Source organism: Pseudomonas sp. RIT-PI-AD, assembly GCF_025642785.1.
Taxonomy (GTDB): Bacteria; Pseudomonadota; Gammaproteobacteria; order Pseudomonadales; family Pseudomonadaceae; genus Pseudomonas_T.
Genome location: NZ_JANZKU010000031.1, coordinates 1 through 47597 on the forward strand (window position 1 = coordinate 1; position 47597 = coordinate 47597).

General features: G+C 67.2%; 50 protein-coding genes and 1 tRNA gene. 29 read left to right on the forward strand and 22 right to left on the reverse strand.

Going from position 1 to position 47597, the window contains the following annotated elements; all coding sequences use genetic code 11:
* Nucleotides 1–101 precede the first annotated feature (101 nt).
* The 5 genes from OGL92_RS19760 to OGL92_RS19780 all read right to left on the reverse strand — a co-directional run bounded on the left by OGL92_RS19760 (nt 102) and on the right by OGL92_RS19780 (nt 4758).
* Nucleotides 102–587, reverse strand: coding sequence for a YbjP/YqhG family protein (locus OGL92_RS19760; protein ID WP_263146975.1), 486 nt, complete (start codon nt 585–587; stop codon nt 102–104).
* Nucleotides 588–984: 397 nt separating this feature from the next.
* Nucleotides 985–1060 (reverse strand) — tRNA-Phe (locus OGL92_RS19765).
* A gap of 75 nt (nt 1061–1135) precedes the next feature.
* Nucleotides 1136–1408 carry an oxidative damage protection protein gene (locus tag OGL92_RS19770; RefSeq protein WP_263146977.1) on the reverse strand — a complete coding sequence of 91 codons (273 nt, stop codon included), beginning with the start codon at nt 1406–1408 and terminating at the stop codon, nt 1136–1138.
* A gap of 60 nt (nt 1409–1468) precedes the next feature.
* On the reverse strand, nt 1469–2533 hold the full coding sequence (gene mutY, locus OGL92_RS19775; RefSeq protein WP_263146980.1) for an A/G-specific adenine glycosylase: 1065 nt from the start codon (nt 2531–2533) through the stop codon (nt 1469–1471).
* A complete protein-coding gene (locus OGL92_RS19780; RefSeq protein WP_263146982.1) occupies nt 2530–4758 on the reverse strand; it encodes an AsmA family protein in 2229 nt (742 codons plus the stop codon). The genes mutY and OGL92_RS19780 overlap by 4 nt, the downstream gene beginning before the upstream one ends.
* Nucleotides 4759–5071: 313 nt before the next feature.
* Here OGL92_RS19780 and hisB point away from each other — a divergent pair, with 313 nt between their 5' ends.
* From hisB to OGL92_RS19825, 9 genes are all read left to right on the forward strand, one after another.
* Complete coding sequence (gene hisB / locus OGL92_RS19785) at nt 5072–5665, forward strand: imidazoleglycerol-phosphate dehydratase HisB (RefSeq protein WP_263146984.1); 594 nt, start codon at nt 5072–5074, stop codon at nt 5663–5665.
* A complete protein-coding gene (gene hisH / locus OGL92_RS19790; protein WP_263146985.1) occupies nt 5665–6303 on the forward strand; it encodes an imidazole glycerol phosphate synthase subunit HisH in 639 nt (212 codons plus the stop codon). Before hisB ends, hisH begins: the two co-directional genes overlap by 1 nt.
* Nucleotides 6304–6314: 11 nt before the next feature.
* Nucleotides 6315–6575: a DUF2164 domain-containing protein gene (locus tag OGL92_RS19795; RefSeq protein ID WP_263146988.1), complete on the forward strand. Its 261-nt coding sequence runs from the start codon at nt 6315–6317 to the stop codon at nt 6573–6575.
* Between the two features lie 61 nt (nt 6576–6636).
* On the forward strand, nt 6637–7380 hold the full coding sequence (hisA, locus tag OGL92_RS19800) for a 1-(5-phosphoribosyl)-5-[(5-phosphoribosylamino)methylideneamino]imidazole-4-carboxamide isomerase (protein ID WP_263146990.1): 744 nt from the start codon (nt 6637–6639) through the stop codon (nt 7378–7380).
* 96 nt (nt 7381–7476) lie between these two features.
* Nucleotides 7477–8247 (forward strand): imidazole glycerol phosphate synthase subunit HisF, encoded by a 771-nt coding sequence (hisF, locus tag OGL92_RS19805; protein WP_263146992.1) that lies wholly within the window; start codon nt 7477–7479, stop codon nt 8245–8247.
* 192 nt (nt 8248–8439) lie between these two features.
* Nucleotides 8440–9198 (forward strand): ABC transporter substrate-binding protein, encoded by a 759-nt coding sequence (locus OGL92_RS19810; RefSeq protein WP_263146995.1) that lies wholly within the window; start codon nt 8440–8442, stop codon nt 9196–9198.
* Nucleotides 9199–9397: 199 nt separating this feature from the next.
* Nucleotides 9398–10132, forward strand: coding sequence for a transporter substrate-binding domain-containing protein (locus OGL92_RS19815; RefSeq protein WP_263146997.1), 735 nt, complete (start codon nt 9398–9400; stop codon nt 10130–10132).
* 86 nt (nt 10133–10218) lie between these two features.
* Complete coding sequence (locus tag OGL92_RS19820; protein WP_263146998.1) at nt 10219–10977, forward strand: ABC transporter substrate-binding protein; 759 nt, start codon at nt 10219–10221, stop codon at nt 10975–10977.
* Between the two features lie 93 nt (nt 10978–11070).
* Nucleotides 11071–11823, forward strand: a complete 753-nt coding sequence (locus OGL92_RS19825) for an ABC transporter substrate-binding protein (RefSeq protein ID WP_263147000.1) — start codon at nt 11071–11073, stop codon at nt 11821–11823.
* 63 nt (nt 11824–11886) lie between these two features.
* Here OGL92_RS19825 and OGL92_RS19830 read toward each other — a convergent pair whose 3' ends face one another.
* The 4 genes from OGL92_RS19830 to gpmI form a co-directional block, all read right to left on the reverse strand.
* Nucleotides 11887–13209 carry a S41 family peptidase gene (locus OGL92_RS19830; protein WP_263147003.1) on the reverse strand — a complete coding sequence of 441 codons (1323 nt, stop codon included), beginning with the start codon at nt 13207–13209 and terminating at the stop codon, nt 11887–11889.
* Nucleotides 13210–13241: 32 nt separating this feature from the next.
* Entirely contained in the window at nt 13242–14525 is a 1284-nt protein-coding gene (locus OGL92_RS19835; RefSeq protein WP_263147005.1) for a murein hydrolase activator EnvC, read from the reverse strand.
* 117 nt (nt 14526–14642) lie between these two features.
* Nucleotides 14643–15536 carry an NAD-dependent epimerase/dehydratase family protein gene (locus tag OGL92_RS19840; protein WP_263147007.1) on the reverse strand — a complete coding sequence of 298 codons (894 nt, stop codon included), beginning with the start codon at nt 15534–15536 and terminating at the stop codon, nt 14643–14645.
* 162 nt (nt 15537–15698) lie between these two features.
* On the reverse strand, nt 15699–17231 hold the full coding sequence (gpmI, locus tag OGL92_RS19845; protein WP_263147012.1) for a 2,3-bisphosphoglycerate-independent phosphoglycerate mutase: 1533 nt from the start codon (nt 17229–17231) through the stop codon (nt 15699–15701).
* A gap of 258 nt (nt 17232–17489) precedes the next feature.
* Between gpmI and OGL92_RS19850 the strand changes: the two genes are divergently transcribed.
* Genes OGL92_RS19850 through secB form a run of 3 tightly spaced genes read left to right on the forward strand, consistent with a single transcriptional unit; the run spans nt 17490 to nt 18665 of the window.
* Nucleotides 17490–17903 carry a rhodanese-like domain-containing protein gene (locus OGL92_RS19850; RefSeq protein WP_263147015.1) on the forward strand — a complete coding sequence of 138 codons (414 nt, stop codon included), beginning with the start codon at nt 17490–17492 and terminating at the stop codon, nt 17901–17903.
* A gap of 1 nt (nt 17904) precedes the next feature.
* Nucleotides 17905–18171, forward strand: a complete 267-nt coding sequence (grxC, locus tag OGL92_RS19855) for a glutaredoxin 3 (RefSeq protein ID WP_263147018.1) — start codon at nt 17905–17907, stop codon at nt 18169–18171.
* Between the two features lie 17 nt (nt 18172–18188).
* Nucleotides 18189–18665: a protein-export chaperone SecB gene (gene secB, locus OGL92_RS19860; RefSeq protein WP_263147020.1), complete on the forward strand. Its 477-nt coding sequence runs from the start codon at nt 18189–18191 to the stop codon at nt 18663–18665.
* A gap of 52 nt (nt 18666–18717) precedes the next feature.
* Here the strand turns inward: secB and OGL92_RS19865 are convergent, their stop codons facing one another.
* From OGL92_RS19865 to trmL, 3 genes are all read right to left on the reverse strand, one after another.
* Nucleotides 18718–19047 carry a protealysin inhibitor emfourin gene (locus tag OGL92_RS19865; protein WP_263147022.1) on the reverse strand — a complete coding sequence of 110 codons (330 nt, stop codon included), beginning with the start codon at nt 19045–19047 and terminating at the stop codon, nt 18718–18720.
* A complete protein-coding gene (locus OGL92_RS19870; protein WP_263147091.1) occupies nt 19044–20087 on the reverse strand; it encodes a M4 family metallopeptidase in 1044 nt (347 codons plus the stop codon). The genes OGL92_RS19865 and OGL92_RS19870 overlap by 4 nt, the downstream gene beginning before the upstream one ends.
* 128 nt (nt 20088–20215) lie before the next feature.
* Nucleotides 20216–20677, reverse strand: a complete 462-nt coding sequence (gene trmL, locus OGL92_RS19875; protein WP_263147024.1) for a tRNA (uridine(34)/cytosine(34)/5-carboxymethylaminomethyluridine(34)-2'-O)-methyltransferase TrmL — start codon at nt 20675–20677, stop codon at nt 20216–20218.
* Between trmL and OGL92_RS19880 the strand changes: the two genes are divergently transcribed.
* Nucleotides 20676–21116 carry a hypothetical protein gene (locus OGL92_RS19880; protein WP_263147025.1) on the forward strand — a complete coding sequence of 147 codons (441 nt, stop codon included), beginning with the start codon at nt 20676–20678 and terminating at the stop codon, nt 21114–21116. The two genes, trmL and OGL92_RS19880, sit on opposite strands and share 2 nt — an antisense overlap.
* 286 nt (nt 21117–21402) lie before the next feature.
* Here OGL92_RS19880 and ntrC read toward each other — a convergent pair whose 3' ends face one another.
* From ntrC to glnA, 5 genes are all read right to left on the reverse strand, one after another.
* Nucleotides 21403–22839, reverse strand: coding sequence for a nitrogen regulation protein NR(I) (ntrC, locus tag OGL92_RS19885; protein WP_263147027.1), 1437 nt, complete (start codon nt 22837–22839; stop codon nt 21403–21405).
* Nucleotides 22836–23921: a nitrogen regulation protein NR(II) gene (gene glnL, locus OGL92_RS19890; RefSeq protein WP_263147031.1), complete on the reverse strand. Its 1086-nt coding sequence runs from the start codon at nt 23919–23921 to the stop codon at nt 22836–22838. The genes ntrC and glnL overlap by 4 nt, the downstream gene beginning before the upstream one ends.
* Nucleotides 23922–24275: 354 nt before the next feature.
* On the reverse strand, nt 24276–24881 hold the full coding sequence (locus OGL92_RS19895) for a DUF4124 domain-containing protein (protein WP_263147033.1): 606 nt from the start codon (nt 24879–24881) through the stop codon (nt 24276–24278).
* A 3-nt stretch (nt 24882–24884) separates the two neighbouring features.
* Nucleotides 24885–25415 (reverse strand): DUF4124 domain-containing protein, encoded by a 531-nt coding sequence (locus OGL92_RS19900; protein WP_263147035.1) that lies wholly within the window; start codon nt 25413–25415, stop codon nt 24885–24887.
* Nucleotides 25416–25634: 219 nt separating this feature from the next.
* Nucleotides 25635–27038, reverse strand: coding sequence for a glutamate--ammonia ligase (glnA, locus tag OGL92_RS19905; RefSeq protein ID WP_263147037.1), 1404 nt, complete (start codon nt 27036–27038; stop codon nt 25635–25637).
* Nucleotides 27039–27363: 325 nt separating this feature from the next.
* On the opposite strand from glnA, the gene thiI reads away from it, so the two are divergent.
* The 4 genes from thiI to OGL92_RS19925 all read left to right on the forward strand — a co-directional run bounded on the left by thiI (nt 27364) and on the right by OGL92_RS19925 (nt 32597).
* Nucleotides 27364–28818, forward strand: a complete 1455-nt coding sequence (gene thiI, locus OGL92_RS19910) for a tRNA uracil 4-sulfurtransferase ThiI (RefSeq protein ID WP_263147040.1) — start codon at nt 27364–27366, stop codon at nt 28816–28818.
* Nucleotides 28819–28997: 179 nt separating this feature from the next.
* On the forward strand, nt 28998–30809 hold the full coding sequence (gene typA / locus OGL92_RS19915) for a translational GTPase TypA (RefSeq protein WP_263147042.1): 1812 nt from the start codon (nt 28998–29000) through the stop codon (nt 30807–30809).
* A gap of 171 nt (nt 30810–30980) precedes the next feature.
* Nucleotides 30981–31292 carry a hypothetical protein gene (locus OGL92_RS19920; protein ID WP_263147044.1) on the forward strand — a complete coding sequence of 104 codons (312 nt, stop codon included), beginning with the start codon at nt 30981–30983 and terminating at the stop codon, nt 31290–31292.
* Nucleotides 31293–31658: 366 nt separating this feature from the next.
* A complete protein-coding gene (locus tag OGL92_RS19925; RefSeq protein WP_263147046.1) occupies nt 31659–32597 on the forward strand; it encodes a DUF808 domain-containing protein in 939 nt (312 codons plus the stop codon).
* 12 nt (nt 32598–32609) lie between these two features.
* Here OGL92_RS19925 and OGL92_RS19930 read toward each other — a convergent pair whose 3' ends face one another.
* Entirely contained in the window at nt 32610–33005 is a 396-nt protein-coding gene (locus OGL92_RS19930; RefSeq protein WP_263147093.1) for a YkgJ family cysteine cluster protein, read from the reverse strand.
* An 81-nt stretch (nt 33006–33086) separates the two neighbouring features.
* Nucleotides 33087–33779 (reverse strand): NUDIX hydrolase, encoded by a 693-nt coding sequence (locus OGL92_RS19935; protein ID WP_263147048.1) that lies wholly within the window; start codon nt 33777–33779, stop codon nt 33087–33089.
* Between the two features lie 177 nt (nt 33780–33956).
* On the opposite strand from OGL92_RS19935, the gene OGL92_RS19940 reads away from it, so the two are divergent.
* The 12 genes from OGL92_RS19940 to OGL92_RS19995 all read left to right on the forward strand — a co-directional run bounded on the left by OGL92_RS19940 (nt 33957) and on the right by OGL92_RS19995 (nt 45472).
* Entirely contained in the window at nt 33957–34601 is a 645-nt protein-coding gene (locus OGL92_RS19940; RefSeq protein WP_263147051.1) for a nicotinamidase, read from the forward strand.
* Nucleotides 34602–34603: 2 nt separating this feature from the next.
* Nucleotides 34604–35809, forward strand: coding sequence for a nicotinate phosphoribosyltransferase (pncB, locus tag OGL92_RS19945; protein ID WP_263147054.1), 1206 nt, complete (start codon nt 34604–34606; stop codon nt 35807–35809).
* A gap of 10 nt (nt 35810–35819) precedes the next feature.
* Nucleotides 35820–36647 carry an ammonia-dependent NAD(+) synthetase gene (gene nadE, locus OGL92_RS19950; protein ID WP_263147057.1) on the forward strand — a complete coding sequence of 276 codons (828 nt, stop codon included), beginning with the start codon at nt 35820–35822 and terminating at the stop codon, nt 36645–36647.
* Nucleotides 36648–37249: 602 nt separating this feature from the next.
* Nucleotides 37250–39154, forward strand: a complete 1905-nt coding sequence (gene estP, locus OGL92_RS19955) for an esterase EstP (RefSeq protein ID WP_263147060.1) — start codon at nt 37250–37252, stop codon at nt 39152–39154.
* Nucleotides 39155–39283: 129 nt separating this feature from the next.
* Nucleotides 39284–40294 (forward strand): class 1 fructose-bisphosphatase, encoded by a 1011-nt coding sequence (locus OGL92_RS19960; RefSeq protein WP_263147062.1) that lies wholly within the window; start codon nt 39284–39286, stop codon nt 40292–40294.
* Nucleotides 40295–40389: 95 nt separating this feature from the next.
* Complete coding sequence (locus OGL92_RS19965; protein ID WP_263147064.1) at nt 40390–40644, forward strand: outer membrane protein assembly factor BamE; 255 nt, start codon at nt 40390–40392, stop codon at nt 40642–40644.
* Nucleotides 40641–41201, forward strand: coding sequence for a lipocalin family protein (locus tag OGL92_RS19970; protein ID WP_263147066.1), 561 nt, complete (start codon nt 40641–40643; stop codon nt 41199–41201). The genes OGL92_RS19965 and OGL92_RS19970 overlap by 4 nt, the downstream gene beginning before the upstream one ends.
* 125 nt (nt 41202–41326) lie before the next feature.
* Nucleotides 41327–42292: a prolyl aminopeptidase gene (gene pip, locus OGL92_RS19975; protein ID WP_263147069.1), complete on the forward strand. Its 966-nt coding sequence runs from the start codon at nt 41327–41329 to the stop codon at nt 42290–42292.
* The gene (gene dtd / locus OGL92_RS19980; protein WP_263147071.1) at nt 42289–42726 is read left to right on the forward strand and encodes a D-aminoacyl-tRNA deacylase; all 438 of its coding nucleotides are present in this window, start codon (nt 42289–42291) and stop codon (nt 42724–42726) included. Before pip ends, dtd begins: the two co-directional genes overlap by 4 nt.
* A gap of 181 nt (nt 42727–42907) precedes the next feature.
* Nucleotides 42908–43702, forward strand: coding sequence for a transporter substrate-binding domain-containing protein (locus tag OGL92_RS19985; protein ID WP_263147074.1), 795 nt, complete (start codon nt 42908–42910; stop codon nt 43700–43702).
* 80 nt (nt 43703–43782) lie between these two features.
* Complete coding sequence (locus tag OGL92_RS19990) at nt 43783–44745, forward strand: amino acid ABC transporter permease (RefSeq protein WP_263147077.1); 963 nt, start codon at nt 43783–43785, stop codon at nt 44743–44745.
* Nucleotides 44738–45472, forward strand: a complete 735-nt coding sequence (locus OGL92_RS19995; protein WP_263147079.1) for an amino acid ABC transporter ATP-binding protein — start codon at nt 44738–44740, stop codon at nt 45470–45472. The genes OGL92_RS19990 and OGL92_RS19995 overlap by 8 nt, the downstream gene beginning before the upstream one ends.
* 40 nt (nt 45473–45512) lie before the next feature.
* On the opposite strand, the gene OGL92_RS20000 is transcribed toward OGL92_RS19995, so the two are convergent.
* The 3 genes from OGL92_RS20000 to tatC form a co-directional block, all read right to left on the reverse strand.
* Entirely contained in the window at nt 45513–45989 is a 477-nt protein-coding gene (locus OGL92_RS20000; RefSeq protein ID WP_263147082.1) for a UPF0158 family protein, read from the reverse strand.
* 109 nt (nt 45990–46098) lie between these two features.
* Entirely contained in the window at nt 46099–46806 is a 708-nt protein-coding gene (locus OGL92_RS20005; protein ID WP_263147085.1) for a 16S rRNA (uracil(1498)-N(3))-methyltransferase, read from the reverse strand.
* A partial coding sequence (gene tatC, locus OGL92_RS20010; RefSeq protein WP_263147088.1) for a twin-arginine translocase subunit TatC occupies nt 46803–47597 on the reverse strand: 795 nt, incomplete at its 5' end. The genes tatC and OGL92_RS20005, both read right to left, overlap by 4 nt.

Below are 47597 nucleotides of genomic sequence, written 5' to 3' on the forward strand. Positions count from 1 at the left end.
CCGCCGCCGGAAATCAGGGGCGCACCGACCCATGATTGATGGCGCGGAACCGATGCCGACGATCTGGGGGACGGCCTCGCTCCGTCGAGGGATCGGATAGATCAGTCAGGATTGGCTACGCAGGGCTCGTCGGCCTCTTCCGGTTGTCCGGCGCAGACCCGCCGGACCCGGTGGATTTTCCAGGTCCCTCGCTCTTTCAGCAGATCGACGGCGAGGCGGTGGGTGCTTTCCGCGGTGGCGCCCAGGGTGACGAATAGCGCCGCCCGGCCCCCTTCCTGCCTCGCCGCGGTGGTCGATATCGCGTCCAGCCAGTCGTCGTAGTAATCCTGGGCCTTGATGAAGTAGTCCGAACCGGAATTGTCCGTGAGCTGTTCTTTCTTGACCGAACGCCATAAAGGCTTCGTGACATAACGAAGCATGGTTCGCTCGGCCTCGGTCGGCTCTTCATTCAAGGTAAGCGTCTTGATGTACCAGCGATAGAATTCGACCGCAGTGGATTCAGGCGTCGTCGAGCTGGCCGACGCCGCATGCTGGACCAGCGCGAAGCACAAGGCGATGCCTCTTATGGCCGCTGTCATCTTCATCATTGAAAGCCCGATGGTCGCGATCTCCCTTCTTCAACCCCTTGGCGCCCCGATATGGAAATCGATCTCGAGTGACGGCACGGCGGTTGGTAAAGCTCTGTGCGGGTCGAAGGCGGAAGCGCCATCGCCCCCTTGAGGGACGCCTTGGCAGCCGAGCGCCCTCGTAAGGCTCTTCTTCTCACTGGGGAGCACAAGCCATCGATGGCTGTTCCCTCTGAGCCGTGCGCGCAAGGACCGTCAGGGTAGCGCCTTGGCGAGCTGGACGCTGCTGCGAAGCGGTGCCCGAGCGCAATCCTGCGAGGCGAATGACCCCAGGGCGAGCTGCGCAGCAAAAAAGCAGGCATAAAAAAACCGGCCGCTAGGGGCCGGTTCTTCGTGTCCGCGGGGCGGACGTTGTTCATGGTGCCCAGGGACGGAATCGAACCGCCGACACGGGGATTTTCAATCCCCTGCTCTACCGACTGAGCTACCTGGGCAACGGGGCGCATTAAACGGATTTCGCGAGGGGGTGTCAAGCCGGGCGCGAAAAAATTTTCAGCCTTTACCGACGCTTACGGGCTGGGAGGAACGTAGCCGTCGGCCTGGGCGTAGTCCTCGCCGGAGAGGAACTTGTCCATTTCCGCCTGGAGGAACTTGCGGTCCTCGGCGTTCATCATGTTCAGCCGGCGCTCGTTGATCAGCATGGTCTGGTGCTTCTGCCATTCGTCCCAGGCTTTTCTGGACACGTTGGCGTAGATGTCTTCGCCCTTGGCGCCGGGGTAGGGCGGGCGGTCGAGCCCGGGCAGCTCTTCGTTGTACTTGCGGCAATGGACGGTGCGGGTCATGGACGGTCTCCTGCGATGACTCGGGCGCGGCCTGGTCCCTGGGCGGGGTCGAGCCCGACGTCAGGCCGGCTGCTGGTGCAATTCGGCTTCCGCGCGCTTGAGCAGCTTCTTCACCGGGGCGGCGAGGCCGAGGCGCGGCGGGGTGGCGAGGTTATACCAGAGCCAGTCGCCCTCGACCACGGCGGGGACCTCGCCTTCCACCCGCACCAGCCAAGGCTCGATGGCCAGTTGGAAGTGGCTGAAGGTGTGGGTGAGGCCGGGCAGTGCGCGGCGTTCGCCGAGCTGGAGCGCGTGGCGGCTGGCGAGGGGCGCGAGGGCGTCCAGGTCGTCCAGCTCCGGCAGGCTCCAGAGGCCGCCCCAGAGCCCGCTGGAGGGGCGCCGGTAGAGCAGGATCGCGCCCTCGCGGTTGGCCAGCAGTGGCATCAGGGTGCGTTTCTGCGGCAGTTCCTTGCGCGGCTTGGGCCAGGGGTAGCGGGTTTCCAGGCCGAGCAGGTGCGCGCGGCAGCCCGTCTGGACCGGGCAGAGCAGGCACAGCGGCCGGCTGCGCGTACAGAGGGTCGCGCCCAGGTCCATCATCGCCTGGGTGTAGTGGGCGACGCGTCGCTCGGGGGTCAGGCGCTCGGCGATGGCCCAGAGCTGGCGGGCCACCTTGGGTTCGCCGGGATAGCCGTCCTGGGCCACGTAGCGGGCCAGGACGCGCTTGACGTTGCCGTCGAGGATGGGCGCGCGCAGGCCCATGCTCAGGCTGGCGATCGCCCCGGCGGTGGAGCGGCCGATGCCGGGGAGTTCGGCGAGGGCTTCCACGTCGCGCGGGAACTCGCCGTCGAACGCCTCCACCACGCGCTTCGCCGCCTTATGCAGGTTGCGTGCGCGGCTGTAGTAGCCGAGGCCGGTCCAGAGGTGCAGGACTTCGTCTTCCGGGGCGGCGGCCAGGGCCTCGACGGTGGGCAGCGCCTCCATGAACCGGTCGAAATAATCGAGGACGGTGGCGACCTGGGTCTGTTGCAGCATGACTTCCGATACCCAGACCCGGTAGGGCGTGACGCCCTGCTGCCACGGCAGGTCCTTGCGCCCGTGGCGGTCGTACCAGTCGAGGACGGCCTCGGAGAATTGCTCGGGGCTCATCGCTTGAACAGCCCCTTGAGCGCGTCCTTGAGTTCCGGGCTCACCTTGTCTCCGAGCTTTTCCTCGATCTTTTCGTTGAGCTTGTCGCCGGCCAGCTTGGCGGCCACCTTGCCCAGGCCTTCCTTGTCCACACGGCAGGCCTTGGCGCCCAGTTCCAGCGGGCCGCGGCAGCGCAGCGGCCATTCCAGCCCGACGTAGCGTTTGTTGACCTGGCAGGCCGGGTCCGGCATCTCGCGCTGGTCGCCCTCGATGACGATGCCGACGCGATAGTCCATGCCGAGCACGCGCAGGTCGAGGTCGCCCTCGCCGTTCACCGTCAGCCCCGGGATGCGCACCTTGAGGTCCGGGTTGCTGGCCACGCCGTTGCGGATGTTCAAGGTGCCCTTGAGTTCCTCGAAGGGCGTGTCGCGGCCGCGCGGCTCGCCGCTGAGGGTCTTGCGGTTGAGGGTAGCGATGCCCTGGCAGAGTTGCTGCTCGAGGTTGGCGTCGAGCAGCACGCCTTTTTGCAGGGCGACATTCGCCGTGCCGTCGAGGCTGTCGATCCAGGCTTTCTGGCTGTTGCCCTGGGCGCGGAAATTGCCGTCCAGGGCGAGCAGGCCCTTGACCGGCGGCTTCTCCTGGTGCGCCTGGAGGATCTTTTCCAGGGGTACGCCGCTCAGTTGCGGGTGCAGGCTGAGCAGCGGCACGGCGGGGCGCGCGTCCAGGGTGGCGTCGAGGTCGAACTTGCCGTTGAAGAGTTCGCCGCGCAACTGCTTGAGGGTGGTCAGCCCGGCCTTGCTCTCCAGCTCCAGGGTGACGCTTTCCATCGGCAGGCGGTCCAGGGTGAACTGGTCGAAGCTCAGGCTGGCTTCCAGGTCCAGCTTGCGCAGGCGCTCCAGCGGCAGCAGCGGCGCCTCGCTCCAGGCCTGCTGGGTAGGCGCGTCGGGCAATGGGGTGGTGCCGGCCACGCCGGCGTCGGCGACGCTGCCCTGGACTTCGGCCTGGCGCGCGGCCCCGGCGCCCTTGGCGTCCTTGTCCTTGGGCGGCAAGTAGCGGTCGAGGTCGAGGCGGTCGCCCTTGAGCTGTACCCGCAAGGCCTGGCGGGCGAAGTCGGGCGCGGCGACGCGCCCGCTGAAGCGGCTGTCGTCGAGCTTCAGGTTCAGCTCTTCCAGGGCCAGGCTGTCGGCACTGCCGCTGAGCCGGCTGGACAGTTCGAAGCTGCCCAGGGTCTTGGCGTCGGCCATGGCCGGCAGCTCCACGCCCACGCCGGCGAGGAACTCCCGCAGGTCGAACGGGGCGATGGACAGGCCGCCTTCGAGCTTGGGCGCCTTGTCCAGGTCGCGCAGCTTGAGTTCGCCGAGCAGGCGCAACTGGTTGGCGGACAGCTTCAGGCCGTTCCATTCGGCGACCTGGGCGGCCTGGTCGAGCAGCAACTGGCCCTGGGCGGAGAAGGTCAGGGTCTTGCCGCCGAGGGGTTCGCCGGAAGCTTCGCCGCCGAACTTGGCGTCCTCCAGTTGATAGCGCCGCAGCGCGCGGTCGAAGCGCAGCTTGCCGCTCAGTTCGGTCTTGGCCCGCAGCACCGGCTGGTTGGTGCCGAAGAAGCCGGAGAGTTTCAGCGGGATGCTTGCGCCTTCGCGGATCGCGCCGGTGCTCAGTTGCACGCTTTCGACGTTGTACTGCCGGCCGCTCTTGGCGTCGTGGTAGTCGATGCGGGCGTCGTTGACCGACAGGCTGTCGATGTCCAGCTTCAGCGGCTGGGCCGGGTGCTCCGGCGGCGTCGGCGGATTGTCCGCCGGCGTGGACGCCGTGCCCGGGGCGTCGCCCGGTGTGGCGGAGGCCTGGGCCGGACGGCCGATTCCTTCCCAGTTGCCGTGGCCGTTCTCGTCCCGTTGCAGGGTCAGGTTGAGGCCCTCGACGCGGATGTCGCTCATCTGCACCTGCTTGCGCAGCAGCGGCATCACCCGCACCGACAGGCCGAGCATGCGCAGGTCGGCGAAGGGTTTGTCCGGGCTGGCGGCGCTGGCCAGGGTGGCGTCGTGCAGTTCGAGACCGAGCCAGGGGAACAGGCTCCAGCCGATCTCGCCCTTGAGGGTCAGGTCCAGGTTGGCCTTGTCGCGGGCCAACTGACGGATCTCGTCCTTGTAGTCGTTGGGGTCGAACAGGTGAGTCAGGGCGAAGCCAAGAGCCACGATGATCAGCAACAGTCCGAGGAGGAACAGACCCAGGATCTTGCCGAGCGCTTTCATGGAGGCATCCTTTCGAAGTGTCACGGGAGAGGGCGGCGAGTATAACCCGCAGGGTCCGCGGTGCGCGGCAGAGGCTTGGAGGGGGCGGCGGCGCAGCGGTTCCCTGGCCGGGTCGCGACGGCGCGCCCTTCGTGCGTACATGGGCGGGGCCGGTGCGCAGGCCGCTCGGGCGACGCCGCCGGGTACACGGCGGCCTCTGCGCCGAACGGCCGCGGCGGCGCCCGTCGCCGGGATGGACCGACTCGCTTCAAGCCCGCGTCGTTCTCGGCCTATAATGCCGACCCTTTCGTCCCATGATTTCGCGGAGTTGGTGATGGCCGAACGTACGGCATCCGTCGAGCGCAATACCCTGGAAACCCAGATCAGGGCCTCGATCAATCTGGATGGGACGGGCAAGGCCCGCTTCGACATCGGCGTGCCCTTCCTCGAGCACATGCTCGACCAGATCGCCCGCCACGGGCTGATCGACCTGGATATCCACTGCAAGGGCGACCTGCACATCGACGATCACCACACCGTCGAGGACGTCGGCATCACCCTGGGCCAGGCCTTCGCCCAGGCCGTCGGCGACAAGAAGGGCATCCGCCGCTACGGGCATGCCTACGTGCCGCTGGACGAGGCACTGTCGCGGGTGGTGATCGACTTTTCCGGGCGCCCCGGCCTGCAGATGCACGTGCCCTACACCCGCGCCAGCGTCGGCGGCTTCGACGTGGACCTGTTCATGGAGTTCTTCCAGGGCTTCGTCAACCACGCCCAGGTGACGTTGCATATCGACAACCTGCGCGGGCACAACACCCACCACCAGATCGAGACCGTGTTCAAGGCCTTCGGTCGCGCCTTGCGCATGGCCGTGGAGCTGGACGAGCGCATGGCCGGGCAGATGCCTTCCACCAAAGGGTGCCTGTGATGCAGACGGTGGCGGTGATCGACTACGGCATGGGCAACCTGCATTCGGTGGCCAAGGCCCTGGAGCACGTCGGCGCCGGCCGGGTCTTGGTGACCAGCGATGCCGGCGTGATCCGCGAGGCCGACCGGGTGGTGTTCCCCGGCGTCGGCGCGATCCGCGACTGCATGGCGGAGATTCGTCGCCTGGGCTTCGACGCACTGGTTCGCGAGGTCAGCCAGGATCGCCCGTTCCTCGGCATCTGCGTCGGCATGCAGGCGCTGATGGAGCGCAGCGAGGAGAACGACGGCGTCGACTGCATCGGCCTGTTTCCCGGCCAGGTGCGCTTCTTCGGCAAGACCCTGGTGGAGGACGGCGAGGCGCTGAAGGTGCCGCACATGGGCTGGAACGAGGTGACGCAGAGCGTCGACCATCCGCTCTGGCACAACATCCCCGACCGCGCGCGCTTCTATTTCGTGCACAGCTACTACATCGCGGCGGGCGCCCCGCGACAGGTGGTCGGCCGCGGCCACTACGGCCTGGATTTCGCCGCCGCGCTCGCCGAGGGATCGCGCTTCGCCGTGCAGTTCCACCCGGAGAAGAGCCACACCCACGGGCTGCAGCTGTTGCAGAACTTCGCCGCCTGGGATGGCCGCTGGTAGGCGATGCATCCATGAGCCGAGGCAAAGCCAAGACCCCCATCCTGACCCTCGATGCCGCTCAGGAGAAGGCCGCCATCCAGGCCTTGCAGCGTTTCCTCGAGGAACGCTTCGAGCTGTCGCTGGGGTCCTTCGAGGTCCAGGAAGTGCTCGAGCTGTTCACCCGCGAAGTGGCGCCCTACTACTACAACAAGGCGATCTTCGACGTGCAGACGCACCTCAAGGACCGTTTCGAGAGTATCGAAAGCGACCTCTGGGCGCTGGAGAAGAATTGACCACCCTGGCGGGGCGGAGCGCGTCAGCCGCGGCTCCGGCCCCCTCGAAGAAGGAAAGATCATGCTCATCATCCCCGCCATCGATCTGAAGGACGGCGCCTGCGTGCGCCTGCGCCAGGGCCGCATGGACGATTCCACGGTGTTTTCCGACGACCCGGTGAGCATGGCCGCGAAATGGGTCGACGCCGGCTGCCGGCGCCTGCACCTGGTCGACCTCAACGGCGCCTTCGAGGGCCAGCCGGTGAACGGCGAGGTGGTCACCGCCATCACCCGCCGCTACCCGACGCTGCCGATCCAGATCGGCGGCGGCATCCGCAGCCTGGACACCATCGAACACTACGTCCGTGCCGGGGTGAGCTACGTGATCATCGGCACCCAGGCGGTGAAGCGCCCCGAGTTCGTCGCCGAGGCCTGCCGCGCCTTCCCGGGCAAGGTCATCGTCGGCCTGGACGCCAAGGACGGCTTCGTTGCCACCGACGGCTGGGCCGAGGTCAGCCAGGTCCAGGTGATCGACCTGGCCAAGCGCTTCGAGGCCGACGGCGTTGCCGCCATCGTCTACACCGACATCGCCAAGGACGGCATGATGCAGGGCTGCAACCTGCCCGCCACCGTGGCCCTGGCGCGCGCCACGCGGATCCCGGTGATCGCCTCCGGCGGCATCCACAACCTCGGCGACATCCAGGCCCTGCTCGACACCGATACCCCCGGGATCATCGGCGCCATCACCGGACGGGCGATCTACGAAGGCACCCTGGACGTGGCCGAGGCCCAGGCCCTCTGCGACCTGAAAGACAAAGCGGAATAGCCCGGACAAAGCCGGGCAGGGTGGAAAACCGCGCCGCGGTTTCCACGGCCCTGGTGGGCACGCGAAGCGCTGCCCACCCTACGTGAGAGCATCGACATGGCACTGGCCAAACGCATCATCCCCTGCCTGGACGTGGACAACGGCCGCGTGGTCAAGGGCGTCAAGTTCGAAAACATCCGCGACGCCGGCGACCCGGTGGAGATCGCCCGGCGCTACGACGAACAGGGCGCCGACGAGATCACCTTCCTCGACATCACCGCCAGCGTCGACGGCCGCGACACCACCCTGCACACCGTCGAGCGCATGGCCAGTCAGGTGTTCATCCCGCTGACCGTGGGCGGCGGCGTGCGCACCGTGCAGGACATCCGCAACCTGCTCAACGCCGGGGCCGACAAGGTGTCGATCAACACCGCGGCGGTGTTCAACCCCGAATTCGTCGGCGAGGCCGCCGCGCGGTTCGGCTCCCAGTGCATCGTCGTCGCCATCGACGCGAAGAAGGTGTCCGCGCCGGGCGTAACGCCGCGTTGGGAAATTTTCACCCATGGCGGACGCAAACCCACCGGCCTCGACGCGGTGGCGTGGGCGGAAAAGATGGAAGCCCTGGGCGCCGGCGAGATCCTGCTCACCAGCATGGACCAGGACGGCATGAAGAACGGCTTCGACCTGGGTGTGACCCGGGCCATCAGCGAGGCCCTGAGCATTCCGGTGATCGCCTCGGGCGGGGTCGGCAATCTCGAGCATCTGGCGGCCGGTATCCTCGAAGGCAAGGCCGCCGCGGTGCTCGCCGCGAGCATCTTCCACTTCGGCGAATACAGCATTCCGGAAGCCAAGGCCTACCTGGCCAGCCGCGGGATCGTCGTGCGCTGAATCCCGTCGACGCGGGTCTCGCCCGCGTCCAGGCGATGGCATATGAATTGCTGTGCACTGCGCGAGCCGGCGATCCTTGGAGGATATCGGCTCGCGGCGGGTCGCTGGTCCGCCGCCCAGGGAGGGACACCGCGGGCTGCGCGCCCGCAGGCGCATGGATGCCTCATCGGCTACCCGCTGCGGGCGAAACCTATGCTGAAGACACGCTGCGTATACCTGGGCTTGCTGTTCCTGTTGCTTTCCGCCGTCGGCGCGCGCGCCGAGACCACCGATGCCCAACCGGTGACGCTGCTCACGGAGAACTTCCCGCCCTTCAACATGGCCAACGACGGCAAGAACTTCGCCCGCGATCCGGACATCTCCGGCATCGCCAGCGAGTTGATCCGGGAAATGTTCAAGCGTGCCGGCATCCGCTACAACCTCAGCCTGCGCTTTCCCTGGGACCGCATCTATAAGCTGACCCTGGAAAAACCCTATTACGGCCTGTTCTCCACCACTCGCACGCCGGAGCGAGAGGCGCTGTTCAAGTGGGTCGGGCCGCTGGTGCAGAACCAGTGGGTGCTGCTGGCGCCGGCGAACAGCCCCATCGTCGTCAAGGACCTCAAGGAAGCCGCCGCCTTCCGCGTCGGCGCCTACAAGAACGACGCCGTGAGCGAATACCTGCTGACCCAGGGCGTCACCGCGAACAACGCCCTGCGCGACCAGGAGAACATCACCAAGCTGGAGCGCGGGCAGATCGACCTGTGGGCCACCAGCGACCCCGCGGGTCTCTACCTGGCCAAACAGGCGGGGGTGACCAATCTGAAGACCGTGCTGCGCTTCAAGAGCGTGGAAATGTACCTGGCGCTCAACAAGGGGACGCCCGACGAACTGGTGCAGCGGCTGCAGCGGGCGCTGGACCAGATGACCCAGGAGGGACGCACGGAGGCCATCAAGGGCGCCTACCGCTGAGCGTGACCGGCGCGAGGACAATGGTTGCGAACGGGGACGCCATGGCGGAAACAGGTCGCGAATCTGCCCGAAGCTGGGCCAAACTCGACAGTCAGACCCGGGAAGCTCCGTTAAACTAGCGGGGTCCGCGCGCCGTTCCGTCCGCCTCCGCACGTCGGCCACGCACCCTCATACAAGATCTTTTCGAAATGGAGTTTCTATGCCCGTAGTCCGGCTCTTCGCCGCTGTCCTGCTGTCGCTCGGCGCTACCCTGGCGCGTGCCGAATCTCTGGTGCTGCTCACCGAGAACCTGGCCCCGTTCAACATGAGCAGCAATGGCAGCAATTTCGCCAAGGACGACGCCGTGAAGGGTATCAGCGCCGACGTGATGCGCGCCGTATGCCAGCGCGCCGGCGTGGAATGCCAGATGATCCTGCGTTTTCCCTGGGACCGGGTGTACCAGCAGGCGCTGAAGGATCCCGGCTACGGCCTGTTCTCCACCGCCCGTACCGCCGAGCGCGAGCCGCTGTTCAAATGGGTCGGGCCGATCGTCAGCAACGATTGGGTGCTGCTGGCCCGCTCCGACAGCACGGTCACCGTGGGCAGCCTGCAGGAGGCCGCCAAGTACCGCATCGGCGGCTACAAGGGCGACGCCATCAGCCAGCATCTCATCGACCGCGGCCTGGCCGTGGAAACCTCGCTGCGCGACAACGAGAACGTGAAGAAACTGGAAAAAGGCCAGATCGACCTGTGGGTCACCGCCGACCCCAGCGGCCCCTATCTGGCGCGCCAGGAAGGCCTGGCCAACACCAAGGTGGTGCACCGTTTCCACACCGCCGACCTGTACCTCGCCCTGAACAAGGACGTACCGGACGCATTGGTGCAGAAGTTGCAGACCGCTCTCGACGCCCTGCGCGCCGAAGGTGCATTGGACAAGATCAAGTCCAGCTATTGATGGCGCCCGCCGGCCGGGGCTGTGCGGCCCCGGCGGCGCTGGTTATGCTCAACGTCCCGTCTTCGCAGTGAATGGATGAAACCGCTATGTGCAAACGCCTGTTGTTAGCCCTTTGCGGCACCTTTTTGGTGCTTTCTTCCGTCGTCCGCGCCGAGGTGGACCCCAACTACAGCGTGGTTCTGCTGACGGAGAATTTCCCGCCCTACAACATGGCGATCAACGGCAAGAACTTCGCCGCCGAAGACAACATCGACGGTATCGCCACGGATATCGTCAAGGAGATGTTCAAGCGCGCCGGCATCAAGTACACCCTGAGCCTGCGGTTCCCCTGGGATCGCATCTACAAGCTGGCGCTGGAAAAGCCTGGCTACGGCATCTTCGTCACCGCGCGGCTGCCTGAGCGCGAGAAGCTGTTCAAGTGGGTCGGCCCCATCGGTCCGGACGATTGGGTGCTGCTGGCCAAGGGCGACAGCCCGATCCAGTCGCTGAAGAGCCTGGCCGACGCCAAGCAATACAAGGTCGGCGCCTACAAGGGCGACGCCATCGCCGCCACGCTGGCGGAGCAGGGGCTCGAACCCCTCACCACGTTGCGTGACCAGGAAAACGCCAAGAAGCTGGAGAAAGGCCAGATCGACCTGTGGGCCACCGGCGACCCGGCCGGCCGCTACCTGGCCAAGCAGGAAGGGGTCTCCGGCCTGAAGACGGTTCTACGTTTCAACCAGGCCGAGCTGTTCCTGGCGTTGAACAAGGACATTCCGGACGAAGTCGTGCAGAAGCTGCAGGCCGCCCTGGACAAGATGCGCACCGAAGGCTTCGTCGACGACATCCTCAACAGCTACCTGTAACGCCCAGCGGCCGCAACGGCCTACCATCCTCAGACGTCGCGCGGCCCGCCCCGGGCCGCTCAATAATCACAATTCACGCTGACGGTATTTACGATGTTCAAGACGCTCAAACGTAGTCTGTTGTGCCTGGCCGTCTGCGCGGGCACGGCCCACGCCGAACTGCCCGCCGGTTACAAGATGGTGCTGCTCACGGAGAACTTCCCGCCCTTCAACATGGCGGTAGACGACAAGAACTTCGCCCGCGACGACGGCATCGACGGCATCAGCGCCGACATCGTCAGGGAAATGTTCAAGCGTGCCGGTATCGAGTACAGCCTGTCCCTGCGGTTTCCCTGGGATCGCCTGTACAAGCTGACCCAGGACAAGCCCAACTACGGGCTGTTCTCCACCACCCGTACGCCGGAGCGGGAGAATTCGTTCAAGTGGGTCGGGCCCTTGGGGCGGACGTCCTGGGTACTGGCGGCGGCGCCGAACAGCGGCATCACCGTCAAGGACCTCAAGGACGCGGCCAAGTACAAGGTCGGCGCCTACAAGAACAACGCGGTCACCCAGTCCCTGGAAAGCCAGGGCATTCCCCTGGTGATCGCCCTGCGCGACCAGGAAAACGTGAAGAAGCTGGAGCGCGGGCAGATCGACCTGTGGGCGACCGACGATCCCGCCGGCCGCTACATGGCGCGCCAGGAAGGGTTCACCGGCATGCGCATCGTGCTCAAGCTGAACGAGGCGGGCCTCTACCTGGCGCTGAACAAGGAGACCCCGGACGAGGTGGTCGAGCGCCTGCAGAAGGCCCTGGACCAGATGCGTGCGGAAGGTTTCGTCGACGAAGTCACCAACGGCTACCTATAAGCGTCCCGCCGCATCAGGCGGTCAGAAAAAAGCCCGGATCGTCCGGGCTTTTTTCGTTGCGGCTCACTCGCCGCGGGTGACGTTCAGGCCCTTCAGCAGGCTCAGCGCCTGGCTGAGCTGGAAGTCGTCGTCCTGCGGGCGCGCTTGCTGCCGCGCCGCCTTGCCGGTGGGCTTGTCGGCCCCGCCGTTGCCATTGCCCAGGTGGCCGGCGAGGTCGGCTTCCTTGAAGATCTCGCCTTCCTGCTCGCGGGTGACCTTGGCCCGGCTCACGCTGATATCCGGCACGATGCCCTGGGCCTGGATGGAGCGGCCGTTGGGGGTGAAGTACAGCGCGGTGGTGAGCTTGAGCGCCCGGTCGTTGTTCAGCGGCAGCACGGTCTGCACCGAACCCTTGCCGAAGCTGTCGGTGCCCATCAGCACGCCACGCTTGTGGTCTTGCAGGGCGCCGGCGACGATCTCCGCCGCCGAGGCGCTGCCGCCGTTGATCAGCACCACCAGCGGCACGCCCTCGCTGGCGTCCGCCGGGTCGGCGCTGAAGCGCAGTTCGGAATTGGCGATGCGTCCCTTGGTGTAGACGATCAAGCCCTTGGTGAGGAAGTGGTCGGCGACTTCCACCGCCGATTGCAGCACGCCGCCGGGGTTGTTGCGCAGGTCGAGGATCAGGCCGCTGAGGTGGCCGCCGTTCTCCTTCTTCAGCGCTGCCAGCGCCTTGCCGACTTCCTCGCCGGTGTTGATCTGGAACTGAGTGATGCGCAGGTAGCCGTAGCCCTTCTCCAGCAGCTGGCTCTTCACGCTCTTGACCTTGATCACCGCGCGGGCCAGTTCCACCTCGAATGGCTTGCCGCCTTCGCGCACCAGGGTCAGCTCGATCTTCGAGCCGGCCTTGCCGCGCATCTTGTCGACGGCTTCGGTCATCGACAGGCCCTTGGTCGGCTGGCCGTCGATCTTGATGATCAGGTCGCCGGGCTGGATACCGGCCTTGGAGGCCGGGGTGTCGTCGATCGGCGATACCACCTTGATGAAGCCGTCCTCCATGCCGACCTCGATGCCTAGGCCGCCGAATTCGCCGCTGGTGCTTTCCTGCAATTCCTCGAAGGCTTCCGGCTCCAGGTATGCGGAGTGCGGGTCGAGGTTGCTGAGCATGCCCTTGATGGCGTTTTCCAGCAGGGTCTTGTCGTCCACCGGCTCGACGTAGGCCGCCTTCACCCGATCCAGCACCTCGGCGAAGGTCCGCAACTCGTCGAGCGGCAACGGCGCCTTGTTCGGCGTCGGCGCGGTCTCCGGCAGCGGTGCCATCGAGGCGGGCGGCTCTTGCGCCCAGGCGCCGCCGGCGGCGCCCAGCGTCAGGGCCAGGGCAAGCGTGGCGGGGCGGAAGAAATGCGGCATGTCGAACGACTCCTAATAGGTAGAGGTGGCGCCTATCCCTGCGCGCGACACCATTGCACGGGGTCGCTGGGGCGACCTTGCTGGCGGATGGCGAAATACAATGCGGGTGTGTCCTGCCCGCCGCTGGTTCCGACGGTGGCGATCGGGTCGCCGGCCTTGACCAGGTCGCCGGCATCCTTGAGCAGGCTCTGGTTGTGGCCGTAGAGGCTCAGGTAGCCATTGCCATGGTCGAGGATGACCAGAAGCCCGGCGCCGCGCAACCAGTCCGCGAACACCACGCGGCCGCCGTGCACCGCGTGCACCTGGCTGCCGGCGGCGGCGCTGATCAGCACGCCGTCCCACTTGGTGCGTTCGTCGTCGCCGCGGGCGCTGCCGAAGCGCGCCAGCAGGCGACCGTTCACCGGCCAGGGCAACTTGCCGCGCGCGCTGGCGAAGGGGCCGCCGTAATTGCCGCCGGCGCTGGAAACCAGCGGCCCCGGCGCCTTGGTGGCGGGCGGACGGGGAGTGTCCGGGCGTTGCCGGCTCAGCTCGCGCTGGCGCGCCTGCTCGGCCTCTGCCTCGGCGACCGCGCGCTTGCGGGCTTCCTCGGCCTCGCGGGCCTGGCGGGCGAGCGTCTCCTCGATGGTCTTGAGCACCTTGCCCAGCTCCACCTGTTCCTGCTCGCGGGCCTTGAGTTTCTGGTCGCGCGCCGAGGCGTCCTTTTCCAGCTTGGCCAGCACCTGCTGGCGCTCCTTGCGCAGCCCGGCGAGTTGTTCGACGCGGCCGTCCAGTTCGCCTTTGCGGGCGATCAGCTGGTTCTGCTGGGCATCGATGTCACCTTCGACGTTGGCCAGTTGGCGCAGGGTCTCGTTGAAGGTCTTCAACTGCTCCAGGCGCGCCTGGCCGAGGTACTCGTAATAGGTGAGGGTGCGCGCGAATTTTTCCGGCTGCTGCTGGTTGAGGACCAGCCGCAACGGCTCCTGGCGACCGCTCTGGTAGGCGGCGCGGGCCTGGATGGCGATCAGGCGTTGTTGCTCAGTGCGCGCGCCCTGGAGTTTTTTTTTCTCTTCGTCGAGGCGCTTGAGCTCGGTCTCGCCGTCGTTGAGTTCCTTCTGCAACGCCTTGACCTGCTTCTCCAGCTCGCCCATCTCGGTTTCGGTCTTTTTCAGGTCCTTCTGCACGCCGGACTTTTCCTGCTGGACTTGCTCCAGCAGCTTCTTCAATTCGGCCACGTCCTTGCGTGCCTGCTCCAGTTGTTGCTGGGTTTGCTCGCGTTGATCGGCGAAGGCCGGATGCAACAGGCAAGCGAGAAACACGAGGGTGATGGCGCGAAACATGAGGTGGACGGCACCTGGGCGGGAGAGCGGCTTAGTATGCCCGTGGCGCCGCGCAAAAAAAATGGCCGCCGACGGCTTGGCGCCCAGGGGGCGCACTTGGCCGACCGGCAGCCGCTTTCAGCCCGGTTCGGTGGCGATCCAATCGAGCACCGAGGCGTGTTTCGGCGCCCAGCCCAGCAGTCGACGGGCCCGTTCGCCGCGTACCCGGCTGTTCGAGCCGAGGCCGTAGTTGGCCATCTCGTAGCCCCATTCGGCCACCGCCTGCTCCAATGGCCAGTCCTGCGCCTCGCCGAGACCGAGCGCGCGGGCGATCGCCGCGCTCATGTCGCGGAAGGCCGCCTCGCCGTTCTCGATGAAATAGAAGGTGCCGGGCGGGGTATGGCGCAGGGCCAGGCGGTAGGCGTCGAGCACGTCCTCGATATGCACGGTGGACCAGACGTTGAGCCCACGGCCGACGTGGCGCACCACCCCGCTGCGGCGCGCCTGGCGCACCAGGCGCGGCAACTGCACGCTGTCCCGCGGCAGGCCCAGCCCGTGACCGTAGATCAGCGTGTTGCACAGTACCGCGCTGCGCACCCCGCGCTTTGCGGCCTGCAGCACCAGGCGGTCGATGGCGACCCGCGCGGCCTTGTCGGGCGTCGGCTCGGGGAGCGCGTCCTCATGGTAGACCGCCGTCGAACCCTCGCCGCCGGACGCGTCGCCGACGATGCTCGAGCCGCTGGTGTGCAGGAAGGTCTTGCCGGACCCGGCGAGGCCGTCCAGCAGCGCCTCGACGGCGCCGCGGTGATCGCTGTCGGCGGCGTTGATCACCGCATCGGCGGCCTGCGCCTGGGCGATCAGCAGGTCGCGCTGGTCGAGTTCGCCGAGCACCGCTTCGATACCCAGGGCGGCGAGTTCGCCGACCTGCTCGGGCCGGCGGACCAGGCCGACCACCCGATGGCCGTCGCGGGCCAGGCCGCACGCGAGGGAGCCGCCGATGAAGCCGCCGGCGCCGGTGATGAAAATCTGCATGGATGAGACTCCGTAGGAAAGGAACGGAGTCGAGTATGGCGCCGGGCCTCGCGCCTAAATACGCCCGGTCGGGCAAATGATTCTTGCGCGGGCGTCAGGAGTCCCGCGTCGGCCGCGCCACGAAAAAGCCCCCTGGCGGGGGCTCAGTGTCGCGCGCGGGGATCAGTCCAGCCGGATGATGCTGGTGCCGGTCATTTCCTCCGGCACCGGCAGGCCCATCAGGGTCAGCATGGTCGGCGCCACGTCGGCCAGCACGCCGCCTTCGCGCAGGCTGACCTTGCGCCTGCCGACATAGATGAAGGGCACCGGCTCGCAGGTATGGGCGGTGTGCGCCTGGCCGGTGGACTCGTCTTCCATCTGCTCGACGTTGCCGTGGTCGGCGGTGATCAGGGCTTCGCCGCCGACCTTGTCGAGGGCCTCGACGATGCGCCCGAGGCAGGCGTCCAGGCATTCCACCGCCTTCACCGCGGCGTCGAACACGCCGGTGTGGCCGACCATGTCGCCGTTGGCGTAGTTGACCACGATGACGTCGAAGCGCTGCTGCTCGATGGCCTCGACGATCCTGTCGGTGACCTCCGGCGCGCTCATTTCCGGTTGCAGGTCGTAGGTGGCGACCTTCGGCGAAGGAATCAGGATGCGTTCCTCGCCCTCGAAGGGTTCTTCGCGGCCACCGGAAAAGAAGAAGGTGACGTGGGCGTATTTCTCGGTCTCGGCGATGCGCAGTTGGGTCTTGCCGTTGTTCGCCAGGTATTCGCCGAGCACGTTGTGCAAGCTCGCCGGGGCGAAGGCGCTGGGGGCGTCGAGGCTGGCGGCGTACTGGGTGAGCATGACGAAGCCGGCCGGGCGTGGCTGGCGCGCCTCGAAGGCGTCGAAACCCTTCTCGACGAAGGCCCGCGACAGCTCGCGGGCGCGGTCGGCGCGGAAGTTCATGAACACCACCGCGTCGCCGTCGGCCACCGCGGCCGGCGCGCCGATGCGCGTGGCCTTGACGAATTCGTCGCTCTCGCCGCGCGCATAGGCGGCCTCCAGGCCGGCGACGGCGCTGTCCGCGCTGTACTCGGCCTTGGCGTCGACGATCAACTGGTAGGCGGCCTGCACGCGATCCCAGCGGTTGTCCCGATCCATCGCGAAGTAGCGGCCCACCAGCGAGGCGATGCGGCCCTTGCCGAGGCGGGTGAAGGTGGCGTCGAGCAGCTCCAGGGACGCCTGGGCGCTTTTCGGCGGGGTGTCGCGGCCATCGAGGAAGGCGTGCAGGTAGATATGTTCGGCGCCGCGGCGGGCGGCCAGCTCGGCCATGGCGACGATATGGTCCTGGTGGCTGTGCACGCCGCCGTCGGACAGCAGGCCAAGGATGTGCACGGCCTTGCCGGCGGCGACCGCCTTGTCCACGGCGCCGACGATCGCCGGGTTCTCGAAGAAATCGCCGTCGCGGATCGACTTGGTCACCCGGGTGAAGTCCTGGTACACCACGCGACCGGCGCCGAGGTTCATGTGGCCGACCTCGGAATTGCCCATCTGGCCGTCCGGCAGGCCGACGTCCATGCCCGAGCCGGAAATCAGCCCGTTCGGCTGGGTGGCGCAGAGGCGGTCGTAGACCGGCATGCGCGCGGCGAGGATGGCATTGGAGTCGGGGCTGTCGCTGTGACCGAAGCCATCCAAGATGATCAGAACCAGGGGTTTGGGCGTGGCTGTCATGAGAGGCTGTCCTGAGTACGGCGCGACGCGGTAGAGGCGGGCGCGGGGGCGGTTCGCGCCACCCGCCCGGAGGTCGTCGCGGCCGCGATCCGCGGCACGCGTGAAACGGCCCCGGGCGGACGGCTCCTTGAAAGCGGGGGGTGAAAAAGGGAGCGGCATTTTACGGCGAAGTTCCACCGGCGTCACCGCCGGGCGGGTTTGGGCCGCTTCGTGGGGCTGTGTATACTGGCCGGCATTTTAACGCCCGGAAATCCCTCGATGCTCGCTCACCTGATCGAATTCGCCACCCATCACTACATCCTCGTCGGGATCTTCGCCGTATTGCTGGCCCTGCTGGCCTTCACCGAGCTGCGCCGGGGCGGACGTACCGTCAGCAACCGCGAGCTGACCGCGCTGGTCAACAGCGAGCAGGGCGTGGTGCTGGACGTGCGCAGCAACAAGGATTTCGCCAGCGGCCACATCGTCGGCGCGCTGAACATTCCCTTCGACAAGCTCGCCAGTCGCCAGAGCGAGCTGGAGAAGTACAAGGCCAAGACCCTGATCGTGGTCGACGCCATCGGCCAGCACGCCGGCACCGCCAGCCGCGACCTGAAGAAGGCCGGCTTCGACGCGGTGAAACTGTCCGGCGGCATCGGCAGCTGGCGCGGCGACAACCTGCCCGTGGTGAAGTGACATGCCCGAGGTGATCGTCTACTCCAGCGCCTGGTGCCCCTACTGCGTGCGCGCCAAGCAGTTGCTCGCGCAGAAGAAGGTGGCCTTCGAGGAAATCAGCGTCGACGGCCAGCCCCAGGTCCGTGCCGAAATGACCCGCAAGGCGGGCCGCACTTCGGTGCCGCAAATCTGGATCGGCGACACCCACGTGGGCGGCTGCGACGATCTGTTCGCCTTGGAGCGCGCCGGCCAGCTCGACGCGCTGCTTAACCAACCCCTTAATCGCTAATGGAAGAGAATCCCGTCATGACCGAACAAGCCAACAACGTCGCCGCCGCCGAGAACGATCAGAACCCGCAATTCTCCCTGCAGCGCCTGTATGTGCGCGACCTGTCGTTCGAAGCGCCGAAGAGCCCCGAAATCTTCCGCCAGGAGTGGACGCCGAGCGTCGCCCTGGACCTGAACACCCGTCAGCGCTCCCTGGAAAGCGATTTCTATGAAGTGGTGCTGACCCTGTCGGTCACCGTGAAGAACGAGGAAGAGACCGCCTTCATCGCCGAAGTGCAGCAGGCCGGCATCTTCCTGATCAAGAACCTCGATCCGTCCTCCATGAGCCATACCCTTGGCGCGTTCTGCCCGAACATTCTCTTCCCCTATGCCCGGGAAGCCCTGGACAACCTGGTGGTGCGCGGCTCGTTCCCGGCGCTGATGCTGTCCCCGGTGAACTTCGACGCCCTCTACGCGCAGCAACTCGAGCGCATGCAGGCCGCCGGCGAGGCCTGATCCGCCGCCATGAAAAAAAGGCGCCCGAGGGCGCCTTTTTTCTGTCCGTCGCTCAGTCCTGGCGTTCGCGCCAGAGCTTGACCAGGCTCTCCGGCGCCTGCGTCTCGGGGACGCGCAGGTCGAGGGTGTCGTCCGCGTCCTGGTCGTTCAGTTGCACCTCGATGCGGAAGTAGCGCTGATCGCCCCGGCCCGCCTGCCCTTCGTGGGCCTTGGCCTGCTGGGCGCTGACTTCCAAGATGCGGCAGATGGCCTGGCGCTCGGTTTCGCTGCACTCGGCGAAGACGATGGCCTTGGGTTGCGCCCGGGCGGGCAGGAAGGCCACGCCGCCCTCGCGCCAGAGACGCACCACGGTCGAGGGGCCGAGGGGAGGCAGCCGGCTCATTCGCCCAGCCCCACGCTCTTCCAGGCGGCCAGCACCGCGCGCCGCTCCGCGCTCTCCTTCCCGTAGAGGCCGCCGGCGACTTCGCCGCTGAGATGGGCGAAGGCGGCGAAATCCGCATCGTTGGCCAGGCGCCCGTCGCAGAGGGTGTCGTACCAGATCCTCCCGGCCTTCTCCCAGGCGAAGCCACCCAGCGCGCTGGCCAGCAGGTAGAAGGCGCGATTGGGGATGCCCGAGTTGATGTGCACGCCGCCGTTGTCCTGGCGGGTGACGACCAGGTCGCGCATGTGCCCCGGCTGCGGGTCCTTGCCCAGCAGCGGGTCGTCGTAGGCGCTGCCCGGCGCCTTCATCGAGCGCAGACCCACCGCCTTCACCGCGTCGGTGAACAGCCCCGCGCCGATGATCCAGTCGGCCTGCTCGACCTTCTGCCGCAGGTGGTACTGCTTGACCAGGGTGCCGAAGACGTCCGACAGGGATTCGTTGAGGGCGCCCGCCTGGTTCTGATAGACCAGCCCGGCCTCGTGCTCGATCACCCCGTGGCTGAGCTCGTGGCCGATGACGTCTAGGGCGATGGTGAAGCGATTGAAGATCTTACCGTCGCCATCGCCGAAGACCATCTGCGCGCCGTCCCAGAAAGCGTTCTCGTAGTGCTCGCCGTAATGCACGCTGCCCAGCAGCGGCAGGCCGGCGTTGTCGATCGAGTGGCGCCCGAACACCTCCCAGAAGAAGGCATAGGTGGCGCCCAGGTAGTCGTAGGCGTCGTCAACCGCGACGTCGCCGCTTTGCGGCTGGCCCTCGGTGCGTACCAGAGCGCCGGGGAGCTCGGTGCGCCCGCCGGCGTCGTAGATGTGCCGCTGCGCAGTGCCGGCCAGGGCGGCGGCGATGCGCGGCCGCTCGGCGCCATCGCGGCCGAGCAGGTCGCGGCGGTGATCGAGGGACAGGGTACCGCTGGCGCAGGCGCGCAGGTGGTCATCGCCATGGCGCGCGAGGTGATCGAGCAGATAGGGTGGCAGGACACCGCCGGTGACCCGGTTTTCGGAAATGGACATGGCATCGCCTTCGAAAAAGGTGGAAGCGTCGGCGCAGCGCTACGCCGGATCGGCTCATGTTCATTCGACTGCACGGTGCCGAGGATTTCCCGTCGCCCGACCAGCGGCGCCGACGGGCGTCTTCAGTCCAGGCGGAAGTTCTGCTGACGCCAGGCCTCGTAGACGGCCACGGCGACGCTGTTGGACAGATTGAGGCTGCGGCACTGGGGGCGCATCGGCAGGCGCAGGCGCTGCTCGGGCGGCAGGGCGTCGCGGATTTCCGCCGGCAAGCCGCGGCTTTCCGGACCGAACAGGAAGGCGTCGCCGGGGCGATAGGCGACTTCGTGATAGCCGTGGGAGCCCTTGGTGGTGAAGGCGAACAGGCGCGGCCGGCCGAGCCGCTCCAGGCACGCCTCGAGGCTGGCGTGGCGTTGCAGCTCGGCGTACTCGTGGTAGTCGAGGCCGGCGCGGCGCAGGCGCTTGTCGTCCAGCTCGAAGCCCAGGGGTTCGATCAGGTGCAGCCCGCAGCCTGCGTTGGCGCACAGCCTGATAATGTTGCCGGTATTGGGTGGAATTTCCGGTTGGAAAAGGATGACGTGGAACATGAGTGGCTCCGAGCCCGAAGACGGAGGGCATTCTACCGTCGAAGAAGACCCGAGGCCGCGTTTATGGCCGCGGGTGCTGTTTTCCCTGGCACTGTTCGGCCTGCTCGTCGGCATGATGATCGGCCGCCTGAACGCCCCGGAGCCGGTACGTTTGGAGCGGGTGGAAAGCCACGGCGCCGGACTGGCCTTGTGGTTCACCCGCGAGCCGGAACTGCGCGCCGAGCACTTCGATGGTGCGTTCGCCATGCTGTTCAAGGCCGCCGGCGAACCGCGGATGGGCCGCCTGGCGCTGGGCAAGGGCCCGGCCCGATGGCGGATCCAGAAGACCGAAGAGGGTTTGTTGCTGCGTGTGATCGCCGCCCGTCCGCTGCGAGCCGAATGGCATGCGACAGCGGAGGACGGCGGGTGGCGGCTGACGATCAGCGCGCGGGAGGAATAAAAGAGGGGAATCCCCGGCCTGCCTGTACCAAGGCCCCCGAAACTGGAGTCGATTTAACCTATGCAGGGCGCGTGCCAGCTTTTGCATTTCGACTCGTGGCGTTCGCAGGGGCGCGTGCTTTCCTGCCGAGCGCAGCCGGCTTCCGGCAGTGGAAGGCTAGGCGGGTTTCATGACCGGAAGACTGCGGCGGACGGGGCGGCGACGGGCGGGCGGTGTTCTACGAGGGCTTTCCGGGCGGCCGCCGCGGCGCCATCCGCATGGGCGGAACGGCCGCAGGGCGCGGGTTTCAGGCGTCTTCGCCGTCGTCCTCTTCGCCGCCAGCGACCTTCATGCCGAGTTCCTTGATCTTGCGGGTGAGGGTGTTGCGCCCCCAGCCGAGCAGCACCGCGGCGTCGCGTCGGCGCCCGGCGGTGTGCTTGAGCGCGGTCTCGATCATGATCCGCTCGAAGGCCGGCACGGCGCTGTCCAGCAGGTTCGACTGGCCACGGGACAGCGCCTGATCGGCCCATTGGCGCAGCGCCTGCTCCCAATTGGTGATCGGTGCCGCATCTTGGGGCTGCGCCAGCAGTTCCGGCGGCAGGTCGTCGATGTGCACCTCGCGCCCCGAGGCCATCACGGTGATCCAGCGGCAGGTGTTTTCCAGCTGGCGAACGTTGCCCGGCCAGGCCAGGTGCTGGAGGTAGTCCTCGGTTTCCGGCTTGAGCAGCTTGGGTTCCACCGCCAGCTCCAGCGCCGCGCGGGCGAGGAAGTGGCGGGCGAGGGCGGGAATGTCCTCGCGGCGGTCGGACAGCCGCGGGATATGGATGCGGATCACGTTGAGGCGGTGGAACAGGTCCTCGCGGAATTTGCCGGCCTGCACCAGGTTTTCCAGGTTCTGATGGGTCGCGGCGATGATCCGCACGTCGACCTTCACCGGGGTATGCCCGCCGACCCGGTAGAACTCGCCGTCGGCCAGTACCCGCAGCAGGCGGGTCTGGGTATCCGCCGGCATGTCGCCGATCTCGTCGAGGAACAGGGTGCCGCCATCGGCCTGTTCGAAGCGCCCGCGCCGTTGGTTGACGGCACCGGTGAAGGCGCCCTTCTCGTGGCCGAACAGTTCGGACTCCATCAGGTCCTTGGGGATCGCCGCCATGTTCAGCGCGATGAAGGGTGCCAGTGCACGCGGGCTGTGGCGGTGCAGCGCGTGGGCGACCAGTTCCTTGCCGGTGCCGGACTCGCCGTTGATCAGCACGGTGATGTTGGAGTGGCTGAGGCGGCCGATGGCGCGGAACACCTCCTGCATCGCCGGCGCCTCGCCGATGATCTCCGGGGTCGGCGCCAGCGCCGCCGGCACCTCCAGGCCCTGCTGCTCCTGGGCATGCTGCAGGGCGCGCTTGACCAGGGAGACCGCCTCGTCGACGTCGAACGGCTTGGGCAGGTATTCGAAGGCGCCGCCCTGGTAGGACGCCACCGCGCTGTCCAGGTCGGAGTGCGCGGTCATGATGATCACCGGCAGGCGGGGGTACTGCTCGCGCAGGCGCGCCAGCAGGTCGAGGCCGCTGGAACCGGGCATGCGGATGTCGGAAATGATCGCGTCGGGCTGCTGGCGCGCCAGGCGGCCGAGCACGCTGTCGGCGCTTTCGAAGCTCTGGGTGCTCAAGCCCTCCTGTTGCAGGGCCTTTTCCAGCACCCAGCGGATGGAGCGGTCGTCGTCGACGATCCAGACGGTTTCGCTACGGCTCATGAGGGGGTCGCTCCTTGTTCCAGCGGCAGGAAGATCGAGAACAGGGTATGGCCGGGATGGCTCTCGCATTCGATCAGGCCCTGGTGCTGGCTGATGATGTTCTGGGTGATCGCGAGGCCGAGGCCGGTGCCGTCCGGCCGCCCGCTGACCATGGGATAGAAGATGGTTTCCTGGAGGTCGGCCGGAATGCCCGGGCCGTTGTCAATGATTTCCATCTTGGCCACCAGGCGGTGCCGGGTGTGGCCGATGGTGAACTGGCGCAGGGTGCGCGAGCGCAGGGTGATCCGCCCCAGGCGCAGGTCGCCCTGGCCGGCCAGCGCCTGCATGGCGTTACGTACGATGTTCAGCACCGCCTGGATCATCTGCTCGCGGTCGATCAGCACGTCGGGGATGCTCGGGTCGTAGTCGCGCACCAGGGTGATCCCACCCTGGCTTTCCGCTTCCACCAGGCTGCTGACCCGCTCCAGCACTTCGTGGATGTTGGTCGGCGCCAGGGACGGCAGCTTGTTCGAGCCGAGCATGCGGTCCACCAGGTTACGCAGGCGGTCGGCTTCCTCGATGATCACGTCGGTGTAGTCGCGCAGGCTTTCTTCCGGCAGTTCCCGGGCGAGCAACTGCGCCGCGCCGCGGATGCCGCCGAGGGGATTCTTGATCTCGTGGGCCAGGCCGCGCACCAGCAGCTTGGTGGTTTCCTGCTTGGACAGCTGCGCCTCTTCCTTGGTGATCCGCAGCAGGCGGTCGCGGGGGTGTACCTCCAGCAGCAACAGGGTCCGGCCGCGATTGAGGATCGGCGTCACCGCGTAGTCGACGGTGATGGCCTGTCCCGCCAGGGAGGTCAGTTGCGCCTCGCGCTTGGTGAAGGGGTGCGCCTGCTCGACCGCCTGGCGCAGGGCGTGCAGGGCTTCCTGGGATTCGGTGAAGAGTTCGCTGATGAATTGCCCGTGGCTGCGCTGGCCGCTGACCGCCAGGAGCATTTCCGCCGCCGGGTTCATGTATTCCAGGCGCAACTCGGCGTTGAGCAGCAGGGTGGCGGTGGTCAGGTTGTCCAGCAGCAGGCGGTGCAGGGAATCGTCGATCGTCATGGCGAAGTCCGTTGGCCTTTATCTGGAGGCCGCTGGCCGGCGCGCGACCCGGCGGGTCTGCGGCGGTCGAGGCGACGCGAGGTCATGTCGTCGATCCGGGACCTGCCCAAACCGTGCTCCTGTCCGTGGCGGTCGCTGAGCGACCCTGGAGGGGCCGCAGCCCCGTTGCTTCCGGCAATGGGAAGGAAAATGCAAAAACCAAACCAAGGCCCCGAAAAGACGCGCTGTCATTGGTCGGCGTGCGTCCGTCGGCTGCGTTTCGGCGCAATCCGTCGAGTACGGGCGAACCAAAATGGGGAGAGTATAGAAAGCGGTGCGCGCCACTGCGCCAAATCGGTGCAGCGGCCGGACGATTCAGATGAAGGGCACGTAGGGGATGTCGCGCGGCTCTTCCGGCTTGTCCTTCAGCGGGCATTCGGGGCGCACCCCGTAGTCGGCTTTTTCGCAGGGGTGGACCCGCCGCTTCTGCGTCAGGGACATGCGCTTTACGTGCACCGGCTGGCTCGGCGTGCGTTCGAGGATGCGACCCTCGGCGTCGAGGATCTCCACCGCCAGCGTATGGGTGCCGCGGTCCAGGTTGCTCAGCGGGAACACCGGGCTGCGGCCGCTGCCGGCGGGCTTGCCGTCCAGTTGCAGGCGATAGCTGTGGCCGGGTAGCAGCCCCGGCTCGCTGGTGGCGGTGACGATCAGATCGCCGGCGCCGTCGGTGAGCGTCGCATCGGGCTCGGGGACGATGATCCGCAACAGGCTATAGGCGGGCGGCAGGATCGGCGCGGGTACCGGCGGCGCGTAGGGCGCGGTGGCCGGCATGGCGTTGGACGGCGCCATCTGCAAGCGCTTGGCGTTGCCGGTGCTGGGCCGGTCGGTGAAGACGCGGTTGCCGTCCTTGTCGACGTAGGTGTAGACCTCGGCGCTCGCGGGCAGGCAGAGGCAGAGCAGGCAGAACAGGAGCGTGCGCATCGGTCAGGGGTTCCCACGGGCGGGGCTGTTGACGCTGATCCGCTGGACGGTGATGGATACCGGCGCGCTCTGCTGGATGGACTTGTCCTGGGCGATCACCTCGACCGCCAGCGTGTGGGCGCCCCGCTCGGCGTTGACCACCTGGAAGTAGGGCACGTTGGTCGGCTGGCCATAGGGCTGGCCGTCCATCAGCAGGCGCAGCGCGTGGCCGGGCTTCAGGCGCGGCTCGATGGCCACGCCCAGGTTGAAATTGCCATTGTTGCTGCGCAGCGCGTTTTCGTCGGGCACATTGGCCAGTTCCAGCACGCTGTAGGCGGCGCCGGCCTCGGCCTTCGCCGCGCCGGGAGCGGCGGCCGGTTTCTGCGCCTCAACGGTGTTGGTCGGCGGCAGCTCGACGGTCTCCGCCGCCTGGCCTTCCGGGGGCTGGTTGGTGAACACGACGTTGCCGCTGGCGTCGGTGTATTTGTAGATCTGGGCGCTGGCAACGACGGGCAGGGTCAATGCCAGCAGCAGACCGGTGATCGCGAGGCGCATGGACGCTCTCCGTGAAAGGGCTGGACGGTCGTGCAAGCCTTGCACCGGCGAGCGACGCTGGCAAGTCCGCTCCACCGCAGCTGTGCGGCGGTCGAAGAAAAGCTGCCGCGCGCGAACCGGGTCCGGCAGGAACGCGGTGGCCGGACATGAAAAAGGCCTCCCGGAGGAGGCCTGGTAGCGCGCCCGCGTGGCGGGCGCCCGTCCCGGGGGACGGCTGGATCAGACGCTGTAGTACAGGTCGTATTCCAGCGGGTGCACGAAGGTGCGCACCTTGATTTCTTCTTCGCTCTTCAGCTCGATGTAGGCATCGATGAAGTCGTCGCTGAACACGCCACCCTTGGTCAGGAAGGCACGACCCTTGTCGAGTTCTTCCAGCGCTTCCTTCAGGCTGCCGCAGACTTGCGGGATTTCCTTCGCCTCTTCCGGCGGCAGGTCATAGAGGTTCTTGTCGGCGGCGTCGCCGGGATGGATCTTGTTCTGGATGCCATCCAGGCCGGCCATCAGCAGGGCGGCGAAGGCCAGGTAGGGGTTGGCCGCCGGGTCCGGGAAGCGCGCTTCGATGCGGCGGGCTTTCGGGCTGTTCACGTAGGGGATGCGGATCGAGGCGGAACGGTTGCGGGCCGAGTAGGCCAGCATGACCGGTGCTTCGAAGCCCGGGACCAGGCGCTTGTAGGAGTTGGTCGAGGGGTTGGTGAAACCGTTCAGCGCCTTGCCGTGCTTGATGATCCCGCCGATGAAGTACAGCGCGGTGTCGGACAGGCCGGCATAGCCTTCGCCGGCGAAGGTGTTCTTGCCTTCTTTGGCGATGGACAGGTGGACGTGCATGCCCGAGCCGTTGTCGCCGTACAGCGGCTTCGGCATGAAGGTCACGGTCTTGCCGTAGGCATCGGCGACGTTGTGCACGCAGTACTTGAGGGTCTGGACTTCGTCGGCCTTGGCGACGAGGGTGTTGAACTTCACACCGATCTCGTTCTGCCCGGCGGTCGCCACCTCGTGGTGATGGACTTCAACGACCAGGCCCATTTCTTCCAGGGCGTTGCACATGGCGGTGCGGATTTCGTGGTCGTGGTCGACCGGCGGGACCGGGAAGTAGCCGCCCTTCACGCCCGGGCGGTGGCCCTTGTTGCCGCCGTCGATGTCGGCGTCGGTGTTCCAGGAAGCCTGCTCGGAGAAAATCTTGAACATCGAGCCGGAGATGTCCGACTTGAATTTCACTTCGTCGAAGATGAAGAACTCGGGCTCGGGACCGACGAACACGGTGTCGCCGATGCCGGTGGACTTCAGGTATTCCTCGGCGCGGCGGGCGATGGCGCGCGGATCGCGATCGTAGCCTTGCATGGTGCTCGGCTCGATGATGTCGCAGATCAGGATCACGGTCGGTTCTTCGGTGAACGGGTCCAGCACGGCGGTGCTGTCGTCCGGCATCAGGATCATGTCGGAGGCTTCGATGCCTTTCCAGCCGGCGATGGAGGAACCGTCGAACATCTTGCCGTGCTCGAAGAAATCGTCATCGGCATCGCGCGCCGGCATGGTCACATGCTGCTGCTTGCCTTTGGTATCGGTGAAGCGCAGATCAATCCACTTCACATCGTTATCTTTGATCAGTTGAAGCGACTTCGACATGGTGTCCTCCGGGTGTATGAGGCCACGGTGGGCGCTCAAAATAGGGTTCTGCCGGGCCGGGATACTCCGCCAGGGCTACCTGCCTCACAAGGGAGCAATTTGCATGCCAGTGCCCTGTATTGGGTTCTGGGCCTTAAAAGCAGGCAACAGGAGGCGTGGGCAGGCATTTCCCGGAAACTGGCGCCCCTATTCGGGGCGGTATCGACGCGTGGCGCACCGAAAAGGTGCTCGCTTGATGAGCCTCACGCTTTTTGGTCAAAGCTTGAACAATTCCGCTATAATCCGCGCCCCTGTTTTTCTGCCTTTCTCCCAGCGCGTCGTTTTCATGAAACTCATCGTCAAAGTGTTCCCCGAAATCACCGTCAAGAGCCGCCCGGTGCGCAAGCAGTTCATTCGCCAGTTGGCGAAGAACATCCGGACGGTGCTGCGTGATCTCGACCCCGACCTGCAGGTCAGCGGGGTCTGGGACAACCTCGACGTGGAAACCGCGCAGACCGAGCCGAAGGTGCTCGGCGAGATGATCGAGCGCCTGACCTGCATGCCGGGCATCGTGCATTTCCTCGAGGTGCACGAGTATCCCCTGGGCGATCTCGACGACATCCTGGAGAAGTGCAAGCTGCATTACGGCGAGCGGCTGTCCGGCAAGATTTTCTCGGTGCGCTGCAAGCGCGGCGGCAAGCACGCCTTCACCTCGATGGACGTCGAGCGCCACGTCGGCAGCCAGTTGCGTCGCCAGTGCGGCGCCGCGGGGATCTCGCTGAAGGCGCCGGAAGTCGAGGTCCGCCTGGAAATCCGCGACCAGCGCCTGTTCATCGTGGACCGCCAGCACGACAGCATCGGCGGTTACCCGCTGGGCTCCCTGGAGCAGACCCTGGTGCTGATGTCCGGCGGCTTCGACTCCACCGTGGCGGCCTACCAGATGATGCGCCGCGGCCTGCTCACCCATTTCTGCTTCTTCAACCTCGGCGGCCGCGCCCACGAGCTGGGGGTGATGGAAGTCGCCCACTACCTGTGGCAGAAGTTCGGCCGCTCCCACCGCGTGCTGTTCGTCAGCGTGCCCTTCGAGGAAGTGCTCGGCGAAATCCTCGGCAAGGTCGACAACAGCCAGATGGGCGTGGTGTTGAAGCGTATGATGCTGCGCGCCGCCACGCGGATCGCCGAACGCCTGCAGATCGACGCGCTGGTCACCGGCGAGGCGATTTCCCAGGTGTCGAGCCAGACCTTGCCGAACCTCACGGTGATCGACTCGGCCACCGACATGCTGGTGCTGCGCCCGCTGGTGGCCAGCCACAAGCAGGACATCATCGACACCGCCTACGCCATCGGCACCGCCGAGTTCGCCAAGCACATGCCGGAATACTGCGGGGTGATCTCGGTGAACCCGACCACCCGCGCCAAGCGCGCGCGCATCGAATACGAGGAAGCGCAGTTCGACATGGCGGTGCTCGACCGCGCCCTGGAGCGCGCCCGGCAGATGACCGTGGACCGGGTGATCGACGAACTCGGCCGCGACCTGCAGGTGGAGGAAGTCCGCGAGGCCCTGGCCGGGCAGGTGGTGCTGGACATCCGTCATCCCGACGATGCCGACGAGCAGCCGCTGGAGCTGGACGGCGTCGAAGTGCAACCGCTGCCGTTCTACGCGGTCAACAGCCGCTTCAAGGAACTGGACGACAACCGCCAGTACCTCCTGTATTGCGACAAGGGCGTGATGAGCCGCCTGCACGCCCACCATCTGCTCAGCGAGGGCCATGCGAATGTTCGCGTCTATCGCCCGCATTAAGCGCGCCGGCCTGCTCGGCGGCAGCATCCGCCATCGCCCTCCCGACCTCGGCTAGGTGCCCGCCGGCCGCAGCCGCGGCCGGGCGCCCGGACCGCATCGATTTCGTGTTGGGTAGCGCCACGCCCAATCCAACCTAAAGGTCCGCCCCTAACTGGCGGACCGGCAAAGAGAACAGACCTGTGATCGAGAATCTCCGCAACATCGCCATCATCGCCCACGTCGACCATGGCAAAACCACCCTGGTGGACAAGCTGCTGCGCCTGTCCGGCACCCTGGACCGCAAAGAGCTCGAGAACGAGCGCGTGATGGACTCCAACGACCAGGAAAAAGAGCGTGGCATCACCATCCTGGCGAAAAACACCGCGCTGAAATGGAACGGCTACGACATCAACATCGTCGACACCCCCGGCCACGCCGACTTCGGCGGTGAGGTGGAGCGCGTGATGAGCATGGTCGACTCCGTGCTGCTGGTGGTCGACGCCCAGGACGGCCCCATGCCGCAGACCCGTTTCGTCACCCAGAAGGCGTTCAAGGCCGGCCTGCGTCCGATCCTGGTGGTGAACAAGATCGACCGTCCGGGCGCGCGTCCGGACTGGGTCATCGACCAGATCTTCGATCTGTTCGACAACCTCGGCGCCACCGACGAGCAACTGGACTTCCCGATCGTCTATGCCAGCGCCCTGAACGGCATCGCCGGCCTCGACCACGAGAAGATGGATGACCACATGGACGCCCTGTTCCAGGCCATCGTCGACCACGTGCCGGTGCCGAAGGTGGACGTCGACGGCCCGTTCCAGATGCAGATCTCCCAGCTGGACTACAACAGCTTCCTCGGCGTGATCGGCATCGGCCGTATCGCCCGCGGCAAGGTCAAGACCAACACCCCGGTGGTGGCGGTCGGCGCCGACGGCAAGAAACGCCAGGGCCGCATCCTGAAAATCATGGGCCACTCCGGCCTGCAGCGCGTCGAAGTCGCCGAGGCCCAGGCCGGCGACATCGTCTGCGTCAGCGGCATGGACGAGCTGTACATTTCCGACACCCTCTGCGACCTGCAGAACGTCGAGGCCCTGCCGCCGCTGTCGGTGGACGAGCCCACCGTGTCCATGACCTTCCAGGTCAACGACTCGCCGTTCTGCGGCAAGGAAGGCAAGTTCGTCACCAGCCGCAACATCAAGGAACGCCTGGAGAAGGAGCTGCTGCACAACGTCGCCCTGCGCGTCGAGGAAGGCGACTCCGCGGACAAGTTCAAGGTCTCCGGGCGTGGCGAGCTGCACCTCTCGGTGCTGATCGAAACCATGCGCCGCGAAGGCTTCGAACTGGCCGTCGGCCGTCCGGAAGTGGTGATCAAGGAAGTCAACGGCGAGAAGCAGGAGCCCTATGAGAACGTCATCATCGACGTCGAGGAGCAGCACCAGGGTCCGATCATGGAACAGATGGGCCTGCGCAAGGGTGACCTGACCAACATGGTGCCGGACGGCAAGGGCCGTATCCGCCTGGAGTACACCGTGCCGGCGCGTGGCCTGATCGGCTTCCGCAACGCCTTCCTGACCATGACCTCGGGTAGCGGCATCCTCACCTCGACCTTCAGCCACTACGGCCCGATCAAGGTCGGCGAAGTGGGCCACCGGCCGAACGGCGTGCTGGTGTCCATGGCCACCGGCAAGGCGCTGACCTATTCGCTGGAAACCCTGCAGGATCGCGGCAAGCTGTTCCTCGAGCCCGGCCAGGACATCTACGAAGGCCAACTGTGCGGGATCAACAGCCGCGACAATGACCTGGTGATCAACCCCACCAAGGGCAAGAAGCTCGACAACATGCGTGCGTCGGGCAAGGACGAAACCATCGCCCTGGTGCCGCCGATCAAGTTCACCCTGGAACAGGCGCTGGAATTCATCGACGACGACGAACTGGTGGAAGTGACGCCGAAATCGATCCGCCTGCGCAAGAAGCAGTTGAACGAGAACGATCGCAAGCGTAGCGCCAAGGGCTGATGCCCCGGCAACCCCCGTGGCCTGCCCCGCGGCAGGCTTCGGCGGTGCTCCAGCGCCCTCGCCGGTGACCCGGCGAGGGCGTTTTCATGTCTGAAAAGCGTTGCTCCCGACTCCGCAGCCTTTATGCTGCTGCGGCCGCCGAACCGGCCTCTGTGCGGAAGGAACCCCGTCATGCTCGATATCCTGCTGTGCGTCGCGTTGTTCGCCGTCAGTTGCCTGACCCCGGCCCTGGCCGTGTCGGTGCTGCCGCCGCTGGACGGTGCGGCCTTCGCCCTGGCGATCCTGCTGCCGGCCGCGCTCCTGGCGATCCGTCTGAGCTTCGCCTTCCTCGAAGGCACCCTGAACGGCCCTGGCGACCTGCGCCGCTGCATACGCGAACAGCGGCCCTCGCTGATCTACTGGTCGATTCGCGCCCTGCTCACCGCCTTGCTGGCCACCCTGCTGGTGCTGGCTTACGTCCTGCTGCGCCGTCACACCTTCTAGTCCCCGCGGAACGCGCCGAGGCTCATCCCGTGGGTCGCGCGTTCGGCGCCTTCGCTCGCCGACCCCGCTCTGCGATCCTGACCGGCGCACCTGGAACGCGCCGTGGCAAGGGCTGCTCCAAGGCTCTCCTGCAACGACGGCACGGGCGCCGGGCTCACCGGTCCCTGTGCCGGCCGTTGCGCGCCGGCGGGCGCCGCTCGGTGAGCTTTTCCACAAAACCTCGACAACATGTAAAAACCCCCTCGGCAGGCTGGCGGGCAGTCCGTAGACTCCGCCTCCGGTCTTTTGCGGCGGACGCCATCGCCGTCATCCGACCGCCTTGCGCCACGCGGTGGCCCGCATCCCCCTTTTCTGAGGACGACCCCTATGGCTGGAGCCAGCCTGCTGACCCTGCTCGATGACATCGCCAGCGTGCTCGATGACGTCGCGGCGATGACCAAGGTGGCGGCGAAGAAGACCGCCGGTGTGCTCGGCGACGATCTGGCGCTGAACGCCCAGCAGGTCAGCGGCGTGCGCGCCGACCGCGAGCTACCGGTGGTGCTCGCGGTGGCCAAGGGTTCGGCGCTGAACAAGCTGATCCTGGTGCCGGCCGCGTTGCTGATCAGTGCCTTCGCGCCCTGGGCGGTCACCCCGCTGCTGATGCTCGGCGGCGCCTTCCTCTGCTACGAAGGCTTCGAGAAGCTGGCCGAGCGGTTCCTGCATGGTCCGGAAAAAACCGCGGAGGCCCCGGAGCCCGTCGAAGCGCCGGTGGCCCAAGGCGAAACCGGACTGGACCCCCTGGCCTACGAGCGCGACAAGGTGAAGGGGGCGATCCGCACCGACTTCATCCTGTCCGCGGAGATCATCGCGATCACCCTGGGCACGGTGGCCGACGCCGCGTTCATGACCCAGGTGGTGGTCATGACCGGCATCGCGGCGATCATGACCGTCGGCGTCTACGGGCTGGTGGCGGGCATCGTCAAACTGGACGACCTCGGGCTCTACCTGAGCCAGCGCGCGGCGGCCTCGGCGCAGCGCCTCGGCCGCGGTATCCTGCGCGCCGCGCCCTACCTGATGAAGACCTTGTCGGTGGTGGGCACGGCGGCGATGTTCATGGTCGGCGGCGGCATCCTCGCCCACGGCATCGCGCCGCTGCACCATGGCATCGAGGCGCTGGCCGGTCAGGCCGCCGGGATCGCCGGCATCGGGGGATTGCTCGCGGCGTTGACGCCGACCCTGCTCAACGCCCTGTTCGGCATCGCCGCCGGCGCCTTGGTGCTGGCGGGGGTGAGCCTGGTGGGTCGGCTGCGCGGGGCGCGGCACTGAGCCGCGCGGCCTTCAGATCGGCTTGAACGCGCAGTAGCCCGGACGCGGGCCGATTTTCGGATGGTTGCGGCAGGTCTCCGGACGCTTGTCGTAGACGGTGCACAGGCGGGTCTTGCGGTCGAGGAAATAGCAGTCGTTGTTGGCCAGGCGGGTCAGGGTGAAGATGCCCTGCTTCTGGTTGAAGCGCTCCACCACCCCTTCCTTCATCAGGCGCTTGGCCACCTGCTTGGGCGGCTCGCCGCGCTCGAACTCCGCCACCAGTTCCAGGCGGATCAGGTCGGCGATGCGCACTTCCACCGGCATGGTGCAGCAACTGGACACGCAGGCGTGGCACAGGGTCTTTTCGTACCTGATCCAGGTATCCGTACGGTCCAGGTCGGCGCCGACGATCAGCCTATTGTTCATGATCTTCCAAGGGAGCGGGTGAGGCGGGCGGGCATCATAGCGGCGCCGGCGGATTTGTGAACTACCGCCCGCCGCCTGCCGCCCTCAGCTCAGCACGCTGCGATCGAACAGGTACACCCCGCCCGCGCCCGGCCGCTGTTCCAGGACCCGTTGCGGGCGGCCCATCCGCGGTTGCTGCCGTTCGCCGGTGTCGAGAATCCAGCCGGCGCTTTTCATCCGCTCCAGGCGGCCGCGCAAGGTGGTGTGCTGCACCGCCTGACCGAGGCAGGCCTGGAAGGCCGCCAGCGCCTCGGTGACGGTGAAGCGCGGGGCCAGCAGGTGCAGGGGCAGCGAGCTGTACACCGCCTTGCCGGCCAGCCGTTCGTGGGCCTGGGCCACCAGCTCGGCGTGGTCGAAGGGCAGGGCGAGGCGGCCGTGCAGCACCTCGTCCAGGGCGACGAAGCGCAGGTCCTCGTCCTCCAGCGTGGTGGCCGGCGCCACCAGGGCCAGGTAGAAGGTGCTCAGCGACCAGCCACGCGGGTCGCGCCGCGCGTTGCCCACCGTCGCCACCTGCTCCAGGTGCTGCGGCCGCAACCGGGCCTTGTCGTGCAGCGCGCGCTCCGCCGCGGCGTCCAGGCTGGGGTCGGCGCAGCGGCCGTTGACCAGCACCCCCGGCAGCGCCCAGCGATCGGCGAAGGGCGCGCGGGCGCGGCGGATCAGCAGCAGGTCCAGTGCGCCGGCCGGATTCAGGCGCAGCGCGACGATATCCACGCTGGCCAGCACCTCCGCGCGGCTCATGGGGCGGCCCTGCGGGCGAGGGCATGGCGACGGCCTGGGATGGGGAAGGGAACGTGTCGACGGGTGCGCATGCCGGGAGGCTCCGGGAAAATAACGGTTGACTACATATTACATCAGATGAAATATGTAGCCAGCCGTTAATCGCGGCAGCCGACAAAACAGCAAAAGGATCGCAGTATGAAGATCGCCAGCTTCGATATCGACGCGCAGAAAGGTTTCACGCCCTTGTGCCCGGACGAACTGCCGGTTCCCGGCGGCGACGGCATCGTCCCCGCCCTCCAGGAGATGGCCGAGCGCGCCCACCTGCGCCTGGGCAGCAAGGATGCCCACAGTCCGCAGGCGCCCTGGGTGGTCGCCAGCCATGCGGAGATGCTGCGCAGCCTGCCGCTGGCCAACGCCGATCTCAGCTGGGTGAGCCACTGCGTCCCGGGGACACCCGGCTTCGAACTGCTCGACGGTCTGCCGCAGCCGCTGGACTACGACTACTTCGTCTGGAAGGGCGTCGAGCCGGACCTGCATCCCTACGGTGCCTGCTACCACGACCTGGCCGAGAGACGCAGCACCGGCGCGATCGAATTTCTCCGGCAGAATGGCGTCAGTCATGTGGTGGTCGGTGGCCTGGCGCTGGATTACTGCGTCAAGACCACCGCGCTGCAACTGCGCCGGGCCGGTTTCGCGGTCAGCCTGTACCTGCCGGCCTGTCGCGCCATCGCCGAATCGACCGCGAGAGCGGCCGAGGCGGAGATGCGCGCGGCGGGCATTGCCCTGTGCGCCAGCCCGGAAGCGCTGGATGCCTCATTGAATTCCTCGCTGGAGTGCTGAACATGGCCGAGAGTGTGTTTGCCGAGCGCATCGTGCAGAACCTGCTGGACACCGACTTCTACAAACTGACGATGATGCAGGCGGTGCTGCACAACTACCCCAACGCCGAGGTGGAATGGGAATTCCGCTGCCGCAGCGGCGAGGACCTGCGGCCCTACCTGGCGGAAATCCGCTACCAGATCGAGCGCCTGGCCGAGACCAGCATCACCGCCGACCAGTTGGCCTTCCTCGAGCGCATTTCCTTCATCAAGCCGGACTTCATCCGCTTCCTCAGCCTGTTCCGCTTCAACCTGCGCTACGTGCAGACCGGCGTCGACGGCGACCAGCTGTGCATCCGCCTGCGCGGCCCCTGGTTGCACGTGATCCTCTTCGAGATCCCGCTGCTGGCCATCGTCAGCGAGGTGCGCAACCGCTATCGCTACCGCGAAGTGGTGATGGAGCAGGTCAGCGAACAGCTCTACCGCAAGCTCGACTGGCTCCGCGCGGAAGCCAGCGACGCCGAGCTGGCGGGGTTCCAGATCGCCGACTTCGGCACCCGCCGGCGCTTTTCCTACCGGGTGCAGGAGGAGATGGTGCACATCCTCAAGCGCGATTTCCCCGGGCGCTTCGTCGGCACCAGCAACGTGCACCTGGCCCGCGAGTACGACCTGCGGCCGATCGGCACCATGGCCCACGAATGGCTGATGGCGCACCAGCAACTGGGGCCGCGGCTGATCGACAGCCAGAGCGCCGCACTGGACTGCTGGGTCCGCGAGTACCGCGGGCTGCTCGGCATCGCCCTGACCGACTGCATCACCATGGACGCCTTCCTCGCCGACTTCGACCTGTACTTCGCTAAGCTCTTCGACGGCCTGCGCCACGACTCCGGCGACCCGCTGCAATGGGCGGAGAAGGCCATCGCCCACTACCGTTCCCTGGGCATCGACCCGATGAGCAAGACCCTGGTCTTCTCCGACGGCCTCGACCTGCCCAAGGCGCTGGCGCTGTACCGCGCGCTGCACGAGCGGATCAACGTCAGCTTCGGCATCGGCACCAACCTCACCTGCGACATCCCGGGGGTCGAGCCGATGAACATGGTCATCAAGATGACCGCCTGCAACGACCAGCCGGTGGCCAAGATTTCCGACAGCCCCGGCAAGACCCAATGCCGCGACGAGAACTTCGTCGCCTACCTGAAGCACGTCTTCCGTGTCACCGACCGTCAATGAGGACCCGAGCATGAGTAACCGCCAACGCGAGATCGCCGAAGCCCTCGGCGTGATCCCTCCCTTCGCCGACCGTGCCGCGCTGCTGGCCGAAGTGGAGCGTCGCAAGGATTTCATCAAGGACTGCCTGCGTCGCGCCGGCCTCAAGGTGCTGGTGTTGGGCATCAGCGGTGGGGTCGACTCGACGGTCGCCGGCCGCCTGGCGCAATTGGCGGTGGAGTCGCTGCGCGAAGAAACCGGCGACGCCGACTATCGCTTCATCGCCGTGCGCCTGCCCTACAACGTGCAGCACGACGAGGAGGACGCCCAGGCCGCCCTGAGCTTCATCCAGGCGGACGAAGTGCAGACCGTGAACATCGCCGACGGCGTGCGCGGGCTGGGCGCGCAGATCGCCAGCCTGGCCGGGCTCAGCGACGAGCGCCGCGACTTCGTGGTCGGTAACGTCAAGGCGCGGATGCGGATGATCGCCCAGTTCGCCATCGCCAACGCCCACAACGGCCTGGTGATCGGCACCGACCACGCCGCCGAGGCGGTGATGGGCTTCTTCACCAAGTTCGGCGACGGCGCCTGCGACCTGGCGCCGCTCAGCGGGCTGGTCAAGGGCCAGGTGCGGGCCATCGCCGGTGCCCTGGGGGCGGGCGACAAGGTGGCGCTGAAGATCCCGACCGCCGACCTGGAGGAACTGCGCCCCGGCAAGCCGGACGAGGAAGCCTACGGGGTCACCTATGGGGAGATCGACGATTTCCTCCAAGGCAAGCCGGTGAGCGACCAGGCCTATGAACTGATCGTCAGGACCTACGACCGCTCCCAGCACAAACGCGAACTGCCACTGGTCCCTTGAGGGTTTCGGCCGGGGCGAGCGTGGCGCTGGCGGCGCCTCGGTCCCGCCCTCGCCGCGCCCCGGTGGACATCCCTCGGCAAGCCCCGCACGGTATCCGCGGCGCCGTCCGCGACAGCAGCGACCGGCGGCTGGTGGCAGGCACCCTGCGCCCCGCGCCGCGCGGGTCGAAGGCCACGGCGAGGCCTGCGCCCAGCCTGCGTCGCCCTGAAGCGGCGTGCCGCATCTGTCCTTTATCGCCTGTCGCCAGGCGGCCTCTTCCGTCATTGCCTGTCCCCATCGATCGGTCGGCGCCTTGGCGCGACTCGGTTCCCCGTCCTGCGGTCGCGCCCAGGCGGCGCCAGGCATGCGCGGCGGGTCGTCCGCGCTTGCCTCGAGCCAGCCGTCGCCCGCGGCGTCCTGGTTGCCGCGGATAAACGCTTCTTTCGCGCTCGTGGCGCCGCCGGGACCTCTGCCGCGATGTCCCTGGCGAGCGCGGCGCGGCGACGGCGTCGGAAACCCGCCGGGGCGATGCGGCGGGGGATGCATACTGGCGGCGGGCCAGCTAAAGTCACAGCATTTATCGCCTTGCCATAACAACGACAACACGCCACAAGGACATCCCGATGCTGCGCACCCTGACCCCCCTGGCCGCCGCCTGCCTGCTGGCGATCGCCGCCGCCCCCGCCCAGTCCGCGCCCTATTCCAGCCTGATCGTGTTCGGCGACAGCCTCAGCGACGCCGGGCAACTGCCCGACACCGGCGGGCCGGACGGCGCCACGCGACGCTTCACCAACCGCGTCGGGCCGACCTACCAGAGCGGTCGCGGCGAGACCATCGGCGCCACCTCGCCGATGATCCTGGGGGCGCGCCTCGGGTTGGGGCCGCAGGCGCCTTCGACGTCCTCGGTGTACGCCGAGCACGGCTGGGCCGACGGCGACAACTGGGCGGTGGGCGGCTACCGCAGCGACGAAATCTACGCCTCCATCACCGCCGCCGGCGGCTCGGTGGCCGGCACCCGGACCCGCGACGGCTACCTGGTCGACCTGGCCAACCGGGGGCTCAGGCTCGATCCCAACGCGCTGTTCTACGTCAACGGCGGCGGCAACGACTTCCTCCAGGGCCGTGTCCTCAACGTCGAGCAGGCGCATGCCACCGGCGCCCAGGTGGCCGACAGCGTGCGCGCCCTGCAACAGGCCGGTGCGCGCTACATCGTGGTATCGCTGCTGCCGAACGTCGGCAGCACGCCGGCGTTGTCCGGCACCCCGCTGGCCGGCGCCTTCGAAACCCTCGGCGCGGCGGTCAACGACGAACTGCTCAGCCAGTTGCGCGGCATCCAGGCCCAGGTGATCCCGTTGAACGTGCCGCTGCTGTTCAGCGAGGTGCTGCACGACGCCGCCAGCTACGGCCTGGACGCCACCCAGAACCTCACCGGCACCTGCTTCGACGGCTGCGCCAACGTCAATCCGACCTGGGGCATCACCAGTGCGACGCCCGACCCCTCCCGGCTGCTGTTCAACGACAGCGTGCACCCGACCACGGCGATCCAGCAGGTCTCCGCCGACTACACCTACTCGCTGCTGTCGGCGCCCTGGGAACTGACCCTGCTGCCGGAAATGGCCCATGGCGCGCTGCGCTCCCACCAGGATCACCTGCGCGGCCAGTGGCTGGCCGACTGGGAGGGCTGGCAGGGCGTCGGCCAGTGGCGCAGCTTCGTCAGCGGCGGCGGCCAGCGGCTCGACTTCGACGAGCAATCCAGCGCGGTGGACGCCGATGGCCACGGCTACAGCCTCGATCTCGGCGGCAGCTATCGTCTCGACCAGGACTGGCGGGTCGGCGCGGCGCTGGGGCTGTACAAGCAATCCCTGGAGGCCGGCGCCAAGGATTCCGACTACGACCTGCGCAGCTACCTGGGTACGCTGTTCGCCCAGTACCAGCACAACCGCTGGTGGGGCGACCTGGCCCTGAGCGGCGGCTATTTGGACTACGACGACCTGAAGCGCAACATCGCCCTGGGCGGCGTCACCCGCCAGGAGAAGGGCGACACCGACGGTTCCCTGTGGGCCCTGAGTGGCCGCTTCGGCTACGACATCGCCGAGCCCGGCAGCCTCTGGCACCTGAGCCCCTTCGTCAGCGCCGACTATGCCCGCGTCGAACTCGACGGCTACCGCGAGAAGAGCGACCGCTCCACCGCCCTGAGCGTCGACGACCAGACCCGCACCTCCAAGCGCCTCGGGGTGGGGCTGCAGGGACGCTTCCAGGTGACCCCGGCGACCCAGGTGTTCGCCGAAGTGGCCCGCGAGCGCGAGTACGAGGACGATGCCAGCGACCTGACCCTCGGCCTCAACAGCTTGCCCGGCCACGCGTTCACCCTGCAGGGCTATGTCCCGGACGACAAGATGACCCGCGCCAGCCTGGGCTTCAGCCAGCAACTGACTGCGGACCTGTCGCTGCGCGCCGGCTACGACCTGCGCCATGGCGACGACGACACCCGCCAGGGCATCAGCCTGAGCCTGGCCCTCGACTGGTGACGGCCCGCCGGTGCCCCCGCGGTATCGGCGGCTCCGTTGGAACCAGCGGCGTCTCTCGTGGTCGAGAGGCGCCGCATGCGTTAACGCGCTAAACTCCGCGCGTTTTTTCTTCCTTCCGGAGCCTCCCCCATGTCTCGCGTCACCCTCAGTCGCTTCCTGATCGAGCAGACCCGCAGCCACAACACCCCGGCCGACCTGCGTTTCCTCATCGAAGTCGTGGCGCGCGCGTGCAAGCGCATCAGTTACGAGGTGTCCAAGGGCGCGCTGGGCGGCGTGCTGGGCAGCATGGACACCGAGAACGTCCAGGGCGAAGTGCAGAAGAAGCTCGACGTACTGTCCAACGAAATCCTCCTCGAGGCCAACGAGTGGGGCGGCCACCTGGCCGGCATGGCCTCGGAAGAGATGGACAACGCCTACCAGATCCCCGGCAAGTACCCGAAAGGCGCCTACCTGTTGGTGTTCGATCCCCTCGACGGCTCCTCCAACATCGACGTCAACGTCTCCGTCGGCACCATCTTTTCGGTGCTGCGCTGCCCGGACGAGTGCTTCAGCCAGAACGACAACCTGGGCGAGGAGGCCTTCCTCCAGCCGGGCACCAAGCAGGTGGCCGCCGGCTACGCCATCTACGGTCCGCAGACCATGCTGATGCTGACCCTGGGCGACGGTGTCATGGGCTTCACCCTCGACCGCGAGATGGGCAGCTTCGTGCTCACCCACGAGGACATCCGAGTGCCCGTCAGCACCGCCGAGTTCGCCATCAACATGTCCAACCAGCGCCACTGGGAAGCCCCGGTACGGCGTTACGTGGACGAGCTGCTGGCCGGCGACCAGGGCCCCCTGGGCAAGAACTACAACATGCGCTGGATCGCCTCGATGGTCGCCGACGTGCACCGCATCCTGACCCGCGGCGGCCTGTTCATGTACCCGCGCGACGCCCGCGACCCGGCCAAGCCGGGCAAGCTGCGGCTGATGTACGAGGCCAACCCGATGTCCTTCATCGTCGAGCAGGCCGGCGGCGCCGCCACCGACGGCCACCAGCGCATCCTCGACATCCAACCCACGTCGCTGCACCAGCGCGTCGCGGTGTACCTTGGTTCCAAGGAGGAGGTCGAGCGCGTCACCGGCTACCACAAGGGCTGACCGGGCGCCCGGCGGGAGGAACCCCGGTCCTTCCGCGCGCCTCCAATGCTTGCGCGACGGTTCGCCGTCGCGGTCGCCTTTCCCCGGAGCATTCCATGTCCACGCGCACCCTCGTCCTCCTGACGTTCTGCCTCGTCCTCGCCGCCTGCGGCAAGGTCAACCAGCAAAACTACTCGCGGCTGCACGTCGGCATGGGCAAGGCGGAGGTCGAGACCCTGCTCGGCGCGCCCAGCGAGTGCGCCGGCGCCCTCGGCCTGACCAGCTGCACCTGGGGCGACGACAAGGCCTTCATCAGCGTGCAGTACGCCGCCGACCAGGTGGTGGTGTTCTCCGGGCATGGCTTGAAATGAGGGCGCTGGTCGCGGTACTCGCCGCTTCGCTGCTGCTGGGCTGCGCCGGTCCGTCCCGCGAGCTGCCGCCGCCCAAGACCGTCGCCGCCGTCGACCTGCAGCGCTACCAGGGCACCTGGTACGAGCTGGCGCGGTTACCGATGTTCTTCCAGCGCAATTGCGCCCAGTCCGAGGCGCACTACCGCCTGCTGGACGCCGGTCGCATCGAGGTCGAGAACCGCTGCCGCACCCGCGAAGGCGACTGGAACCAGGTCCACGGCCAGGCCTTCCCGCAGGTCGCCGGGCAGACCGACAAGCTCTGGGTGCGCTTCGATAACTGGTTCAGCTCACTGTATCCCGACCTGGCCAAGGGGCAGTACTGGGTGCTTTACCTGGACGACGACTACCAGACCGCGGTGGTCGGCCATCCGGATCGCGACTACCTGTGGCTCCTGGCGCGCCAGCCGGAAGTCGACGGGGCGACCCGCGAGCGCCTGCTGGAGGTGGCCCGCAGCCAGGGCTACGACACTTCCGCGCTGATCTGGCGCGCGCCCGACTCGGCGATCCACAAGTTCTGAGCCGCTTCGCCCGCCCTTACGGATGAAGCATGCCGCGCGGCTTTTTCCTCGTTATGATGCCCTCCAGGAACGAGAAAGGGCCGCCGTCGGCGAGCACCCGCTCGTCATGATTCGGGAGGGCATCAATGCAGAACTTGTATCCGGAGATCAAACCCTACGCACGCCACGACTTGGCGGTGGAGGAACCGCACGTTCTCTACGTTGACGAAAGCGGTTCGCCGGACGGCCTGCCGGTGGTGTTCATCCACGGCGGCCCCGGCGCCGGCTGCGATGCCCTGAGCCGACGCTTCTTCGACCCCACCCTGTACCGCGTCGTCACCTTCGACCAGCGCGGCGCCGGTCGCTCGACGCCCTACGCCAGCCTGGAAAACAACACCACCTGGGACCTGGTGGCCGACCTGGAGCGCATCCGCGAGCACCTGGGTATCGACAAATGGGTGCTGTTCGGCGGCTCCTGGGGGTCGACCCTGGCCCTGGCCTACGCACAGACCCACCCCGAGCGCGTCCACGCGCTGATCCTGCGCGGGATCTTTCTCTGCCGGCCGCAGGACTTCCACTGGTTCTACCAGGACGGCGCCAGCCGCCTGTTCCCCGACTTCTGGCAGGACTACCTGGCGCCGATTCCCCATGAGGAGCGCGGCGACCTGATGCGCGCCTTCTACACGCGCCTGACCGGCACTGACGAGATCGCCCAGATGCAGGCGGCCAAGGCCTGGTCCTGCTGGGAAGGCCGCACCGCCACCCTGCGACCCAATCCCCAGGTGGTCGAGCGTTTCCACGAGAAGGCGCTGTCCATCGCCCGCATCGAGTGCCACTACTTCGTCAACGATGCCTTCCTCGAACCCGACCAATTGCTCCGCGACATGCCGAAGATCGCCCACTTGCCGGGGATCATCGTCCATGGCCGTTACGACGTGGTCTGCCCGCTGGACAACGCCTGGGCGCTGCACCAGGCCTGGCCGAACAGCGAGTTGCAGATCATCCGCGACGCCGGCCACGTCGCCGGCGAGCCGGGGATCGCCGACGCCCTGGTGCGCGCCGCCGACCTGATCGCCCGGCGCCTGCTGGACCTGCCGCCGGAAGAAGCATGAGGGGACTGATCCAGCGGGTACGCGGCGCGCGGGTCGAGGTCGCCGGCGAAGTGCTCGGCGCCATCGACCAGGGCCTGCTGGTGCTGGTCGGCGTCGAACCGGACGACGACCCGGCGCGGGCCGACAAGCTGTTGCACAAGCTGCTCAACTACCGGGTGTTCGGCGACGACCAGGGGCGCATGAACCTGTCCTTGAGCGACGTCGGGGGCGGCCTGCTGCTGGTCTCGCAGTTCACCCTGGCGGCCGACACTCGCAGCGGCATGCGCCCGAGCTTTTCCAGCGCGGCGCCGCCGGAGCGGGCCGAGGCGTTGTTCGCCCACCTGCTGGAACAGGCCCGCGCGCGCCACGCGCCGGTGGCCTGCGGCCGCTTCGGCGCCGACATGCAGGTGCACCTGGTCAACGACGGGCCGGTGACCTTCCTGCTGGAGACCTGAGCCGGCCGCGCCGGTCCGATTCTTGCCTCGTTTCGCGGCGCGCGGCGGCGGTAACGCGTCGCCTCGCCGGTGCCGGCGGCTAATGTCCACTCGCCATACCGGCCCATGCCGGTTAGGATTCGCCGCGTCTTATCGCCTGCCGGCAGCGGCACTCCGATCATCCGCCCATCGAGGAAAGGGAATGAAGAAGTTTCTCGCGACACTGTTGCTCTCCACCTGCGCACTGACCGGCCTGGCCCATGCCGGCGGCGCCATCGAGGATGCGGTCAAGCGCGGCACCCTGCGCGTGGGCATGGACCCGACCTACATGCCGTTCGAAATGACCAACAAGCGCGGCGAGATCATCGGTTTCGAGGTGGACGTGCTCAAGGCCATGGCCAAGGCCGCCGGGGTCAAGCTGGAACTGGTGTCCACCGCCTACGACGGCATCATCCCGGCCCTGCTGACCGACAAGTTCGACATCATCGGCTCCGGCATGACCCTGACCCAGGAGCGCAACCTGCGCCTGAACTTCACCGAACCCTTCATCGTGGTCGGCCAGACCCTGCTGATCCGCAAGGACCTGGAAGGCGAGATCAAGTCCTACAAGGACCTCAACGACGGCAAGTACCGCATCACCTCGAAGATCGGCACCACCGGCGAGATGGTCGCCAAGAAACTGATCGGCAAGGCCCAGTACCACGGTTTCGACAACGAGCAGGAAGCGGTGATGGACGTGGTCAACGGTAAGGCCGATGCCTTCATCTACGACGCGCCCTACAACGTCGTCGCGGTGAACAAGGCCGGCGCCGGCAAGCTGATCTACCTCGACCAGCCCTTCACCTACGAGCCGCTGGCCTTCGGCCTGAAGAAAGGTGACTACGACAGCCTGAACTGGATCGACAACTTCCTGCACCAGATCAAGGCCGACGGCACCTACGATCGCATCCATGCCAAGTGGTTCAAGAACACCGAATGGCTCAAAGACATGGAGTGAGCCCGGCCTAGCGCCTGGCGCGGGCGGTCGACCCCGGGGTCGACCGGCCCCGCGATTTCCCGTTTCATCCGAGATTTCCCGTGATTAGAAAGAAACGCCTCGACTGGCCCTGGCACCTCCTGACCCTGTCGATTCTGGTCGGGCTGGCCGCCGGAATCTGGTATTCCACCTCCCTGATTTCCTACGAGTGGCGCTGGAACCGCGTGCCGCAGTACTTCGCCTACCAGGCCGAGGAGACCCAGCGCGCCGCCGACTTCGGCCGGGTCGAGGCGCTGGTCGTCGAGGGCGACCGCGCCCGCCTCACGCTGAGCGGCGAAAGCGCCGGCCAGCAAGTGGTGGACGTGGACCGCGACAGCCTGCAAGTCGGCCAGGGCGACGACGTCGCCGAAGGCGACAGCCTCGGCGTGACCCGCCACTGGGCGGCCGGCCCGCTGCTCTGGGGCCTGTGGACCACCCTGTGGATTTCCACCGCATCCGGCGCCCTGGGCCTGCTGCTCGGGTTGTTCACCGGGCTGTGCCGGCTCTCGCCCAACCCCACCCTGCGCAACCTGTCGACCCTCTACGTGGAAGTGGTCCGCGGTACGCCGCTGCTGGTGCAGATCTTCATCTTCTATTTCTTCATCGGCACCGTGCTCAACCTGAGCCGCGAATTCGCCGGGGTCGCCGCCCTGGCGCTGTTCACTGGCGCCTATGTGGCGGAGATCGTCCGCGCCGGCGTGCAGTCCATCGCCCGCGGACAGGACGAGGCGGCGCGTTCCCTCGGCCTGAACGCCGCCCAGTCCATGCGCCACGTGGTGCTGCCCCAGGCCTTCAAGCGCGTGCTGCCGCCCCTGGCCGGGCAATTCATCAGCCTGGTCAAGGACACCTCGCTGGTGTCGGTGATCGCCATCACCGAGTTGACCAAGAGCGGGCGCGAAGCCATCACCACCTCGTTCTCCACCTTCGAGATCTGGTTCTGCGTCGCCGCCCTCTACCTCGTCATCAACCTGCCGTTGTCGCACCTGGCCGGCCGGCTCGAACGGAGGCTGGGACAAAGTGATTGAAGTCCGCGACCTGGTGAAAATCTTCGATACCCGTGGGCAGGTGGTGCGCGCGGTGGACAACGTCTCCACCCACGTCGCCCGTGGCGAGGTGCTGGTGGTGATAGGGCCGTCCGGTTCGGGCAAGTCCACCTTCCTGCGCTGCCTCAACGGCCTGGAAGCCTTCGATGCCGGCTCGGTGAGCATCGACGGCCTCGACCTGGCCAATCCGAAGACCGATATCAACGCTTATCGCCGCGAAGTCGGCATGGTGTTCCAGCATTTCAACCTGTTCCCCCACATGACCGTGCTGGAGAACCTCTGCCTGGCGCAGAAGGTCGTGCGCAAGCGCGGCAAGCCCGAGCGCGAGGACAAGGCGCGGGCGCTGCTGGCCAAGGTCGGCATCGGCCAGAAGGCCGACGAGTACCCCTCACGGCTTTCCGGCGGCCAGCAGCAGCGGGTAGCCATCGCCCGCGCGCTGTGCATGGAACCCAAGGTGATGCTGTTCGACGAGCCGACCTCGGCCCTCGATCCGGAAATGGTCGGCGAGGTGCTGGACGTGATGAAGGCGCTGGCCCTGGAAGGCATGACCATGGTCTGCGTCACCCACGAAATGGGCTTCGCCCGCGAAGTGGCCGACCGCGTGCTGTTCTTCGATCACGGCAAGCTGCTGGAGGATTCGCCGCCGGCGCAGTTCTTCGCCGCGCCGCGCGACCCTCGCGCCCAGGCCTTCCTGCGCCAGGTGCTGTGATTCCGGCGGGACGCGCCCGACCGGCCACTCCCGCCTCGCCTCAGGACTTGTACAGGCGCCGACGGATGCCTTCGGGCATCAAGGCATCCGCCGCCGCGGGTTCCCGCGCCGGCTCGATCCCGCGTTCTTCCAGCCAGGCCAGCGCCCATTCATGCAGCGCGCCGCGACGATAATCCCGCCAGGCCTGGCGAATCCGCGGCAGGCGCTCCAGCTCGTAGTCGAAGGTGCGCAGCGGCCGGCGCCCGGCCAGGGCGGCGGCGAGGATCGGGTGGGCGTGCGGGTCGTCCAGCTCGTAGAGGAAGGCTTCGCCCATGGCCAGCCGGTCGGCCTCGCCGAGGCCCTCCAGCGGGCAATAGCGCTGCGGTGCTTCGGCCAGCGCTTGCGCGGCCTGCTGGTCATCGGCATCCGCTTCCAGGCTGAGCAAGGCGCCGCTGTCGAGGTCCAGGTAGTGCTCGGCCTGACCGGGGTCGTCCAGCAGGGCTTCCAGGCGATTCATGTCGAGGGTCAGCGTGCGCATGGCGGTTCCCGGTGTTCGCAGCAAAGGTAGACCGCGGCGGCGTCGCGGCGTGCGCAGGACGCTCGGCACGGGTGCGGGAGGGGCGCGCCGGCGGTGACGCGGATATGGGTCAGAACAGCCGGGCGAGCAGGGCGGTGACCGCGGTTTCCACCCGCAAAATGCGCTCGCCGAGCTGGACCGGCGCCAGGCCGGCCGCGCTCAGCTTGTCCACCTCGTAGGGAATCCAGCCGCCCTCGGGTCCTATCGCCAGGGTCACCGGGCCGTCGACCGCGCGCGGGCAGGGCGGGTAGTCGCCGGGATGGCCGAGCAGGCCGAGGCTGCCGGCGGCGAGGCCGGGCAGGCGATCCTCGACGAAGGGTTTGAAGCGCTTTTCCAGGCTCACCTCGGGCACGCGAGTGTCGCGCGCCTGTTCCAGGCCGAGGATCAACTGTTCGCGGATCGCCGCCGGTTCGAGGAAGGGGGTTTGCCAGAAGCTCTTTTCCACCCGGTAGCTGTTCAGCAGCACCAGGCGCGGCACGCCCATCGCCGCGACGGTCTGCAGGACCCGGCGCAGCATCTTCGGGCGCGGCAGGGCCAGCAGCAGGGTGAGCGGCAGTTTTTCCGGCGGCGGTTGGTCGAGGCAGACCACCAGCTCGGCCTCCTCGCGCTCCAGGCGCACCAGCTCGCCGCGGCCCATGGCGCCGCCGAGCCGGCCGACCCGCAGGCTGTCGCCGTTCTCGGCGCGATGCACCTCGTGCAGGTGCAGCAGCCGCCGACCGCGCAGCACCGCGCGGTCCGCCGCGATGAAGTCGGCGTCCTCCAGCAGCAGCAGGTTCACGGCAGCGGGGCGGGCGGCTGGTCGGACGAGGCGTCGCGGTCCTGCTCTTCCTCCGCTTCGCGGCGCTTGCGCACCAGCCCGCCGAAGAACACGCCGACCTCGAACAGCAGCCACATGGGCACCGCGAGCAGGGTCTGGGAGAAGATATCCGGCGGGGTCAGGACCATGCCGACGACGAAGCAGCCGATGATCACGTAGGGGCGGATCTTCCGCAGGTAGGCCACGTCGACCACGCCGATCCAGATCAACAGCACCACCGCCACCGGAATCTCGAAGGCCACGCCGAAGGCGAAGAACAGCGTCATGACGAAATCGAGGTAGCTGCTGATGTCGGTCATCATCGACACCCCTTCCGGGGTGACGCTGGCGAAGAAGTGGAAGATCAGCGGGAACACCAGGAAGTACGCGAACGCCATGCCGCTGTAGAACAGCACCACGCTGGAGACCAGCAGCGGCACGGCGATGCGCTTCTCATGGCGGTACAGGCCGGGCGCGATGAAGCCCCAGACCTGGTGGAGGATCACCGGCATGGCGAGGAACAGCGCCACCACCATGGTCAGCTTGAACGGGGTGAGGAAGGGCGAGGCGACGTCGGTGGCGATCATCGTCGTGCCTTCCGGCAGGTAGTGCCGCAGCGGCGCCGATACCAGGGTGTAGATTTTCTGGGCGAAATAGAACAGCGCGGCGAAGATCAGGAAGATCGCCGCGACGCAGCGCAACAGCCGCGTGCGCAGTTCGGTGAGGTGCGAGACCAGGGGCATTTCCTGGTCGAATTCGGGCTTCTGCTCGCT

Bases quoted from the DNA above. Each gene is read 5' to 3' on its own strand.
- OGL92_RS19835 (WP_263147005.1), bottom strand. From the start codon at position 14,525: ATGTTTCGCGCCATCACCCTCGTGTTTCTCGCTTGCCTGTTGCATCCG.
- OGL92_RS19840 (WP_263147007.1), bottom strand. From the start codon at position 15,536: ATGCAGATTTTCATCACCGGCGCCGGCGGCTTCATCGGCGGCTCCCTC.
- grxC (WP_263147018.1), top strand. From the start codon at position 17,905: ATGCCCGAGGTGATCGTCTACTCCAGCGCCTGGTGCCCCTACTGCGTG.
- dtd (WP_263147071.1), top strand. From the start codon at position 42,289: ATGAGGGGACTGATCCAGCGGGTACGCGGCGCGCGGGTCGAGGTCGCC.
- trmL (WP_263147024.1), bottom strand. From the start codon at position 20,677: ATGTTCCACGTCATCCTTTTCCAACCGGAAATTCCACCCAATACCGGC.
- OGL92_RS19985 (WP_263147074.1), top strand. From the start codon at position 42,908: ATGAAGAAGTTTCTCGCGACACTGTTGCTCTCCACCTGCGCACTGACC.
- gpmI (WP_263147012.1), bottom strand. From the start codon at position 17,231: ATGACAGCCACGCCCAAACCCCTGGTTCTGATCATCTTGGATGGCTTC.
- hisB (WP_263146984.1), top strand. From the start codon at position 5,072: ATGGCCGAACGTACGGCATCCGTCGAGCGCAATACCCTGGAAACCCAG.
- OGL92_RS19830 (WP_263147003.1), bottom strand. From the start codon at position 13,209: ATGCCGCATTTCTTCCGCCCCGCCACGCTTGCCCTGGCCCTGACGCTG.
- hisH (WP_263146985.1), top strand. From the start codon at position 5,665: ATGCAGACGGTGGCGGTGATCGACTACGGCATGGGCAACCTGCATTCG.
- OGL92_RS19895 (WP_263147033.1), bottom strand. From the start codon at position 24,881: ATGCGCACGCTCCTGTTCTGCCTGCTCTGCCTCTGCCTGCCCGCGAGC.
- OGL92_RS19865 (WP_263147022.1), bottom strand. From the start codon at position 19,047: ATGAGCCGGCTGCCTCCCCTCGGCCCCTCGACCGTGGTGCGTCTCTGG.
- OGL92_RS19960 (WP_263147062.1), top strand. From the start codon at position 39,284: ATGTCTCGCGTCACCCTCAGTCGCTTCCTGATCGAGCAGACCCGCAGC.
- OGL92_RS20000 (WP_263147082.1), bottom strand. From the start codon at position 45,989: ATGCGCACGCTGACCCTCGACATGAATCGCCTGGAAGCCCTGCTGGAC.
- hisA (WP_263146990.1), top strand. From the start codon at position 6,637: ATGCTCATCATCCCCGCCATCGATCTGAAGGACGGCGCCTGCGTGCGC.
- OGL92_RS19825 (WP_263147000.1), top strand. From the start codon at position 11,071: ATGTTCAAGACGCTCAAACGTAGTCTGTTGTGCCTGGCCGTCTGCGCG.
- OGL92_RS19810 (WP_263146995.1), top strand. From the start codon at position 8,440: ATGCTGAAGACACGCTGCGTATACCTGGGCTTGCTGTTCCTGTTGCTT.
- nadE (WP_263147057.1), top strand. From the start codon at position 35,820: ATGAGTAACCGCCAACGCGAGATCGCCGAAGCCCTCGGCGTGATCCCT.
- OGL92_RS19760 (WP_263146975.1), bottom strand. From the start codon at position 587: ATGATGAAGATGACAGCGGCCATAAGAGGCATCGCCTTGTGCTTCGCG.
- OGL92_RS19880 (WP_263147025.1), top strand. From the start codon at position 20,676: ATGAGTGGCTCCGAGCCCGAAGACGGAGGGCATTCTACCGTCGAAGAA.
- OGL92_RS19970 (WP_263147066.1), top strand. From the start codon at position 40,641: ATGAGGGCGCTGGTCGCGGTACTCGCCGCTTCGCTGCTGCTGGGCTGC.
- glnL (WP_263147031.1), bottom strand. From the start codon at position 23,921: ATGACGATCGACGATTCCCTGCACCGCCTGCTGCTGGACAACCTGACC.
- OGL92_RS19795 (WP_263146988.1), top strand. From the start codon at position 6,315: ATGAGCCGAGGCAAAGCCAAGACCCCCATCCTGACCCTCGATGCCGCT.
- OGL92_RS19900 (WP_263147035.1), bottom strand. From the start codon at position 25,415: ATGCGCCTCGCGATCACCGGTCTGCTGCTGGCATTGACCCTGCCCGTC.
- OGL92_RS19925 (WP_263147046.1), top strand. From the start codon at position 31,659: ATGGCTGGAGCCAGCCTGCTGACCCTGCTCGATGACATCGCCAGCGTG.
- hisF (WP_263146992.1), top strand. From the start codon at position 7,477: ATGGCACTGGCCAAACGCATCATCCCCTGCCTGGACGTGGACAACGGC.
- pncB (WP_263147054.1), top strand. From the start codon at position 34,604: ATGGCCGAGAGTGTGTTTGCCGAGCGCATCGTGCAGAACCTGCTGGAC.
- OGL92_RS19780 (WP_263146982.1), bottom strand. From the start codon at position 4,758: ATGAAAGCGCTCGGCAAGATCCTGGGTCTGTTCCTCCTCGGACTGTTG.
- OGL92_RS19820 (WP_263146998.1), top strand. From the start codon at position 10,219: ATGTGCAAACGCCTGTTGTTAGCCCTTTGCGGCACCTTTTTGGTGCTT.
- glnA (WP_263147037.1), bottom strand. From the start codon at position 27,038: ATGTCGAAGTCGCTTCAACTGATCAAAGATAACGATGTGAAGTGGATT.
- OGL92_RS19815 (WP_263146997.1), top strand. From the start codon at position 9,398: ATGCCCGTAGTCCGGCTCTTCGCCGCTGTCCTGCTGTCGCTCGGCGCT.
- OGL92_RS19920 (WP_263147044.1), top strand. From the start codon at position 30,981: ATGCTCGATATCCTGCTGTGCGTCGCGTTGTTCGCCGTCAGTTGCCTG.
- ntrC (WP_263147027.1), bottom strand. From the start codon at position 22,839: ATGAGCCGTAGCGAAACCGTCTGGATCGTCGACGACGACCGCTCCATC.
- pip (WP_263147069.1), top strand. From the start codon at position 41,327: ATGCAGAACTTGTATCCGGAGATCAAACCCTACGCACGCCACGACTTG.
- OGL92_RS19965 (WP_263147064.1), top strand. From the start codon at position 40,390: ATGTCCACGCGCACCCTCGTCCTCCTGACGTTCTGCCTCGTCCTCGCC.
- mutY (WP_263146980.1), bottom strand. From the start codon at position 2,533: ATGAGCCCCGAGCAATTCTCCGAGGCCGTCCTCGACTGGTACGACCGC.
- estP (WP_263147060.1), top strand. From the start codon at position 37,250: ATGCTGCGCACCCTGACCCCCCTGGCCGCCGCCTGCCTGCTGGCGATC.
- secB (WP_263147020.1), top strand. From the start codon at position 18,189: ATGACCGAACAAGCCAACAACGTCGCCGCCGCCGAGAACGATCAGAAC.
- OGL92_RS19940 (WP_263147051.1), top strand. From the start codon at position 33,957: ATGAAGATCGCCAGCTTCGATATCGACGCGCAGAAAGGTTTCACGCCC.
- thiI (WP_263147040.1), top strand. From the start codon at position 27,364: ATGAAACTCATCGTCAAAGTGTTCCCCGAAATCACCGTCAAGAGCCGC.
- OGL92_RS19850 (WP_263147015.1), top strand. From the start codon at position 17,490: ATGCTCGCTCACCTGATCGAATTCGCCACCCATCACTACATCCTCGTC.
- OGL92_RS19770 (WP_263146977.1), bottom strand. From the start codon at position 1,408: ATGACCCGCACCGTCCATTGCCGCAAGTACAACGAAGAGCTGCCCGGG.
- OGL92_RS19935 (WP_263147048.1), bottom strand. From the start codon at position 33,779: ATGAGCCGCGCGGAGGTGCTGGCCAGCGTGGATATCGTCGCGCTGCGC.